We start from the raw sequence: 45,527 nt of genomic DNA, 5'->3' as shown, positions 1-45,527 counted from the left end.
CCCGGGCAGCTCATTCAGCCCGGTCCAAAGCCAGCCGGTTAGGTCACGGCGGAATCGTCACGGCATGTCGGATCGCCGGCTCGCATCCCGTGGCGGGGAAGCCGCCGATCCGGTCCGCGTCGGTTCGGGGCTTGGGCCTCCGGCGATGCGTTGAGAGCCGCCCCCGCTCGGCCCGTTATCCTCTGGAAACCGCCGCGCCATTCGCGGATTCTCTTGCAGAGCAGCGCCGGCCATACGGATCCGGTGACGGGGGTTGGCGATGGCGCAGACGATCGATCGCGGGACGTTGGACCGGCTGATCGCGCTCGGTCGGGCGCGCGGGGAACTCACGGCGGGCGATCTCCAGGCCGCGCTTCCGGTCGACTACATGGATGTCGACACCCTGGTGCTGGTGATGCTGGAACTCGAAGCCGCGGGGGTTAGCGTCGAGCCGGAGGCCTTTGGGCCCCCCATCGACCGGCCGCTGCCCGGCGCGCTCACGCTTCCGGAGGCTGGCCCCGGGGTGCTGCCGCCGATCCTGCCCACGGGCGGGACGGGAGCCCCGGCGGCCGCGGCGGAGCGCGGGCCGGGCCCCGCCGCCCCGCCCGAGGGGGATCCGGACGGAAACCGGGCGGTCACCCGCGCCGTCGTCCTGGCGGGCCTGGCGACGGTGCTCATCCTCGGCGCCGTGCTGTTGATGCTGTGAGAACCGGCCGGAACGCTTCCGCGGCCGGCCCCGTTGGCCCCCGGCCTGAGGGATCACGAGGATAGACCCCGAACCATGCGTCAACGAGCCGACGGTACACTGGGCCTGCTGGTCACGGCCCTGCGCGAGAGCGCGGTGCATTTCGGGGCCCTGCTGACGCTGGCGCGAACCGAGATCGACGGCAACGTCCGGGCCATCGTGTCGCTGATTGCGATCGTCGGCACGATTCCCGTGCTGCTGATCGTCACCTTCTTCCTCGGGCTCGACGCGGTGGTGAAGCTGCTCGCCGTGCCGTTCGGCTCCGAGGCTCCGGCGGCGCTGATCGTCGCGGCGCCGTTCCTGGTCGTGGCCCTCGTGCTCGGCTGGTTCGGCCTGCGCCGGATGGCGCTGTCGAACCTCGAGCCGTGGCGGACCTGGCGGCAGGTGAAGCAAGACGCTCGCGAGGTCGTGCGGCCCCGGGCCTGACGGCCGTGAAGCGCGGGGCCGTCTACTGCGTCGGCGTGAGGATCGCGCTGAGGCCGGGCGCGAGCGGTACGTCGAGATAGCAGCGCAGGCCCTCGGCCTCGAAGACGAGGTCGACGATCCCGTCGAGTTCGCGCCGCACGCCGCCGGAGATGAGGCGTGTCCCAAAACCGGCCCGGGCCGGCGGGTGGACCGGCGGGCCGCCGCTCTCCTGCCAGGTGAGGCGCAGGCGCGGCATGCCCGCCTCCGTCGTGACGAGAGACCACGAGACCCGCACGCGTCCGCCCGGTGCCGAGAGCGCGCCGTATTTGGCGGCATTCGTGGTCAGCTCGTGGATCGTCATGCCCAAAGCCAGGACATGGCGTGGGGATAGCGCGACGTCCGGCCCGTCGAGGCCGATCTGGTCGCAGTCGGTGCGGTAGGGGCTCAGCTCGCTCTCCAACACCTCGCTCAGGGAGGCGCCGCTCCAATCCTCGCGGGTCAGAAGGTCGTGGGTCTTCGACAGGGCCAGGATCCGCGCCTCGAGGACGCCTTCGGCGCCGCGGGACTGGCGGGCCAGGGCCTGCACGGTGGCCAGCGTGTTCTTCACCCGGTGGTTCAGCTCGTGCAGCATCGTGACCTGCTGCGCCTGCAGGGCGCGGCCGCGGCGGATCTCGGCATGCAGCTCGTCGGTGTTGCGCTGGAGCGTGGACGCCATCGTGTCGAGCTTGCGCCCGAGGCGGCCGAACTCCGTCATGCCGCGCAGGCCCGTGCGGGCGGAGAGATCGCCGTCCTGCCAGGCCGCCGCGACCCGGAGCAGGCGATCGATCGGGCGGCGGATGAACATCCGTCCGGCCAGGAGCGCCGCGGCCAGCGCCAGGACCGCGCCGAGGGCGATCAGCACCAGGCCACGGCGGGTGGCGGCATCGATATCGGCGAAGGCCGCCGCGCTGTCGCGCCCGACCATGAGGCGCACCCCGGCAAGCGCCCCGTCCGGCATCGCCGTGGCGATGATCCGGGTTCGGCCGTCGATATCCTCGGCGATGCGCACCGCGCCGTCCCGGGCCGTCCGCAGCGCGGCGCGCTCCGGCGGGATCGGCTTGCCGATCCAGTCCGCTCCGTCCGGGCGACGCGCGATGATCAGGCCGTCGCGGTCCGTGACCGTGATAGCCGTCTCGGCCTGGTGCAGGGTCTGCTCCAGATGGTCGGACAGCCAGTCGAGATCCACGGCGGCCAGGAGGACCCCGGTGGCGGGGCCGTCGCTCTCGTCCCGGCGGGCCACCACCCGGGCGAAGTGGATCGAGGGCAGCTTCGACACGGTGCCCAGCGCGTAACCGCCGACCGCGAAGCCGCCCGCCTCCAGGGCGCGGCGGTGATAGGCGCGGGCGCCGGTCGAATAGGCTCCCGGCACCGAGCCGGCGCTGTCGCAGATTACGGTACCGTCGGGATCCGTAAGCGCGAGCAGGATGACGTGCGGAAGCCGGGCGGCGGACCGCTTCAGGTAGGCCGTGCAGGCAGCGGGGTCGCGCACCTGGACGGAGGTATCGCCGGAGATGAGATCGAGGGCCTGCCGCATCCGCTCGGAGAGCTGGGCGAAATCCTCCGCGGCGCCGCGGACGGTGGCGAGCGCATCGGCGCGCACCGCCGCATCGCGGCTCGCGCGCAGGGCGACCTCATTGTAGCCCTGGATCGCCAGCGCCGGGGTCAGCGCCAGCAGCACCAGCAGCAGGATGCGGGTGGTGAGCGACATCGGCGGTCAGTCGAGGCCCGCGATCATGGCGCGCACCCGGGCGACCAGGGCCTCGACCGGGAACGGCTTGGTCATCATGCGCATGCCGGGCTCGAGATGGCCGTTGCCGAAGGTCGCGTTCTCGGCATAGCCGGTGATGAACAGCACCTTCAGGTCCGGCCGGTCCGGGCGGGCGGCATCGACCATCTGCCGGCCGTTGAGGCCGCCGGGCAAGCCGACATCGCTGATCAGCAGGTCGATCCGCCCCGGCGCCCGCAGCAGGGCGAGGCCCGCTTCGGCATCCGCAGCCTGGAGCGCGGTGTATCCGAGGTCGCCCAGGACCTCGACGATCAGGTCGCGCACCACCGGATCGTCCTCCACCACGAGCACGGTCTCGCCACGCTCGGCCCGGTGCAGCTCGACGAAGCCGGGTTCTTCCGTCTCGGGCGGCGCGGCACCGTGGTAACGCGGCAGATAGAGCTTGACCGTGGTGCCGCAACCCGGCTCCGAATAGATCCGGACATGTCCGTCGGACTGCTTGGCGAAGCCGTAGATCATCGACAGGCCGAGGCCGGTGCCCTGGCCGAGGGGCTTGGTGGTGAAGAACGGATCGAAGGCCCTGGCGGCGATCTCGGGGCTCATGCCGGTCCCGGTATCGCTGACGCTGACGCAGACATACGCGCCCTCGTTCACCCCCGCGTTCTGGCGCGTATAGGCCCGGTCGAGCTGCGCGTTTCCGGTCTCGATCACAAGACGGCCACCCTCAGGCATCGCATCCCGGGCGTTGATGGCGAGGTTGAGCAGGGCGTTCTCGAGCTGGTGCGGGTCGCACAGGGTCAGCCACAGGCCGCCGGCCGTGACGATCTCGAGATGGATCCGTTCGCCCAGCGTGCGCCGCAGCAGGTCTTCCATGCCGGTGATCAGCGGGTTGGCGGCGGTCGGCTGCGGCTCCAGCGGCTGGCGCCGGGCGAAGGCGAGGAGGCGGTGGGTCAGGGCCGAGGCACGGTTGGCCGACGACAGGGCCGCCCGGGCGTAGCGCTCGATCGCGTCGGTGCGGCCCTGCTGGATGCGGGTCTGCATCAGGTCGAGGGAGCCGACGATGCCGGTCAGCAGGTTGTTGAAGTCGTGCGCGATACCGCCGGTGAGCTGGCCGATCGCCTCCATCTTCTGGGCCTGCAGCAATTGCTCCTCGACCCGGCGCTGCTCGGTGAGATCCCGCCCGACGATGTAGAACAGCCCGGTTCCGGGATCGGGCACCGCCGTCCACATCACGACGCGGCGCTCGCCCGCACGGGTCAGGACGCGGTCGACGAAGCCCATCACCGTCTCGCCGGCCGACAGGCGGCCCACCACATCGGCCATCTCGACGTGGTCCGCCGGATCGACGATGTCCAGGAACGGCCGGTCGAGCAGCTCCGCCTCGCTCCAGCCGAGCATGTGCGTCCAGGCCGGATTGACGGTCTTGAGGAAGCCGTCGAGGCCCGCCGTCCCCATCAGGTCGTTGGTCGTCTCCCACAGCCGGTCGCGCTCGCGGGTCCGCTGGGTGACCTCGGAGAGGAGCGCGGCCTCGACCCGCTTGCGGTCGGTGATGTCCTGCACGAAGACGTGGAAGCCGTCGACCGCCCCATCGGGACTCCGCCGGGGCAGGTAGCGGATCTCGGCGTCGCGGTGGCGCCCATCCTGGTGGGGCCAGGGGATCTCGAACCGGACGGCCTCGCCAGCGCGGGCGCGCTCGACATAGGGGCGCCGCAGCTCGAAGGCGGCGGGCCCGAGCAGCACGCGCACGTCTCGCCCCACGATCTCCGCGGCCGGACGGAAGAACCAGTCCTGATACGCCGCATTGGCGAAGCGGTAGATGTAGTCCCAATCGATGAAGGCGATGAGCACCGGCAGCGCGTCGGTGATGAGGCGCAGCTCGCGCTGGTTGGCCTCGGCCCGCTGCTCGGCGGATTTGTGGTCGGTGATGTCGCGCACCGCCCCGACGAAGCGGACCGGTTGCCCCGCGCCGTCGCGCTCGATCGCGCCCCGGCGGGCGATCCAGCGTTCCGCGCCGTCATCCGCCCGCCGGATCCGATAGGCGACGTCGGCATCGGTCAGGCCGGCGCCGCGGTCCGCCCACTGGGAGACGAAGCCGGCATCCTCCGGGATGACGAGGCGGGCGACCGCGTCGATCGGCAGCGTCTCCTGCTCGGCCAGCCCGTACAGGCGGAAGAAATGCGGCGTGGCGTGGATGACGTTCCGGTCCAGATCGATGGAGAACACGCCGACGCCGCCGGCCTCCTGCGCCCGGCGCAGGCGCGTCTCGGAGGTGCGCAGCGCCGCCTCGGCCCGGACCTGGGCACCGATCTCGGTGTTGACGCCGAACCAGCGCACCACCTGGCCGGAGGCGTCGCGCAGCGGCACGATCCGCGTCAGGAACGGCCGGAACACGCCGTCGGCCCCGCGCAGGGGGAAGACCATCTCGAACGGCTCGCCGGTGGCAATCGAGGCGGCCCAGACCGCCGTCACTCGCGGCAGCGCCTCCGGGTCGTGGACGCTCTGCCAGCCCCATCCGGCCATGGCCGCCTGCGTGGTCCCGCAGTAATCGAGCCAGCGCCTGTTGTACCAGTAAAGATAGCCGTCGCTGCGGGCGAGCCAGCACAGGATCGGGAGGTGGTCGGCGAGCCGGCGGAACTCGGAATCGTCGATCCGCGCCGGATCGGGCTCGGGCAGGATCGCGTCGATCCGAGCGGGCGCTTGCCAGAACGCGCGCGCGAAGGCGGTCTCGTCCCGCGGCGGCGCCTCGGTCGCGGCCTCCGCCCGAGCCGTAGCGAGCGCGGAGCGCAGGCGGGCGACTTCGTCCTCAAGGGCGCCGTTGCGGCGCCGGAGAGCCTCAGCCTCATCAGCGCTCAGGGTGCCGCTCACGGCCTGCGAGCCGTGCGGAATCGCCCGGGCACGGCCCGCGACACCGAGAGAATGCAATCGAAGGCTGTACGCCGGCTCATCTCGGCCTTGTTGCAGAACCGGCCGACGCTCGCCAGCCCGAACGCGGGCTCGGACTCGCTTCGCGGGCGGCCTTAATGTTCGCGGCTGCGCGTGGCCCCGGCCACGGGGCGCAAATGCAGGAAGCTGCGCTCGCCGGTGGCGGCCTCGGCCACGTGCTGGATCGTGTCGAGCAACTCGGTGACGGCCTGGGGCGCGGCCGGGCGGAACTGCGCCTTCGGCTCGACCCAGCGCTTCTGCGTGCGCCTCGCGGCGATCTGCGCCTCGCTCAGCGCATCGAAATCCCGGCGTCGAGTCATGGCTCAGCCCTCCGCCCGGGACTGTGTCGGCCCATGGTTGACGAAAGGTTAACAGGACCTCGCCGCCGTCGCCCGAAGGCGCACGGGCGAGGGGAGGGCCGGGGCGCACGCGCCCTAGAGCGGGCCGGCCCGAGCCGCCAAGGCCCGCGCCAGCTTGAGCAGCACCGCACGGATATGCGCACGAAGCGGAGTGTCGTCGTCCATGCGTCGATCAACGGCGCAACTGGCGAAAACGTTTCACGATCAGGCCGTTGGTGCGCGTCGCTGCGCCAAAGCTCGACCGTAAGGAGAGCCCGCACGGCCGCCGGCCGATCCGGCCGTGACGCTGCGATCAAAGAACCCGCCGCGGCAGGGCCGGGCGGGTCAAAGGTGATCTCGTCTCGGAGAAGGCCCGACGCTAGACGCCGCGCCCTGTGAGCGCATCCCCCATCCGAGGGACACAAGCCACACAATTTAGCGATCGCGATCCGCATCAGCCGAGAAGCCCGCCCCTCAGCCCCCGAACGCCCGGGGCGGGAGGCCCGCCACGCCGACATCGAGTTCGAACAGCGCCCCCGCGGACGGCTCGTGCTCGACACCCCGCGACGCCGACGTGACGAACAGCCGGTCGAGCCCGGGCCCCGCGAAGGCGCAGCTCGTGATGTTGGTGGCCGGCAACGAGATCGCCCGCACGAGACGCCCCTCCGGATCGACCCGGCTGATCCGGCCCGCCCCCCAATGGGCGATCCAGAGGCAGCCCTCGGCATCCGTGGTCATCCCGTCGGGCCAGCCCCAGGCCTCCGGAAAGCGCAGGAATTCGCGCTTGCCCGTCAGGCTGCCGTCGGCGGCGAGATCGAAGGCGAAGACAGTCCGGGCGGCGCTGTCGCTGTGATAGAGGATCCGGCCGTCGTGGCTGAAGGTCGGACCGTTGGCGACGCCGTAATCGCCGTCCATCCGCTGCCAGGTCAGGTCGGGATCGAGCCGGTGCAGGGCGCCCGAGATCGCGGTCTCGGCCTGGTGCATGCTCCCCGCCCAGATCCGGCCGGCATAGTCGACCTTGGCGTCGTTCAGGCGGTTGTCCGGATAGTCCGGCTCGGGATTTCCGATCGGCGTGACCTGGTCCGCCTCCAGATCGAACACCGCGAAGCCGCTCTTCAGGCCAATCACGAAGTCGCGCCGGCCGGCCCGGGGGATGATCCAGCCGATCGGCTCCGGGAACGGGCGCGTGCCGGTCTCGCCGCTCGCGAGGTCGAGCCAGCGCAGGGCGGGCGCCTCGATATCGACCCAGAACAGCCGCCCCCGGTCCGGCACCCAGACGGGTCCCTCGCCGAGCCGGTCGCGCTCGGCGCGGGCGACGACGCGAAACTGTGCCTCCATGGGATCGCCTTCTCTCGAGCGCCGGCCGCCTGACATCAACGACTTGGAGCGACTTCCGATGGCGGCGCGACCGGGAACCGCTCCGGCCCGCCGCCTCACGCCGCATCGCGGATGGCAGCCGATCACATGCGGTCGGAGGCGCCCCGACCCGGCCGGCTGCCCCACAAAGCGAAGAACAGGACGTAGAGCTCGCAGGCGGCGGTGATCAGGAAGGAATGCTGCAGGCCGAACCGGTCGGCGGCCCAACCCTGCACCACCACCAGGGAGCCCCCAGCGATCGCCATGATCAGCAAGCCCGCGCCTTCCTCGGTCAGCGGGCCGAGGCCGCGGATCCCTAAGGTGAAGATCGTCGGGAACATGACCGCGTGGAACAGCCCCACGGAGATCAGCGCCCACATCGCCAGCGGCCCCGTCGCGAAGGTCGCCACCAGCATCACCGTGAAGGCCGCGATGGCGGCGCCGGCCAGGACGGTCTCGGCGGACCGCCCCTGCATCAGGTAGCTGCCGACGAAGCGGCCGACCATCATCCCACCCCAGAGCAGGAACAGGTAGCGCGACGCCTCCGTATGCGTGAGGTTGCCGATCTCCGGCTGCGAGACGAAGTTGATGAACAGGTTCGACACGCCGATCTCGGCGATCAGGTAGATGAAGATCGCCGGCACGCCGAATACGAGGTTGCGGTGGCGCCAAAGCGACAGGCCCGCGCGCTCGGCCTTGGCGGCGCGCTTCGTGGCGCCTCCCGCACCGATGGCGGGCAGCGGGAAGCGGGCGATCACCACGGCAAGCACGACGAGGATCGCCGCCACGATCAGGTAGGGGAGTTGCACGGACTGCGCGTCGGCGAGCCGCTCGGCCGGGCTGAGGGTGGCGCCGGCCGCGACGTTGCCCGAGGCGGAGCGACCAAGGATCAGGTAGCCGCCGAACAAGGGCGCCAGGGTCGTGCCGAACGAGTTGAACGCCTGGACGAGGTTGAGGCGCGCCGGGGCGGTCTCCGGCGGTCCGACCACGGCCACGTAGGGGTTGGCGGCGACCTGAAGCAGGGTGATGCCGCTCGCGATCACGAACAGGGCGGTGAGCGTGATCGCGTACGAGACCTGATGGGAGGCCAGGACCATGCCGAGCGTGCCCAGCGCCATGATGCCAAGGCCCACCACCAGCGCGCGCTGATAGCCGATGCGCTCGATCAGCTTCGCCGCCGGGATCGAGGCCACGAAATACGCGATGAACCACACCGACTCGATCAGCGTGGTCTGCGTATAATCGAGATCGAACACGCTCCGGAGATGAGGGAGCAGCGTGTTGTTGATGACCGTGATAAAGCCCCACATGAAGAAGAGGCTTGCGAGCAGCGAGAGGGCGGGGCGGTAGCTGCCCTGATCGCGCGTCGCGGTCCTCGCCGCGGGCGCTCCGATGCTCGCGATCGGTCCTGCCATCAAACGTTTCCCCTCATCGAGGCCGCCTTGCCGGGCCCCTTGTTGTGGAATTCATTTGTATGAGTATATAGCGGAATTGCGGACGTCAACCGCGGCACCCGTGAGGGCCGGCGCATGGTCGGCCAGGCGGGAGCGAGCGTCTTGAGGGGGGGGGAGCGGATGCGTGAAGTCGGAGCTGTCGCGCTGGGCGCCTGCGCGGCGATCCCTGCGGTCGCCCAGGCATCCGAACCGGTCCGGACCGTGTTCGGCACCCTGCCGGACGGGCGCACGGTCGAAGAGGTGACGCTCGCCAACGGCAAGGGGGTCACCGCCCGGGTGATCTCCTGGGGCGCCCTGCTGCGGACCCTCGAAGTCCCGGACCGTGCCGGAAAACCCGCCGACATCGTCCTCGGCTACAAGGATCTCGCCAGCTACCTGGCCAAGCCCAACTATTTCGGGGCCAGCATCGGCCGCTACGCGAACCGGATCCGGGCCGGCCGCTTCACGCTCGACGGCCAGACCTACGCGCTCGCGACCAATGACGGTCCCAACACCTTGCACGGCGGCACCGCCGGCTTCGACAAGCGGCTCTGGACCATCACCGAGGTCAAGGGCGGCGCCACGCCGTCGGTCACCCTGCGTTACGTCAGCCCCGACGGCGAGGAGGGGTATCCCGGTACGCTCACGGTCACGGCGACCTACGCGCTGGACGCCGCCAATACGCTGACCGTCACCTATCAGGCGACCACCGACAAGCCGACCATCGTCAACCTGACCAATCACAGCTTCTTCAATCTCGCCGGCGAAGGTTCGGGGCGATCGATCCTGGACAACATCCTGACCATCCCGGCCGAGCGCTACACCCCGGTCGACGCCACGCTGATCCCCACGGGCGAGCATGTCTCGGTGGCGGGCACGCCGTTCGACTTCCGCACACCGACCGTGATCGGGTCGCGCATCCGCGACGGGCGGGACATCCAGATCGTGCGCGGGCGCGGCTACGATCACAACTGGGTCGTGACCGACAAGCCGACCGCCGAGCCGCACCTCGTGGCCCGGGTCGAGGACCCCGCATCGGGCCGGGTCCTCGAGGTCGCCAGCAACCAGCCCGGCGTCCAGTTCTACGCGGGCAACTTCCTCGACGCGACAGCGGTGGGCAAATCCGGTCTCGCTTACCGGCAATCGGATGCCCTGGCGCTCGAACCCGAGTTGTTCCCTGACACGCCGAACCAGCCGGCCTTCGGCTCGGCCCGGCTCGACCCGGGCGCGACCTATCGGAACGTCATCACTTACCGCTTCTCCACCAGCTCCGCCCACCGGACCCACGAGAAATGACCGATCACCCGAAGACCCGGCCCCTGCGTTCGCGCGCCTGGTTCGACAACCCCGACAATATCGACATGACGGCGCTCTATTTGGAGCGCTACCTGAACTTCGGACTGAGCCTGGAGGAGCTGCGTTCGGGCAGGCCGATCATCGGCATCGCCCAGACCGGGTCCGACCTGTCGCCGTGCAACCGGCACCACCTTGTCCTGGCGGAGCGCGTGCGCGAGGGCATCCGCGAGGCCGGCGGCATCGTGCTCGAATTCCCGGTCCATCCGATTCAGGAGACCGGCAAGCGGCCCACCGCCGGCCTCGACCGCAACCTCGCCTATCTCGGCCTGGTCGAGCTCCTGTACGGGTACCCCCTCGACGGCGTGGTCCTGACCACCGGTTGCGATAAGACCACCCCGGCCTGCCTGATGGCGGCCGCCACCGTGAACATCCCGGCCATCGCCCTGTCGGTCGGCCCGATGCTGAACGGCTGGTACAAGGGCCAGCGCACCGGTTCCGGGACCATCGTGTGGCGCGCGCGCCAGATGCTGGCCGCCGGGGAGATCGACCACGAGGGCTTCATCAAGCTCGTCACCTCGTCCGCCCCCTCCACCGGCTACTGCAACACGATGGGTACGGCGACGACCATGAACGCGCTCGCCGAGGCGCTCGGCATGATGCTGCCGGGCTCGGCGGCGATCCCGGCGCCCTACCGCGACCGGCAGGAAGTCGCCTACCGCACGGGCAAGCGCATCGTCGAGATGGTGGTTGAGGACCTCAAGCCGACCGACATCCTGACCCGCGAGGCGTTCCTCAACGCGATCGTCCTCAACTCGGCGATCGGCGGCTCCACCAACGCCCCGATCCACCTGGCCGCGCTCGCCCGCCACGCGGGGGTCGAGCTCGACATCGCCGACTGGCAGACCCACGGCCTCGACGTGCCGCTCCTGGTCAACCTGCAGCCGGCGGGCGAGTATCTCGGCGAGGATTATTACCGCGCGGGCGGCCTCCCGGCGGTGGCCGCGCAGCTGATGCGGCGCGGGCTGCTCCACGAGAACGCCCTGACGGTGAACGGCCGCACCATCGGGGACAATTGCCGCGGCGCGGTGATCGAGGACGAGGATGTGATCCGGCCGATCGACCGGCCGCTGAAGGAGGCCGCGGGCTTCCTGGTGCTGCGCGGCAACCTGTTCGACGCGGCGATCATGAAGACCAGCGTGATCGGCGAGGAGTTCCGCGAGCGCTACCTGTCGAATCCCGAGGATCCGGAGGCGTTCGAGGGCCGGGCCGTGGTGTTCGACGGTCCGGAGGATTACCACCACCGGATCGACGATCCGGCGCTGGCGGTCGACGAGAACAGCATCCTGATCATGCGCGGCGCCGGCCCGGTCGGCTATCCGGGTGCGGCGGAAGTGGTGAACATGCGCCCGCCCGCCTACCTGATCCGCTCAGGCGTGCACGCGCTGCCCTGCCTGGGCGACGGGCGGCAATCCGGCACCTCGGCCTCGCCCTCGATCCTCAACGCCTCGCCCGAGGCGGCGGTGGGCGGCGGCCTCGCGCTGCTGCGCACCGGCGACCGGGTGCGGATCGACCTGAAGCGCGGCACCGCCGACATGCTGCTCGACGCGGACGAGATCGAGCGCCGGCGCAAGGCCCTGGAGGAAGCCGGGGGATACGCCTATCCGGCATCCCAGACCCCGTGGCAGGCGATCCAGCGCGCAACCGTCGGGCAGATGCACACCGGCGCGATCCTAGAGGGCGCCGAGCGCTTCCAGCGGATTGCTCAGACCAACGGCGTCCCGCGGGACAACCACTGACGAGAAGCCCCGCCGCCATCCCGGCGGCGGGGCTCACGCCTTCAGCGAGAGCTCGGTGTCGGCGAGTGCCAGGCGGACGAGCTCGGTCATCGCCGCACGCGCCGCCGCGGGATCCCCGGCCACGATCGCCTCGTACAGGATCCGGTGGTCCGGCATCGGGTCACGGGGCAGGGCGCTGCGACGCTGCTTGAAGATCGTCGTCCAAGTCACGGCGGCCGCGATGGAACTCGACAGGGCCATCAGCGGCCCGTTGCGGGCCGCTTCCAGGATCGTGTTGTGGAACGACTGGTCGGCGGCCCGCCCGATCTCGGTGGCGAGGCCGTAGCGGCCCATCTCCTCCAGGGCGTGCCCCATCCGGGAGATGTCGAGCCCCGAGCGCCGCTCGGCCGCCAGGGCCGCCGCCGCCGGCTCGACGATCATCCGCAGTTCGAACAGGTCGCGGATGAACGTTTCGCTGGGCTCCGCCTCGAAGGCCCAGGCGAGGATGTCGGGATCGAGCAGGTTCCAGCGGCTGCGCTGGGTCACCCGGGTCCCCGTGCGGGGCCGGCTCTCGACCAGCCCCTTGGCGCTCAGGATGCGCACCGCCTCGCGATAGGCGGTGCGTGAGACCTTCAACTGCTCCGAGAATTCAATCTCGCCGGGCAGCACGTCTCCCGGCGCGTACCGGCCGGCCAGGATCGCGACGCCGAGATCACGGGCGACCGAGCCGTGAATGCGGCGCGAGCCCGAGGCCAGCGGCAGCTTGATATCCTCGTACCCAGGATCCCCCCTCACCCGACACCTCCAGTCCGAGCCGCCAGGACGGGGCAGGATCGCCGCGATCGTACCTGGAAGTTGTAGGAGCGCAAGCGCCGACACCCGCAGGCATCATAGTGCCGAGACGCTTGCAGCCACTGCACAACTGCTCTAAGTTATTTGTATGAGTAAAGAGCTGAGTGTGAGCGCGGAGATTCGCGGCGCGATCCTGATCGGCGCCGAGGCGGCGACCACGACCGATACGTTCCGGGCCGTCGATCCCGCAAGCGGGGCGGCGTTGGAGCCGGCCTTCTCGGCCGCCGGGCCGGAGCAGGTCGAGGCCGCCTGCGCGCTTGCGGATGCGGCGTTCCCGAGCTTTTCCGAATCGACTCCCGAGCTGCGCGCCGGCTTCCTGGAGACCGTCGCGCAGGCCGTGGGCGATCTCGGCGAATCGCTGATCGCGCGGGCCATGGCCGAGACCGGGCTGCCGCGGGCCCGGCTCGAGGGGGAGCGCGCCCGCACCATCGGCCAGCTGCGTCTGTTCGCGCATGTCATCCGCGCGGGCCACTGGGTCCAGGCCACGATCGATCCGGCGCAGCCCAAGCGCACGCCTCTGCCGCGTCCCGATCTGCGTCGGCGCCACGTCGCCCTCGGCCCGGTTGCCGTGTTCGGCGCCAGCAACTTCCCGCTCGCCTTCTCGGTAGCCGGGGGTGACACCGCCTCGGCGCTGGCCGCCGGCTGCCCGGTCGTGGTCAAGGGCCACCCGGCCCATCCCGGAACCGGCGAGCTGGTGGCCCGGGCGGTCCGGGCGGCCGTCGCGGCCAGCGACCTGCATCCGGGCGTGTTCTCCTATCTGCCGGGTCCGTCGAACGTCCTCGGAACGGCGCTTGTCGCCGATGCGCGGATCAAGGCGGTGGGCTTCACCGGCTCGCGCGGGGGCGGCCTCGCCCTGATGCGGGTGGCGGCGGGACGCCCCGAGCCGATCCCGGTCTATGCCGAGATGAGCGCGGTCAATCCCGTCCTGCTGCTGCCCGGCGCCTTGCGGGCGCGGAGTGCCGCGCTCGCGACCGGCTTCGTCCAGTCCCTGACGATGGGGTCGGGGCAGTTCTGCACCAATCCAGGCCTGCTGATCGGTATCGCGGGTTCCGACCTCGACGCCTTCGCGGAGGCTGCCGCGGCGGCGATCCGCGAGAGCGCGCCGCACGCGATGCTGACCGCCGACATCCGCACCCGCTTCGAGCGCGGCGTCGCCGAGATGGCGGCCCGCCCGGGCGTGACCGTGGCGGCGCGCGGGGCGACGGCCGGCCCGGGCGGTGCGCCCGCGGCCCTGCTGCGCACCGACGGTGCGCGGTTCCTGGCGGATGCCAGCCTCACGGAGGAGATGTTCGGCCCCGCCGCGATCCTGGTGGCGGCCGCGGATCTCGACGAGGTCAAGCGCATCATCGCGGCGCTCCCGGGCCAGCTCACCGCGACGCTGCATCTCGACCGCGCCGACGAGCACATCGCCGCCGGCCTGGTCCCGGCGCTGGCCCGCAAGGCCGGCCGGATCCTGGCCAATGGCTGGCCCACCGGCGTGGAGGTGGCGCCCGCGATGGTCCATGGCGGGCCGTTCCCGGCGACGTCCGACGGGCGCAGCACCTCGGTCGGCACCCTGGCGATCGAGCGCTTCCTGCGACCGGTCTGCTACCAGGACCTGCCCGACGCGCTGCTGCCGCAGCCCCTGCGCCCGGACAATCCCTGGCATCTCACCCGCAGGGTCGACGGCACCATCAGCCCGGCCTTCGACCGCTGACGCGCCGGCGCGCGGCACACCTGAATCTGAGCCGGCCCGATGAAGGCCGGCCCTGGGAGAACCGAGATGGGGCAATCACTTCTACAATTCCGCGCGCCCGACGGGCGGCGGGGTGTAGCGATCCTGCAGCGCGGCGTGGCGCGGGTCGTGGTCGGCGCGGACAGCGTCCTCGACCTGGCCCGGCGGGCCCTGGCGGCGGGCGACAGCCTAGCCGAGACGGCAACCCGGCTCGGCCTCGGTGACACCGTGGATCTCGACGCCGTGCGGCTGCTGCCGCCGGTCGATCATCCGGATCCCGCGCATCTGCTGCTCAGCGGCACCGGCCTGACGCATCTCGGCTCCGCCGAGGGTCGCGACAAGATGCACCGCGCCGCGGCGGCGGACCAGGCCCCGACCGATTCCATGCGGATGTTCCAGATGGGCGTGGAGGGCGGCAAGCCCGCCCCGGGCGAGTCCGGGGTCCAGCCCGAATGGTTCTACAAGGGCGACGGCGACGCGATCGTCGGCACCGGCGAGCCGCTCCTGTCGCCCGCCTTCGCCCTCGACGGCAGCGAGGAGCCCGAGATCGCCGGCATCTACCTGATCGACGCGGACGGTACGCCGGTGCGCCTCGGCTTCGCCCTGGCGAACGAATTCTCGGACCATGTGACCGAGCGCGGCAATTACCTGTGGCTCGCCCATTCGAAGCTTCGTCCGGCAGCGCTCGGCCCGGAACTGTGGCTGGGGGCTCTGCCCGCCGATGTGCGCGGCTCCAGCCGCATCCGGCGCGACGGCGCCGTGCTGTGGGAGAAGCCGTTCCTCTCGGGTGAGGCGAACATGTCCCACACGATCGAGAACCTCGAGCGGCACCACTTCAAATACCCCCAGTTCCGCCGCCCCGGCGACCTGCACGTCCACTTCTTCGGCACCGCGACCCTGTCGTTCACCGACGGCATCACGGCGCGGCCTGGGGACGTGTTCGAGATCGAGGCGGCCCCCTTCACCCTGCCGCTGCGCAATCCCCTGGCGGTGGCGCCCGCCCGCGACCTGTCCGTGAAGGTTCTCTGAGATGTCGGCTTCGAACGGGACGATCCGCATCGGGCTGGTCGGCGTCGGCAAGATCGCCCGCGACCAGCACCTGCCGGTCATCGGTGCTTCGCCGGACTACACCCTGACCGCCGTGGCGAGCCGCGAAGGCCGTTACGAGGGGGTGCCGAACTACCGCACGCTGACCGAGATGCTGGCGAGGCAGCCCGACCTCGACGCGGTCGCCCTGTGCCAGCCGCCGCAGGTGCGCTTCTCCGCCGCCCTCGAGGCGATCGAGGCCGGGCGGCACGTCTTCCTGGAGAAGCCCCCCGGGGCGACCCTGGCGGAGGTCGGGATCCTGGTCCAGGCCGCGCGGGCGCGGGGCGTCAGCCTGTTCGCCAGCTGGCACTCCCGCTACGCCCCCGGCGTCGAGCCGGCGCGGCAGTGGCTGTCGGGCCGCCGGATCCGGTCGGTGGCGATCGCCTGGATGGAGGATGTCCGGCACTGGCATCCGAATCAGGCCTGGATCTGGCAGGCCGGGGGCATGGGCGTGTTCGATCCGGGGATCAACGCCCTGTCGATCGCCACGCACATCCTGCCGCCCTTCTTCCTCACCGGCGCGACCCTCTCGGTCCCGGAGAACCGGCAGGCGCCGATCGCCGCCGACCTGAGCTTCGCCGACGCCGCCGGCACCTCGATCCAGGCGGTGTTCGACTGGCGCCAGACCGGCCCGCAGACCTGGGACATCCGCGTCGACACCGAGGACGGCCTGCTGATGCTCTCGGAAGGCGGCGGCGTCCTCACCATCGACGGCAAGCCGCAGCCGCTGCCGCCGGAGGCCGAATATCGCGGCCTCTACGACCGTTTCGCCGCCCTCGTCCGATCCGGCACGAGCGACGTCGACCTGAACCCGCTGATCCACGTCGCCGACGCCTTCCTGCGCGGCGAGCGCCGCACCGTGGAGGCCTTCACGGACTGACCGGAGGGATCCCGGCGGAACACCAACGCGACAGAGCCAATCAGGGCCGCGCGTTACTAAGGGGGAGTCACTGTTATGGGAAAGTACACGCGATGGGCGGCGCTTGCATTGTGCGCCGCGACGCTCTCGGGGGGCATCCGCTCGGCCGACGCTCAGGATGCCGACGCGCCTGACGGCGGGCCGAGCTTGGTGAACCCGGGCCCGAAGGCGAGCCCGGCCGCGAAGGCCAAGTATCGGGCGAATCGCGCGCGGCGGCGGACCATCCGCGAGTCGCGGAGCGCGGCCGGCGCCAGCAGCGCGGCGGCCTCGATCGACGTGCAGGGCAACAGCGCGACACCGCCCGGCCTGCCGCCAGGGACGTTCTATCTCGGCAACGGGATCAGCATGATCCTGAACTACACCGGCGAATTCGCCGCGAACCCGTCCGGCGGCATCCGGCAGGGATCGGCCTATGCCGGCCAGGTCGTGTTCGGTCTCGACGCCGACCTTGGCCGGCTCGCCGGGATCGACGGTGGCTCGTTCCACACCATCGTGACCCAGCGTCACGGCCGCAGCCTTGCGCAAGACCGCATCGGCTTCGACGGAAGCGTGCAGGAGATCTACGGCGGTGGCCAGACGGCGCACCTCACCTCGGTCTCTTACGAGCAGAAGCTGTTCGACAACCGCCTCGACATCGAGGTCGGCCGCCTATTGGCCAATCCGAACTTCCTTGGCTCGCCGCTCTATTGTAATTTCCAGAACAACGCAACCTGCGGCGCACCGAAATCGATCTTCAAGCTGACAAACTTCACCTATTGGCCGATCTCAACCTGGGGCGCCCATGCCAAGGCCTGGCTCACCGACAAGGTGTTTGTCCATGCCGGCGTCTACGAGGTGAATCCCCGCGACCAGCAGCCCAACCAGAACGGCATCGACTGGTCGACCCGGGGCGCCACCGGCGTCTTGATCCCGGTGGAGGCGGGCTACTCGACCAATTTCGGCAACGACCCGCTCCCGCGCAACTACAGTGTCGGCGTGGTCTTCGATCAGTCCGATTATAAGGATCCGGTCTACGACGTGCGCGGCGGCCTGCGCGTGTTCAGCGATCTCGACCCGCTGACGCGGTTCGGTCGGTCGGCGGTCTATGCCCGGTTCGACCAGATGGTGTGGCGTCCGGATCCGACCAGCGCGCAAGGCCTGTCGGTGTTCGGCGTCGCGTTGGGCGGCACCGGTGGGCGGCAGATCCAGGATTACTTCCTAGAGGGCGGCGCCGTCCTGACCGGCACCTTCCCGGGCCGGCCCTACGACACCCTCGGGTTCGTGTTCGCCATGGAGAAGCTCTCGCCCCTCGGCTCGGCCGGGATCCGGGCGGCCCGGGCTTCCTACGGGCTGAGCAGCCGCAACGTCGACACGCTGCAGACCATCTTGGAGCTGAGCTACGGCATCCAGCTCACCCCGGCGGTGCGGCTGATGCCGAACCTGCAATACGTGATCGGCCCGGATCAGACCCGCTTCCCGCTCCGGCCAAAGCCGATCCCGGACGCCTTCGTCATCGGCGCGAAGCTCTCGGTCGACCTGTTCACGCTGGGCGGCCTGGCCAAGGGCCCCGGAAGCCTCTGACCCCAGGCGCATCACGACACCGCCCGCGACTCCGCCCTCGGCGCGCGCGCGGGCGGATGTGTCAGCCGATCGGCGCGCGCGGAAGGCTCCGCGCGCGCCGATCGCGTTTCAGCGGGGCGCGCTCTGCGCGGGCAAGGAGGGGGGGGCCCGAATATCCCACGCCCCGGCCCGCGCGTGGAACCACGCCCCCGGTCGCAAGTTGTCCAGCAGATTGTAGCTGTTCTAATTCGCAAGAGAGAACGGCACGCCGCCGAACCGACATGGAGCATCCGACATGGCCAGCGCGAACTGCGAGAGCTGCAAGTTCTTCGACGAGCACAAGGGCAACGGCGCGAGCGCCCAAGGCGATGCCGGCCTGTGCCGCTTCAACCCGCCGGTCAGCCAGCCGGCTCCGGAATCCAAGGGCCTGTGGCCGGTCGTCACGACCAACGATTGGTGCGGCCACTTCACGGCCGAGATGACCGCAGCCGAGTAAGCCCAGCGGCCCGCACCGTCGCGGCGCAGAGGCTGCGGCGATGGTGAGGCTGGAGGCGACCCCTTCGACACCGTCGGACGATCAGGGCCAGCCGCCGAGGCTGGCCCTTTTTCGTGCGCCCAATCCCGGGCGCGCGCTCAGGATGAGGCGCGGGACCGCCCGAGCGCGATCAGCGGAGTCGGGCTCGGCAGCAGGGCCGGCCCGACAGCACGATCGATCTCCGAACAGACCCATCGGAGGCATCCGGTTCTCTCTCGAAGCCGAGCGATGGATCGAACCCGCGTCGGAAGCGGGCCGCACGTCCTATTGGGCGGCCATTCGCCAGCGGAGCGCTCGGAACGCGAGATGAAAACACGCTTCCAATCGGCGTTTGCGAGGAGAACATTTTTCTATTCGCGACGAATTCGAAAAGCGGTTTCATTGACGTTGTGCAGTGCAGCCAGCAATTCTAGCGGCCTATTCGGATAACCGGTCGCGTCACTGCCGCTCGTCATCGAGCAGGACGGCCCGGCATTGTCGCAAGGCTTCTGCAATGACACGACCGAGACTCGTCGGGCTGAGCGCGAATGTTCAGCGCCCGTCCAAGACCCGCACGCTGGTCGACGCGGTGCTGCACGAGGCCTGCGCCCAGGCGACGTTCGACGGGCGCATCTTCGACTTCGTCGATGCCGGCTCCGGGCTCGGGGCCGCCTGGACCCGCGATCAGCTGCCGCTGCCGGCCCGCCGCGTGCTCGACGCGATCGAGGAGGCGGACGGGCTCGTGGTCGGCTCGCCGGTCTACAAGGGGGCCTATACCGGCCTGTTCAAGCACCTGTTCGATCTGGTCGATCCCACCGCGCTGGCCGGCAAGCCCGTGGCCATCGTCGCCACCGGCGGCGGCGCGCGCCATGCCCTGGTGGTCGAGCACGCCTTCCGGCCGCTCTTCGGCTTCTTCGGCGCGCTGCAGATCCCGACCGCGGTCTACGCGTCCGACGCGGATTTCAGCGACGGCGTGCTGGTCGAGGCCGGCGTGCGCGCCCGCGCCGCGGAGGCCGGCGCCCAGCTCGCCGCCCTGCTGCTGCACCGGGCGGCCGCGACGACCGGCCCGGCCGAACTCGCCGCCGCCGAGTGAGCCCGGCGATGCTCGCCCGCCGCACCTTCCTGGCCGCGTCCCTTGCGGCCGTTCCGGCTCTGCGGGGCGCTCGCGCGGCCGAGCCCGGCCTGCTGCGCATCGGCTACCAGAAGAACGGCATCCTGGTGGTGGCCAAGCAGCAGGGGATCATCGAGCGGCGCCTGGACTCCCTGGGCCACCGGGTACGCTGGGTCGAGTTCTCGTTCGGTCCGCCCCTGGCCGAGGCTCTGTCCGTCGATGGGCTGGACTTCGGCCTGCTCGGCGACGCGCCGCCGATCTTCGCCCAGGCCGGGCGCTCCAACCTCGTCTACGTGGCGGCCCAGGAAGGAGGCGGTTCCGGCGCCGGGATCCTCCTGCCCAAGGGCTCGACCCTGCGCAGCCTCGCCGACCTGAAGGGCAAGCGTGTCGCCTTCGCCAAGGCGACGAGCGCGCACAACCTCACGGTGGCGGCCCTGGAGAAGGCGGGGCTGAGCTACACCGATATCGAGCCGGTCCTGCTGGCGCCGGCCGATGCCGCGGCGGCCTTCGCCCGCGGCAGCATCGACGCCTGGACGACCTGGGACCCCTATCTCGCCATCGCCGAGGAGCAGGACGGCGTGCGCGTGCTGGCCCTGGCCAGCGCGATCACCCCGCAGAACAATTTCCTCGTCGCGAACCGGGCCTTCGCGGAGACGCACGGCCCGGTGCTCACCGCGGCGATCGACGCGCTGGGCGAGGTGGCGGCTTGGTGCCGGCAGAACCGCGGCGACGTCGCCGCGATCCTGTCGCAGGGCACCGGCGTGCCGCTGCCGGCCACCCGCCGGGCGGTGGACCGCAACGATTTCGTGATCGGACCGATGACCGCGCGCGTCACCGCCGAGCAGCAGGCCATCGCCGACCGGTTCTACGCCCTGAAGCTGATCCCGAAGCCGATCCACGTCGCCGACGCGGTCTGGACGGCACCCGCCCGCAATGGCTGAGCGCATGTCCGATCGACCGTCCTCCCCAAGCCCGTTCGGGCTCGCGCCGACCCGTCGCCGCCTCCTGTCCGCGGGGCTGGGCCTCGCGGCGGCCAGTACCCTGCGCCCGGCCCTGGCCGCGGGCGGCACCGTCCGGGTCGGCTACCAGAAATATGGCTCCCTCGTCCTGCTGAAGGGTCGCGGCACCCTCGAGACGGCGCTCCAGCCCCTCGGCTACACGGTGGCGTGGTCGGAATTCCCGTCCGGGCCGCCGCTGATGGAGGCCCTGAATGCCGGGGCGGTGGATTTCGGCTCGGCCGGCGAGGCGCCCCCGATCTTCGCGCAGGCCGCGAGCGCGGAGCTGCGCTACGTCGCCACCGAGCCGCCGGCTCCCCGGGGCGAGGCGATCCTGGTGCCCAAGGACAGCCCGGTCCGCAGCGTCGCCGACCTGCGCGGCCGGACGCTCGCCCTGAACAAGGGCTCGAACGTCCACTTCCTGGTGGTGCGGGCGCTGGAGCAGGCCGGGCTGCCCTACGACGCGGTGAAGTTCGCCTTCCTGGCCCCGGCCGACGCCAACGCCGCCTTCGTGCGCGGCTCCGTCGACGCCTGGGCGATCTGGGATCCCTATCTCGCCGCCGCCGAGCGCGCCACCGGTGCCCGGGTGCTGGCGGATGCGCAGGGCCTCGCGCCCAACCGCCAATTCTACCTGTCCCGCCGCGGCTTCACCGATGCCAATTCGGAGGTCGTCGCGATCGTCCTCAAGGCAATCGGGGAGGTCGATACCTGGGCGGCCGGCCATGCCGAGACCGTGGCGGCGGAACTTGCGCCCTCCGTGGGCATTCCAGCCCCCGTGCTCCGCGTCGCCCTCGACCGCTTGTCCTACGGGGTCACACCCCTGGATGCCGCGGCGGTGGCCGACCAGCAGCGCGTGGCCGACGCCTTCCATAGCCTCGGCCTGCTGCCGAAGCCGATCCGCGTAGCCGACGCGGTCTGGACGCAGCCCGAGCGCCGGGCGGAGAACCGATGATGCGACCGACTGCCCTCGACCGCCTGCGCGACACCGCCGTGCCCTGGCTCCTGCCGGTCGCGATCCTGCTGGGCTGGCAGGCCGCGGTCTCCGCCGGCCTCGTCTCCAACCGGTTCATGCCGGCGCCCCTGGACGTGGTTCGGGCCGGTTGGGAGGCCGGGCGCACCGGTGAGCTCTGGACCAACCTCTGGGTCAGCACCCTGCGGGCCCTGTCGGGCTTCGCGGTGGGCGGCGGCATCGGCTTCGCGCTAGGCCTCGCCAACGGTCTGTCCCGCCTGTCGGAACAGCTGACCGACACCTCGGTGCAGATGGTGCGCAACGTCCCCCATCTGTCGCTGATCCCGCTCGTGATCCTGTGGTTCGGGATCGGCGAGGAGGCCAAGCTGTTCCTGGTGGCGCTCGGCGTGTTCTTCCCGATCTACGCCAACACCTTGCACGGCATCCGCTCGGTGGACCCGGCGCTGGTGGAGATGGGCCGCGTCTACGGCATGTCGCGGACCGAGCTGTTCACCAAGGTGGTGCTGCCCGGCGCCCTGCCGTCGATCTTCGTTGGTTTGCGCTACGCGCTCGGCATCATGTGGCTGACGCTCATCGTCGCCGAGACGATCTCCGCCTCGTCGGGGCTCGGTTACATGGCCATGCAGGCCCGCGAGTTCATGCTGGTCGATGTCGTGGTGCTGGCGATCCTGATCTACGCCGCCCTGGGCAAGCTCGCGGACGCGCTGACGCGCCAGCTCGAGCGCGCCTGCCTCGCCTGGAACCCCGCCTACAGGAGCGCCTGATGCTGCTCGACGCCCTTCGCCGCGAGGCCCCGACCGATCTCGTCCCGGAAACCCCGGTCGTTGACGCGCCCCCCGCGCCGGCGCCTCGACCGACGGACGCTGCCGGCCGCGGCATCGCCGTGACGGCCCGCGACCTGCGCAAGAGCTTCGACGGCCACGCCGTCATCGAGGGGCTCGACCTCTACCTGCCGGCCGGCGGCTTCACCGCCGTGGTCGGGCGCTCCGGCTGCGGCAAGAGCACCCTGCTGCGGCTGATCCTCGGGCTGGAGACGCCCACCGGCGGCCGGATCGTGCTCGAAGGGCCGCAGACCGGCCCGCGTCGGAGCGAGCCGCCGAAGCGGATCATGTTCCAGGAGCCGCGCCTGCTGCCCTGGGCCCGGGTCGTCGACAACGTCGCGGTCGGCCTTTCCGGCCACGGCTCCCGGGCCGAGCGCCGGGAGCGGGCGCTGGCCGCCCTGGCCGAGGTCGGCCTGGCCGACAAGGCGGGACAATGGCCCGCGACTCTCTCGGGCGGCCAGCGTCAGCGCGTGGCGCTCGCCCGGGCGCTGGTGAGCCGGCCGGGCCTGCTGGCCCTCGACGAGCCCCTCGGCGCCCTCGACGCGCTGACCCGCATCGGCATGCAGGACCTGATCGAGCGGATCTGGCTGGCACAGGGCTTCACCGCGCTGCTCGTCACACACGACGTCGCCGAGGCGGTGGCGCTCGCCGACCGCATCCTGGTGGTCGAGGCCGGCCGCATCGCCCTCGACCTGCGGGTCGACGTGCCGCGCCCGCGCCGGCGCGGCGATCCGGATCTGGCGCGCCTCGAAGGGCGTATCCTCGATCATCTGCTCGGCGCGCAGCCGACCCTCTGACCGCGGGCCGCCGTTTCCCGGAAGCGGCGGCCTGCCCTAGCTCTTGGTGATCGCCGGATGCGAGAAGTCGGATCCGGCTTTTCCGCATCCGGCTCACGGCCGCAATGGAGACCCCGATGACCGCGACGAATGACGGGCGCGCCGACGTCCTCTGGTTCCTGCCGACCCACGGCGATGGCCGCTATCTCGGCGCCCAGGAAGGGGCCCGCGAAGTCTCGATCGACTACCTCCGGCAGATCGCCCAGGGCGCCGACGAGCTCGGCTATTACGGCGTGCTGCTGCCGACCGGGCGCTCCTGCGAGGATTCCTGGATCGTCGCCTCGGCGCTGGCGCCGCTCACCAAGCGGCTGCGCTTCCTGGTGGCGGTGCGGCCCGGCCTGATGGAGCCGTCCGCGGCGGCCCGCATGACCGCGACGCTCGACCGGGTCTCGGACGGGCGCCTCCTGATCAACGTCGTCACCGGCGGCGATCCGGTGGAGCTGGCCGGCGACGGCGTGTTCCTGTCCCACGACGAGCGCTACGCCGTCACCGACGAGTTCCTGACGATCTGGCGCGGCCTGCTCTCGGGCGAGACCGTGACCTTCCAGGGCAAGCACCTGCGCACCGAGAACGGCCGGGTGATCTTCCCGCCGGTGCAGAAGCCCTATCCGCCGCTGTATTTCGGCGGCTCGTCGCCGGCCGGGATGGAGGTCGCGGCCGAGCATTGCGACGTCTACCTCACCTGGGGCGAGCCCCCGGCCCAGGTCGCGGAGAAGATCGCCGCCGCCCGTCAGGCCGCGGAGGCCAAGGGCAAGACCTTCTCCTACGGCATCCGCCTGCACGTGATCGCCCGGGAGACCGAGGCCGAGGCCTGGGATGCCGCGGAGAAGCTGATCTCGAAGCTCGACGACGCCACCATCGCCAAGGCGCAGGAGACCCTGAAGCGGCAGGATTCGGTCGGCCAGAGCCGCATGATGGCGCTCCACGGCGGCAACCGCGACAAGCTCGTGGTCTCCCCCAACCTCTGGGCCGGGGTCGGGCTGGTGCGCGGCGGCGCCGGCACGGCGCTCGTCGGCTCGGCCGATCAGGTCGCCGACCGGATGAAGGAATATATCGACCTCGGGATCGACCGGTTCATCCTCTCGGGCTACCCGCATCTCGAGGAGGCCTACCGCTTCGCTGAACTGGTCTTCCCGAAGCTGCCGCTGCGCGCCACCACGGGCCGGCCCACGGGCAACGCCCGCAACGACGGCCCGTTCGGCGAGATCATCGCCAACGATCTCGTGCCCGCCCGTCGCGTCGGGGCGCACTGAGACAGCGCCCCGACCTGCTGCGCCTGCCCGGGAATGGCCGCGTCATCGATCGGGTGGCGGGCGGGAAACCGGGTTTCCGGAGGGCCCGATGCCCTTCGGCGGCGCCCGGGGCGTGCAGCCCCGAGCGCCGGGCGACGCCCTGACGCAGGGTTCTACCCGGCTACCGCAGGAGAGCCATGACCATCTGAAATCAAGGCTTTCCCGGCCAAAGTCGCCCGTGGACAGCAGGAAGACCGGGGATGGCGCAGGTTCGGCACATCCGCGCCAAAGTCACGCCATCCTTGGCGCCCAGGTGCCGCGCCTATCACCGCGCGGCCTGCACGCGCGATCATCGGATAGCGACAAGGACATCCATGACCTCGACCAAGGCGGTCCTCCTGACCATCGGTCTGTGCCTCGGCCCGGTTGCCGCACGCGCCGAGCAATCCCCGGCCCGCGAGGCGCTCAAGCAGTACTGCACCGGCGACTACATGGATTATTGCAGCGCCTACGCGCCCGGCGGCCCCGAGGTCGAGGCCTGCTTCAAGGCGAACATGAAGAACCTGTCGCCCGGCTGCTCCGCGGCGATCACCGCCTACAAGCAGGAGAAGCGGGCGACGAAGCGCGTCAGCGAAGTCCGCTGAGGCCGCCGCTGCCGCACCTGTCGGGTCGGCATCCCGTCCTTGCGAGCCCTAGCGGAGCAACCCAGCGTGGCGCAGCGCTCGGCCGTGTCGTGCTGCCCTGGGTCACTTCGCTCCGCTCGCGATGACGGTGAACGTGAAATTCTTTGAGGACGTCGCGACGGCCCCACGAGCAGCGAATAGTGGGATATTTTCATCCGATCATTTGAATGCAATCGCAACAATGCATGACATGCATTGATTATTAATAACTGTATTTACGTCAGAGATATATCTGTTAGATTTTACTTCGTAAGTATTGTAAAAAATCCCGAACCATCAGGACCGTGACATTCCTGCACTTTCCGAGCCCGGGCGCGGCATGAGCCTCTGCGGTGCCGGAGTCGGAGATTGCCTCGTGTCCACTGTACGTTGTTTCGCGAAGAATCCTCTCACGCGCGCGCTCGTCCTGGCCGTTCTGGCGGCGAGCGTGGCCGCTTGCGCGACCACGCCGCCGGCTCAGCCGGTGCCGCTGGTCAAGAAGGGCTGAGCACCGCGTCCCGACGGGCGCAGGTTCTCCCTCGAGACGACAACCACGCACGGCCCCGGATCCGGGGCGGCGCCCTCGGCTGGCATCATCGCACGGCGATCCCCAGCGGGGCGCCGCGGCAATTGAGATGGGCCGGATTGGTGGAGACCACCCCGGCATTGCAGCCGCCCTGCAGGCCAACATAGAGCGGCGTCCCGCCCGCACCGGCGCTCGCCAGGTAGCCGATCGGCCGCGTGCCGGCGTCGAGATGGCGCGGGTTGTTGGTGACGAGGCCGGCATCGAGCCCGGCCGCGGTGCCGGCATAGACCGGCGTGTCGGCGGGCGAGGAGGGCTGCGCCAGGGTGGCGCCGATCGGGGCCGTGGCGCAACCCTTGTAGCCCGGGTCGATCGTCACCTCGCCGGCATTGCAGCCCTGCTGCGTCCCGACATAGAGCGCCACGCCCGGAGCCCGCGCGGCCGGTGGGGCCGCCGCCGCCCGGGGTGCCGGGGCCGGGTCGGCGGGGAGGGGAGGCGCCCGCCCGCCGGTCAGGGCCGCCCGCAGAGCGACGAGGCCGGCCCGGACATCCTGCAGGGTGCCGACCACCACGTAGCAGGTGTAGCTGTGCGCGCCCGCCGGGACGTTGTTCTCCCGGAAGACACAGTTCCACTTCACGGTGGCGTTGCCCGGCCCCGGCAGGGTCGCGAAGTTGAACCGGCCGTACCCGGCATTCGGCACGGTCGCCTGGGGGAGGGCGGGGCTGTAGACACCCATCGCCCGGGAGCCGTCGGGGGTGGCGAGGATCACCGGCACGCCCTGCTCGCCCGGCCCGGCCGAGAGCGGCGCGGACTGGCCCGTCGCCGGGTCGAGGTTCCAGAACGCCGTGAAGTCCGGCGGCATATAGGCGGTCGCCGCCTCGAAGGTCGCCGATTCGTGGGGTTGCGCCGTGATGTAGGTGGCGCGGTATGCGATGGCGTTGGCCACGCCCGCCGCGCCCAGGGTGACGGTCTTGGCCAGGACGTCGTCCGAGCGGGGGCCGGCATGGGGCCCGGGGCCCTTCGGGCAGCTGCCGGTGACGCGGCCCGGCTCGATCCAGTAGGCCATCTGCGACCGCGTCTGGAGCGTGTCCGGACCCCGTTTCAGCTCCGTCAGCAGGGTCGTGCTGCGCGGGCCCGTGCCGTCGGAATCGCTGCCCGCCTCGGTCGGGTTCAGGCACTCGCCGTAACCGTCGTAGGACGAGGCCGATTGCAGCTCCCGGCCGTGGTCGTGGGCGTTGATGAATTCGGTGCCGCCCCAGGTCAGGCTGTCGATCGCGCCGCCGGTCCGGGACGAGACGCCGACCGTGATCGGGGATCCGTTGAACACCCGGCTGATCGTCGCCCGGCCGCCGGGCTCGGGCCAGGCGATCGACGGCGCATCCTCGGCCTGCGCGGCCCCCGCGAGGCCGACGAGCAGGAGCGCGGCGCGCAGGGGATGGGGCAGGGGGGTCGAGGCGGACATCGGCGGCTCCTGTGAGGCGCCGGCTTAGAGCATGAGGCGGGGGAGGGGAATCCTACCTCATGATCGTGAGGCCCAGCAAAGAGATAGCCCAGTGGCCCGGCTGGGATCGCGTTCCCGCATTGTTCAGAGCGTACAAGAACTAATTGAAACCTGAGCAGTACCGCCCTATCCCCTGATCGTCAGCACGATAATTTAAGCTTCGGACTGCCATCAGATTAGAAGGCTGTGGGCAAGCCTGAGTCCCGAAATTCCGCGACGCATATGCGTACGGCATCCGGGGATCTGCTGCACCGGCCTGGGATACATCTTCGGAATGCGGATGCCGTGCCGATGACAACCACCGATTTGGCTTCCGCCAGCGGAAGACGGACCACCGAGGGGCGTGAGGCGCTGATGCGCACGGCACGCACGATCGCGGCCGCCGCCGTCGCCGCCATGGTGCTGCTGCTCGATCTCATCAGCTTCTCGCAGCTGATCTTTTCCGGCCCGCTGGCGGAGAGCCGCGTCGCCGGGATGTCGGCGATGCTGGCGGCCTACCTGCTGGGCAGCCTCGTCTTCGTCGCGCTGCGGCGGACCGTGGTGGTGTCGCTGTCCTTCATCGGGGCGGCCGCGATCGTGCAGGCGGCGATCGCTGCCGCGGTGGCCGGAGCGCTGCGGGACGCGGGCATCACCGATCCCGCCACGGTGGGCCGGATCGTGCTCGTCGCTTGCGGCGTCTCGACCTTCGCGACCGGCCTCGTCTTCGCGCTGCTCGGCACGCTGCGCGCCTCGCTGCTGGCGCAGCTCCTGCCCTACCCGGTCCTGACCGGCTTCCTCGGCGGCGTCGGGCTGCTGTTCCTGCGCAGCGGCGTGCAGATCGGCGCGCATCTCGACGATCCCGCCGCCGCGATTCTCGGACTGCTCGACCCGGCAGCGCTCGACCCGAGCCGGATCGATCCCGGAGCGCTCGGGCGCATCGCCCTGACCTTCGTCATCGGGTTCTGCGCCTTCTACCTGCCCCGGCGGATCAAGCACTGGAGCACCTACCCGACGGTCATCCTGGCGAGTCTGGTGGTCGTCCATCTCGGCCTGGCCTGGCAGGGCATCGACACGGCAGCCGCCCAGGCGGCCGGATGGCTGATCGAGGCGCTGCCCTCGGGATCCCTGCTGCAGGCCCCGGCGGTTCTCGCGCTTCGGGACCTCGACCCCGCGCTGCTCCTGCCGATCCTGCCCCGGATCGCCACCGAGATCGTCGTCGCGGTCATCATCCAGATCCTCTACGTCATCAGCGTCGAGCTGGAGATGCGGCGCGAGCTCAACATCGACCGGATGTTCGTGGCCTCGGGCGCGGCCAACCTGGTCGGGAGCCTGTTCGGCAGCCCCGCCATGGGCTTCGGGCGGACCTCGACCCTGCTGCTGCACAATATCGGCGGCAGCCATTGGCTCGGCTGGTGGCTGACGCTGGCCGTGATGGCGGCGCTGCTGGTGTTCGGCGCGAGCCCGCTGGCGCTGCTGCCGCGCCCGCTCGCCGGAGGCGCCCTGATCGCCATCGGCCTCGGGCTGCTGGTCAACCTCGCGCTGGCCTGCCGCACCTTTCCGGTCTGGGAGACCGGCATCGCCCTGGCGGTGTGCGGGGCGACCGCCCTGTTCGGTGCCACCGTGGGCTTCCTGGTTGGCGTCGTGCTGGCGATCCTGATCTTCGCGGTCCAGTACGGCCAGATCCCGGCGGTGCGCCGGGACCTGGCCGGCTCGGAGCGGCGCAGCAGCATCATCCGCGCGCCCGACACCGCCGAGCTGCTGCGCGACTCCGGCCACCGGACGCGGATCTACGCCCTGCAGGGCTACCTGTTCTTCCTCAACGCGCAGACGATCTACCGCCGGAGCGCGGCGGAGCCCGGGACCCTGCGCACCCTGATCCTGGATTTCCGCGATTGCGTCGGGCTCGACAGCTCGGCCCTGATCGCGTTCCGCAAGATCAGCCAGCTCGCCGAGCAGCGCGGCTTCGACGTGCTGCTGGTCCATCTGAGCCCGGCGGCCGGCCAGCAGGTCGCGCGCGGCGGTCTCGCCGGAGCGCGGCTGCGGATGCGTGACACCCTGGACGAGGCCCTGCGCGAGGCAGAGGCGACGCTGCTGGCCGAGGCCGGCGTCGGCGGGGAAGGCGCCGTCGCGCTGTTTGCCGAGCACATGGCCGACCGGCTCGGCTGCCCCCTCGCGCCGGCCGATTTCGCGCCCTATCTCGGCGTCCGCACCCTCGTGGCCGGAGAGGCCCTGCTCCGCCAGGGCGAGGCGGCCGACACCCTGTATTTCCTCGAACAAGGCGTCGTCTCGATCGAGATGGAGGTGCCCGGCCGCCCCAACCTGCGCCTGCGCACCACCACGGCCGGCACGGTGATCGGCGAGATCGGGCTTGTGCAGGGCGGACGGCGCACCGCCACCGCCATCGCCGAGAGCCCCTGCCGGGTGGTCGGCGTCGACCGGGCCGCGCTGGCCCGGATGGAACGGGAGCGCCCGGACCTCGCCCTGTCCCTGCAGCGCTTCCTGATCCTGGAACTCGCCGGCAAGGTCGCCAACACCAATCTGCTGCTGGAGGCCGAGCTGACCTGAGGCGCCTGGAGGATCAGGTCGCCGCCAGCACGGCGGCGAGCCCGATATGGGTCACCTGGTGCAGGAACTGATCGATCCCGATCAGCCACCAGAACCGGGCATCGGTGGTCGGGAAGCGGGCCCGCTGGCAGACCACGGCCTTGCCGCGGTCGATCGCCGTGTGGATCACGAAATCCACGGGCGCCAGCCACCACAGGGCCGGCTTGACCGCCAGGGCGATCAGCAGGGTCCCGAATCCGTGCAGGCCGGTATGGGCGCAGAGCGGCCCGGCCCAGGCGGACGCCCGCTCCTTGCCCTGCGCCATCCAGTTGGTCTGAAGGAGGAAATCGGCCGCGAGGTGCTTCACCGCGAAGGCGACGAGCAGGAGCGCGAAGGCCCCCACCGGAACGGGCGTATCGACGGACGGCATTCCGGCCCTGTCTCTCCTGGCGGGACCGCGCGGGGGTGATCCGATCCCGCGCCTCGAATCGTAGCGCCCTCCCATACACCCGCGCTGTGTCCCGCCCTTGTGATGGGTCGCACAGGCCATCACCAGCGGCAGGGAGAATCGGGGTTTTCAAAAGGCCCCAGCCCCCCGCCCTAAACCGTGAGGACGACGCGCCCCGTCGTGCGTCCGCCTTCAAGGTCGGCATGGGCCCGGGCCACGTCCCGGAGGTCGTATTCGGCTCCGATCGGGCTGGTCAGGCCGTCTTGCAGGGCCGCGATCAGGTCGGCGCTGCCGCGGCGGTACAGGTCGGGATCGTTGGCATAGGCGAGCACGCTCGGCCGTATCAGCGCGACCGGGCGGCCGGCTCCCAGGGTCTCGACCCGGAGCGGCGGAATCGGTCCGGCCGGCTGGCCGAGGCTCGCCACGATCCCGAACGGCCGGACCGCCGCGAAGGTCCGGGCCAGCATGCCGCCGCCGATGCCGTCGATCGCCAGATGCACCCCCTGCCCATCCGCCAAGGTCCGCGTCCGCTCGGCCCGGTCGCCCTCGCCGTGCAGGAAGACCGCATCGGCTCCGGCCTCCAGGGCCGGCACGCGCTTTCCCGCGGAACCGACCGTGCCGACCACATGCGCGCCGAGGCGCTTCGCCCAGCGGGTGACGATCTGGCCGAGCCCGCCCGCGGCGGCGTGGACGAGGATCCAGTCGCCAGGTCCGACCGCCCGGACCGAGTGCAGCAGCATGTGGGCGGTCAAGCCGCGCAGCATCGTGCCGCCGACGACGCGATCGGGGAGGGCGTCGGACAGCCGCACCAGACGTTCCGCCGGCAGGATCCGGGCCTCGGCATAGGCGCCCATCGGTGCGCCGTGATAGGCGACCCGGTCGCCAGGCTTCAGCGACGTGACCTCCGGCCCGACGGCCTCGACCGTCCCGGCCCCCTCGAATCCCAGCACCGGCGGGGCGGCGGAGATCGCCGTGCGGCTGACGCGCCCCGACGATCCGGATCTCCTGATCCGCCGGATCGGCGCGATGCGGTTCGGGCTCTACGCGACTCCGAACGAGGCGACGAAGCCTCCGGCGGACTGGACCTTCATCGGCTACGATTCCGCCCTGGAGCACGTCCCTCAGCAGGCCTGGCTGCGGAGCCTGCTGGCCGGCCGGCCGATCGTGTTTCAGGCGAGCGACCTGTTCGGTCAGCAGGAGGCGGCCCGGGCCGGCCTCGGCGCCGTGGTCCTGCCCCGCTTCCTCGGGGACGGGGATTCGGCCCTGGTCCGCCTCCCGGTCGAGGAGATGCCGCCATCCCGGGATATCTGGCTCGTCACCTATCCCGACCTCAAGCGCTCGCCCGTGATTCGCGCAGCGCTGGCGTTTCTGGCGCGGGTGATCGGCCAGGGATGTCCAATGACTGCGCGAGCGGATGAGATCGGGGCGCCATGAGCTGTCCGCCGAGGCGCGGCCCGGGCCGGCCTGGTCAAGCCGTCGGACCCGCCTTCCGGACTTCATGATCCCGCGCTACGCCGGGGCTTCGACGAGCGGGGGGGAGCCAGGATGATCAAGGATCGCGTCTACATCGTCACCGGCGCGGGCTCGGGGCTCGGGGCCGCGGTGGCGCGCAGCCTCGTTGCGGCGGGCGCCAGCGTGGTGGTCGCCGATATCGCCCGGGAGGCCGGGGCCGGCGTGGCGGCGGAGCTGGGCGCGCAGGCGCGGTTCGCGGCCACCGACGTCACCAGCGAGGCGGACGGGCAGGCGGCGGTCCAGGCGGCGCTCGACGCATTCGGGCACCTGCACGGGCTCGTCAACTGCGCCGGGATCGCACCGGGCGAGAAGGTGGTCGGCCGCGATGGCCCGCACCGGCTCGACAGCTTCGCCCGGGCGGTGTCGGTCAACCTGATCGGCACGTTCAACATGATCCGGCTCGCCGCCGCGGCGATCGCCAAGGAGGCGCCGGATGCGGAGGGCGCCCGGGGCGTGATCGTCAACACCGCCTCGGTGGCGGCCTTCGACGGCCAGATCGGGCAGGCGGCCTACGCGGCCTCGAAGGGCGGCGTGGTCTCGATGACCCTGCCGATCGCCCGGGAGTTGGCCCGCCACGGCATCCGGGTCGTCACCATCGCGCCGGGGATCTTCGAGACCCCCATGATGGCCGGGATGCCCCAGGAGGTGCAGGACGCGCTGGGCCAGAGCGTGCCCTTCCCGCCGCGGCTCGGCCGCCCGTCGGAATATGCCGACCTCGTCCGGCACATCTGCGAGAACCCGATGCTGAACGGCGAGACGATCCGCCTCGACGGGGCGCTGCGGATGCCGCCCCGCTGAGCGCATAAGCGCAGCGTCCCGAAAGCCGGCGGACGCCTTCCGGGACGACGCTCTAGCCGATCGAGACGCTGGTCAGGAGCTCGGCGGCCCGGCGCACCTCCGTGACGATCAGCTCCTCGCTCGGGCCCTCGATCGGCATGTCGGACAGGATCGCGGCGACGTCGCGCTTCACGTCCTCGCGGATCTCCGGATTCTCCTCGGACAGGCGCCCGATCAGGACACCGAGGACGATCTCCAGGGCGGAGAGCTTCGCGTGCACGCGGGTGAAGTCGTCCAGCGGTTCCGGCTCGTTGTCGGTCATGGGTTGCTCCGTTGGGGACGCCTGCTCGAGTGTCGTACGACCGCAGGCTTCAATTCGGCCGCCCGCCGGCGGGCGGGGTCAGCATTGCTTCCATCTGGTTGATGGCGCTGCGCAGGGCGTCGAAGGCGGGCAGCGGCCCGCGCAGATGCGCGACAACCCGCCGGCGTGTCCGGGACGGGGCGCCGGGCTCGGTCGGCTCGTAGACCTCCATCTCCAGGGTCATCCGCCCGATCCCCGCCCCGACCCCGAAGGCCGAGACGGTCTCGAAGTAGACGATGGGCGCCTCGATGACGCCCTCGACCTGGGGCGGTGCAGCGGCCTCTCGCGTATCGGGCATGCGGGATCTCCCGGACCAGGGCGCCGCACCGTCCGGAGGACGGGCGACGCATCGCGTCAGGCATACGCTCCCGCGGCCGGCTCGGTCGATCCCGGGGCGAGCCGCGATCAGGCGGCCGCGCTCTCGGTCCAGGCGGCCAGGGCCGCCGCGACGCCGGCGCCCGGCGGGACGGAAAACCCTTCCGCCCGCAGGACCGCCTCCAGGGCGCCCAGGGTGATCAGCACCTTGTGCTTGCGGGCATTGTAGCCCATCGCGCCGATCCGCCAGACCTTGCCGGCCAGCGGCCCGAAGGCGGTGCCGATCTCGATCTCGAAATCCTCCCGCATCCGCCGCCGCACTGCCTCGCCATCGATCCCGTCCGGGATGTAGAGCGCCGTGACGTTGGTCATCCGGTAGCGGTCGTCGCCGAACACGGTGAGCCCCATGGCGCGGATGCCCGCCGCGACGGCGCGCCCGGCGGCGGCGTGCCGGCGGTAGCAGGCTGCCAGCCCCTCGCCCAGCAGCACCCGGGCGCATTCCCGCGCCCCGTACAGCATCGTGGTCGCCTCGGTATGGTGGTTCAGGCGCTTCTCCGACCAGTAATCCATGATCATGGCGAGGTCGAAATAGTTCGAGCCGATCCGCACGCCCAAGCCGTCGTCGATGTCGTCCCGGCGGATGCCGTGCTCGACATGGCGGCGGGAGAAGATCCGCTCGGCCGCCGCCGCCGAGACGGTGATCGGCGACGAGCCCGAAGGGCCGCCGAGGCATTTCTGCAGGCCGCCGGTCACCACGTCGACGCCCCAGCGGTCGGCGGCGATCTCCATGCCCCCGATGGTCGCGGTGGCGTCGACGTAGGAGAGGGCGCCGGCCCGGCGGCAGAGGTCGCCGAGCCCGTCGAGGGGCTGGGCCATGGTGGTGGAGGTGTCGCCGTGGACGGTCGCCACGACCTTCGGGCCGAAGCGCTCCACCGCGGCGGCGATCGCCTCCAGGGGCACCACCTCGCCCCAGGGCGCGTCCACGGTCTCGACCACGGCGCCGACCCGCTCCAGGATCTCGGTGAGCAGCAGGCCGAACCGGCCGAAATTGACCACCAGCACCCGCTCGCCGGGGGCGACCAGGCTCACCAGGGCCGCCTCGATCCCGGCCCGCGCCGTGCCGTCGACCAGGAAGGTCCAGCGGTTCTCGGTGCCGAAGATCGGGCGGTAGAGCGCCATCACCTCATTCATGTAGGCGGTCATCTCGGGGTCGAACTGCCCAAGCAAGTCGGCCGACATGGCGCGCAGCACGCGCGGATGGGCATTGACGGGTCCCGGCCCCATCAGGAGCCGCTGGGGCGGGTCGATCTCGCCGATCTGCTCGAGCACGGGCTGACTTCCTTCGCTGTCGCGCATTTCCGGGCGGGGCGACGCAATCCTCCGGCCAAATCCCTCCGGCCATGTCGCGCTCGCGCATGCTGCTAGGGATCCGCGGCGTTTCGATCAAGCAGAGCGTTTTTTCCCAAGGACGGAAACCCTGCACGACCCTCGGCGTTTCAAGGTCCCAACACCGACCCAACCAAGACTGAACCCGCAAAGGGGGATACCCGCCATGATGAAACGCTTCGCCACCGCGGCCGGACTGCTCGCCCTCTCGACGAGCCTCGCCCTGGCCCAGACCGCCACTCAGACCGACAGCAACCAGAAGGAATGGCAGGTCGCCACGGTCGCCAAGGTCGGCCTCGCCCAGGCGCTGACCACCGCCGAGTCGCAGGGCGACGAGAAGGGCGGCCGCGCCATCGACGCCGATTTCGAGAAGGCCGACAGCAAGAACCCGGCGCATTACGCCGTGAAGGTCGTCTACCCGAGCGGCAAGCTGGTGGAATACGGCATCAACGCCGATACCGGCGCGCTGTACAAGACCGAGAACCAGCCGATCGAGCGCTACTTCACCCGGTTGAAGCCCGCCGACTTCCAGAACGCCAAGACCTCGCTCAAGGACGCGCTCGCCATCGCCGAGCAGAAGGCCGGCGGCGGCAAGGCCTACGAGGCCGAGGTCGAGAAGGACGGCTCCACGGTCCAGTACGAGATCAAGGTGGCCGGCGCCGACAAGGACCAGACGGTCAAGGTCGGCCCGGACGGCAAGGTGGTCGACTGATCCCGTAGGATCACCACCCGAAGCGGCGGGGCCGTACCAAAACCTCCCCGCCGCTGCATGGTGTCGCCCCGCCGCCCGGACGCGGAGCCGGGCGGCCGCCCCGGCGATTGCTCCCGGACGATATGGCGGACCGGGAGCGCGAACATGGAATCAGGCACGCGGGACGCCCAACCGATCCTCGGGACGGCCCATACCCGGGTCGAGGGCCCCGACAAGGTCACGGGCCGGGCGCTCTACGCCTCCGACGGCCCCGGGCCGGAGACGATGGTCCGCGCCGCCCTGGTGACCAGCACCATCGCCCGGGGCCGGATCACCGGCTTCGACCTCGGCGCCGCCGAGCGGGTTCCGGGGGTGCTGGGGATCTTTACCCACCGGGAGTTCGCCGGCGCGGTGGCACCGGTGAAGCACCTGATGGCCGGCGGCTACGCCAACAGCTCGCACCGGCCGCTCGACTCCGACGCGGTCGCCTATGCCGGCCAGATCGTGGCCCTGGTGGTGGCGACGAACCAGGAGGCCGCCGAGGAAGCGGCCGGCGCGGTCCGGGTCGCCTATGCGGAGGAGCCCGCCGCCGGCGGCTTCGACGCGCCGGGGGCCGAGACCGTCCGGCTGGCAGACCTCAAGGCCCAGCACGAGGACATCGTCCGGGGCGACGCCGAGGCCGGGTTGCGAGAGGCTGCAATCCGGATCGAGGCGCGCTACGAGACCCCGATCCAGCACCACAACCCGATCGAGCTGTTCACCACCCGGGCCGCCTGGGACGGCGACAAGCTCACCGTGCATGAGCCGACGCGCTATGTCGGCGCCGTGCAGCACGGGCTCGCGGCGCAGCTTGGCCTCGACCCCGCGCAGGTGCGGGTCGTGTCCGGGTTGATCGGCGGCCATTTCGGCTCGAAATTCGCGCTGTCGCAGCACACGGCGCTGGTCGCCCTGGCATCCAAGCGTCTCGGCCGGCCGGTCTCGCTGGTGCCGACCCGGCGGCAATGCTTCACCATCGCCAATTACCGGCCGGAATCGCGTCACGCCATCCGGCTCGGGGCCGAAAGCGACGGCCGGTTCACCGCCCTGGTGCACGAGGCCGAGACGGTCACGTCGCGGTTCGATCCGTTCGTCATGGAGGGTGCCGAGGTCACGGCAAGCCTCTATGCCTGCCCGGCGATCCGGACCGAGGAGCGGGCGGTGCGGGTCGACCGCAACACCCCGGGGCCGATGCGGGCGCCCCCGGAGGTGCCCTACCTGTTCGCCCTGGAAAGCGCCGTCGACGAGATGGCCGTGGCCCTCGGGATGGACCCGATCGCCCTGCGGCGGCGCAACGACACCGCGGTTGATCCGGTCTCCGGCAAGCCGTTCTCGACACGTCCGCTCATGGCCTGCTTCGACGCGGGCGCGCGGGCCTTCGGCTGGGCGCGGCGGGCACCGCGTCCGGGGACGATGCGGGACGGGCCCTGGCGCGTGGGCCTCGGTTGCGCGGCCTCGGTGCGGCCGGTGAAGATCGCGGCCGCGACCCTGCGGGTGCGGCTGAACCCGGACGGGACCGCGGAGGTCGCCTGCGCCCATCACGAGATCGGCAACGGCATCACCACGCTGCTCGCCATGGGCGCGGCCGAGGGCCTCGGTGTGCCGGTGGAGCGGGTGACGGTCCGGCTCGGCGACACCGCCCTGCCGGCCGCCGGCATCTCGGGCGGGTCGAGCACGACCACGAGCCTGATGAACGCCCTGGCCCTCGGCTGCGGCCAGATCCGCGAGAAACTGGCCCAAGCGGCGACCGCCTCCGGGGGCCGGCTTGCCGGACGGGATCCGGGCACCCTGTCGCTGGCGGGCGGGCGGCTTTCAACCCCGGATGGCACCGGCATCGCGCTGGCCGACGCGATCGGCCCCGCGGGGGTCGAGACGCTCGCCGAGTTCGTGCCCGCGGGCGGCGACCGGGAGAAGGCGCTGGCGAGCCTACGGCAGGGCCATATCGGGCTCGCCTTCGGCGGGGGCGGGCGCGCGGTCTCCTGGGGTTTCGGGGCGCAGTTCGCGGAGGTCCACGTCCATGGCGAGACGGGAGAGATCCGGGTGGCCCGGCTCACCGGCGCCTTCGCGGCGGGGCGGATCCTCAACCCGCTGACCGCCCGGAGCCAGCTCACCGGCGGGATGATCTGGGGCCTTGGCTCGGCGCTGCTGGAAGAGACCGTGCTGGACGGGGCCGCCTACCGCAATCCGGATCTCGCCGAGTATCTGGTCCCGACCGCGGCCGACGCCCCGGAGGTCGAGGCGCTGCTGGTGCCGGACCCGGACGATCAGGTCGACGCCCTCGGCCTCAAGGGGCTGGGCGAGCTCGGCATCATCGGCGTCAACGCGGCCATCGCCAACGCTGTCCACCACGCCACCGACCGCCGGATCCGCGAGCTGCCGATCCGGCTGGAGGATGTGGCGTGAAGCGGTCACTCAACGGAAGATCGTTCTGAGAAAGCCTGGGACAACGCAGGTCCTGCTGCGATCGACGATGCAGCAAGGGCAGGACAGATCACCGTGTCACCCCGGGGTGCTGGAGACGAACCCGGGATGACGCGGTGGATGATCGAGACACCCGAAACATTTTCGAAGTCTCGAATGCCCTCCCCGGGGAGGGCTCACTTCGCCTTGAAAACCTACTCCATCGTCGGCGCGAGCTTCTTCACGCCCTGCACGTCCTCGCCGAGCCAGGCCGCGTTCTTGGCGGTGCCGTCGAAGGTCGCGCTCGTCTTGAACAGCTCGTACTTGCCCTCCAGCGCGTAGGGTTTCGAACGCGACAGCAATTCGGCCACCGTCGCCTTGTCCATCGGCTTGAAGGTCTTCACCGCCTCGAAGGCCTGGTCGAGGTCGCGCTGGTTCTGGATGCCGGTGATCACCACCGAGACCGGCAGGTTCAGCGAGAAGTGCAGGTATTCCAGCGGCTTGATCGGCGCGTCGGCCTTCAGGATCACCCCGTCGCCGAAGGTCTTCATGGCGAACGGCGCGATGCCCTCGGCCACGAGGTGCGGCAGCACGAGATGGCCGAACGAGCGGAAATGCGCGTCCATCACGTTGAGCGGCATCTGGCAGGAATCGAAGTGGAAGCCGCGCTCCTGCGCCACCGCCAGCATCTGCAGGTGGATGCGCGGGTCCTTGTGGCCGGTGAAGCCGATATAGCGCAGCTTGCCCTGCTTCTTGGCCTCGAGGAATCCCTCCATGGCCCCGCCCTCCGCGAAGACGCGGTCCGGGTCGTCGTAGCGCAGGATCTCGTGGTGCTGGACGAGGTCGATCCGGTCGGTGCGCAGGCGCAGGAGCGATTGGTCGATCTGCTTGAGTGCCTCCTCCTTGGTCCGCCCGTCCATCTTGGACATCAGGAAGACCTTGTCGCGATAGCCGCCCTGGGCCAGCGCCGCGCCCATGCGCAACTCGGAGCGGCCGTCGTTGTAGTCCCAGCAATTGTCCATGAAGGTGATGCCGCGATCGACGCCTTCGTGGATCAGCCGGGTCGCCTCGTCGTCGGTCACCGCGCTCTTGCCGAGGTGGAACCCGCCCATCCCGATCGCCGAGATCTTCTCCGACGTCTTACCGAACGACCGGTAAAGCATCTCGCCCCGGCGCTCGCCCGGATCGGTGATCAGCGGCAGGTCGGCCGGGTCCTGGGGCCGGGTGTTCGGAAGCGGTGGGACGCTCATGGCCGCACCCGCGCTGCCGGCGCCTGCCAGAGTTGTCCCTGTAAGCCCCGCGCCGAGCACGGCGCCCTGGAGGAAGCTGCGGCGTTCCATCGGATATCTCCGTTCGGGAGGGGATTCGGTTCGGAGGGTAACGGGTGGCGGGACATCATCGTTCGACCTCCTGGGCGAGGCGGCTCGCCGCGTTGAGCAGGCGCAGGGCGGCGCAGGCCGCCCCGTAGCCATTGTCGATATTGACCACCGTGATCCCGGGGGCGCAGCTCGCCAGCACCGCATCGAGGGCCGTGCGCCCGCCCGCGGCGACGCCGTAGCCCACGGAGGTCGGGACCGCGATCACCGCGCCGGCCACGAGGCCGCCGACCACGCTCGGCAGCGCCGCATCCATGCCGGCGGCGACGATCACCACCGGATGCGCGCGGATCTCCTCGATCCGCGTGGTCAGCCGCCACAGGCCGGCGACGCCGACATCGGCGAAGAGCGTCGCGGCGCGGCCGGCATAGCCGAGCGTCCGCAGGGCCTCCCGGGCCACCGGGACATCCGAGGTCCCGGCCGCCACCAATGCGATCCGGGCCGGGCCGGCGACGGCCGGGGGCTGCCCGAACACCGCCGTGCGCGAGACCGGGCAATAGTCGAGCCGCGCCGCGTGCCCGAGCCGGGAGCACTTCTCCGGATCGAGCCGGGTCAGGAGCAGCGAGGCGCCCCGGTCTCCGGCGGCCGCCAGGATCGCGTCGATCTGCTCAGGACTCTTGCCGGCGCAGAAGATCGCCTCCTCCAGGCCGATCCGCTCGGGCCGGGCGAAGTCGAGGGTGAATTCGTCCGCGACGCTCATAAGGGCGAGGCTCCGGTCAGGAAGGCGCTGCCGACCCGGTAAGGGGCGAACCGGACCGGGCCGGACAGCCGCGGCGGCGCGATCTCCCGGATGCCGGCCCCGAGTTCTTCGCGACGCTCCGGGCCGAGGGCCGCGAGGCTGCCGGGGTCGAGCTCCACCACCACGCCCTCGGCCCGCACCCGGCAGCGGACGGCACGCCGGGCGCCCGTGCCGGCATCGAGGGCGCCCCCGACCAGCCGCTCGACCGCGTGGATGAAGCCCAGGGTCTCGGGCTCGATCGGGATGCCGGTCTCGACCCGGCTCGACAGGCAGGGCGCGGACGGCAATTCGGCCACGGTCCCAAGGCCGAGATCGCGGGCGAGCGTCCGGACGGCCGCTTTGTCGAGGCCCGCCTCGACATAGGGATGGCGCACACCGTGCTCCCGGGCGGCGTCGAGGCCGGGGCGGTACTCGCCCAGGTCGTCGCGATTGGCGCCGGACAGGATCTGTCGCTCGGTGACGCTGCGGATCGCCCCGTACAGGTTGGTCTTGCAGAAGAAGCAGCGATTGACCGGGTTGGCCCGGTAGGCCGGGTCGGCGAACTCGCCGGCCTCGATCACCCGCAGGTCCCAGCCCTCCCGGGCGGCCTCGGCCCGGACCCGCGCGGTCGCCTCACCGGGCACGGCGGGGGAAACCGCGTGGACCACGAGGACCGCGTGCGGCGCCAGGCGGTGGGCGAGGGTGGCCAGCGTCAGGCTGTCGACCCCGCCGCTCACCGCCACCGCGACGGGCCCGAGTTCCGCCAGCACGGCTTCGAGCTGCGCGCGCATCACCGGTCCACCTTCGCGATCTCGTGCTTCGTCATCTCTTGCAAGGCGAGGCCCTCGGCCTCGGCCCGCAGGCGCGCCCGCTCCGCCTGGCCCGCCTGGTCCAGGGCGTCGTCGGCTTCGGCCTTGGCGGTGCGCCCGCCCGGCCGGTCGACGACCTTGACCCGGACCCGCCGCCCCTCCGGCGCGACCGTCACGGCCTCCCGGTCGAGCACCGCCCGCGCGACCCGGTGGTGGCGCAGCCCGATCGTGGTGGTCTCGCGGAAGCAGGCCGCGATCGCCGCCTCCAGGCTCTCGGGCTGAACCAGGGCCTGGATATGGGCCATCATCCGGCCCTTCTTGCCCAGGACCGGCATCTGCACGACGTCGCGCACGCCGGGCTCCGCGCGCAGGCGGTCGAGGCCCATGGCCAGGTCCTCGCCCGACTGGTCGTCGATCTCGAAGGCGATGACGGCAAGCTCGGCCCGGTCCGGCGGGTATGCGACCGCCGCGTCGAGCACGAGGGCGCGCAGGCAATTGCTGAGGCCCGGCAGGCTCTTCGTGCCGAAACCGATGCCGCTCCGCCCGATCGTGCCGGGGGGCCGGCCGCGCTCGGGCTCATGGCCGCAGAGATGGCGCAGGATCGCGGCGCCAGTGGGCGTGATGCGCTCGCCCGGGATCCCATCATCGAGGGTCGAGAAGCCTTCGAGCAAGAGCGTGGTGGCGGGGGCCGGCACCGGCAGGGGGCCGTGCTGGGTCCGCACCCGGCCGGAGCCCAGCGGCAGGGCCGAGACGCTCCAGCTCTGCACCTCGAGAGCGGCGATCAGGTGGGCGGCGGCGACGATGTCGGCGATGGAATCGAAGGCGCCGACCTCGTGGAACGCCACGGCGTCGACCGCGATGCCATGGACCCGCGCCTCGGCGTCGGCGAGGTGCCCGAAGATCGCCAGCGCATGCGCCCGGACGGCCGGCGCGAGCTCCGCCCGCTCCAGCTCCGCGCGGATCCCGGACCAGGGCCGGTGGCCGTGCGACGCCGGATCGTGCGCATGGCTGTGCGGGTGATCGTGATCATCGTGATGGTGGTGGTCCGCATGGCCGCCGTGGCGATGCGGCGTGGGGACCGTCTCCACCCCCGGGGCCGAGACCGCAAAGCGCAGCCCCCGCAGGATGCCGTCATTGTGCTCGGACGCGGCGCAGGCGATGCGCGGATCGACGGCCCGCACGCTCGCGCGCACGCCTTCCAGATGCTCGGGAAAGGCGTCGAGCAGCGCGGCGGCGAACATGTCGCCGGCCACGCCGCCGAGCGCGTCGAGGTGGATATGCATGTGTGTCGGTCGGCCCGAACCGGTTCCTGATGTCGCTCAGATCGTCCGTGGCGGGCACAAGGCAAGGGACGCAATGCTGATCCGGCGACGCGGCGTATCGCCGTCACGCCCGACCGGGCCCCCGGCGCACAGGCGCGGGGACCGGTATCGGGGGCGCGATCCGCCAGAGTCTGCACCCAATTCGCTTTTGCGTAAGGCGTCCGCTTTCGACCCTACTCAGCCTCCCAGACTGCCAACGGTACCACTCAAAAGCGGCCGTTGGTCAGCCCTTCGCCAACCTCGGTCCGGGGTGGAAAGCAGTCAGTCCAAGGCAGCCAGCACCGACCGAGTCGGTATCATGACCTTTTCGAATTGGAATGCATCGTTATCGCCGGGCAAATCATCCTGCGCGCCCGGATGGTTTGGGTCGGAATGATGCTTGTTGAAGAACTCAATGATCTTGAAGCCACACTTGTTGACATAAAAGTGAATGTTGCGTTTTTCGAAATAGGGGGTGTGCGTCTGCCAGCTAATCGTCTCGGGATATCGTTGCTCGATTGCCTGCCAAGCCTTAATCCCTAGCCCATTACCTTCCTTGCCAACCTGGAGGAAAAACAAGTCCAGTGAATTGCGGTGCGTCTCAGCGTTGATTGTCAGGACGGCACCTCCCACTTTCCGACCATCGCAGAGAATATGTAGGACTTCGGCATGGCGCGCATTTAGTGCGCCATCGAGGACTTCGTTGGATGGGATCGGGCCATCTGGCAGGTTCCCGAACTCATCAACAACTGCGACAGCGAACGCAGCCTGAAGCTCTTCCTTGAACGAAGCGTGGTCGCCGGGCTCAGCTTCGGCGAGGGTAATCTGAATGGTCTTCATGCGGCGCTTCTACACCTTTTGGCCGTGAGGCAAGCTCACCAGACGTCCGATATGGGTCAGAAGCGGGAGCGGCGGCGCCGTCCGCTTCAATGCGCGGCTGTCCCGAAGCAGACCGACGACAAACCACCCTTCCCAGATATCACCCTGGCCACGCTGATTGAGGTCAAGCTCTAAGAGATCAGCCGTCTTATCATCTTCGCGGGAACGCCGCCGACCAATATTCCCGGCTCCACATCCCGGGTCACGACCGATCCGGCCGCAACTATAGATTGCTCGCCGATCGTGACGCCGCATAAGATGAGTGCACCGGCCCCGATCCAGACGCCGTCGTGCACGCAAATATCCTTATGAAACGTCAGCCTCGTTTCCTCTGTTCGCTCGTGAAACCCCTCGACGACGAGAGTGTGGGTCGATGTTTCGAAGCTTACCCGCGGACCGATCATGCACCGATTGCCGATCTCGATCCGTGAGTCCCGACAGGCAAAACGGACCTCGGAATTGACGAACGTCTGATATCCTATCGTAAGCCCTCGGACGGTCTCGTTGCTGAAACTCTGCTCGAACACCAGGGGACTTGAAATATGCGATCTGGCCCCGACCCGAACGCCGATATGACGCAACAACGCCCGCCGCACGCCGTTAAAGGCGTAGAAGTTCGGACATCTATTGTATATGATTAGAACAAAATAGCTATATAATCGCCATAAACGGAGCGCGCTCAACGAATCAGCCTATCGCCGGCCACTCATTATGCCGGGCCCAATTCAGTATTATCCCGATCCTGGCATTCCGGGCAAGCGCGCCGCGTCGGGAGCGAGCGTCGTCGCCATCGGGGCAGGGCCAGAGGCCGGGACGCCGACCAAAAGCCGCCGCGGGCGAGGGATCAGGCCAGGTGCAGGTAGGCCGGGTCGAACAGGCCGCGCTTCATCAGCCCGTCGAGGTCGTGGATCGTCAGGCGCCGGCCGCGCAGGGCGATCAGGCCGGCGCCGCGCAGCGCCTTCAGGGTGCGATTGATGTGAACGCTGGTCTGGCCCAAGGCGTCGGCGAGGTCGGGCTGGGTCACCGGCATCGGGATCGTGTTCCCGTCCGCGAGGCCGACGCGCGCCAGCCGCAGGTACAGCTCGCAGAACAGGTGCGCGAGCCGCTCGATCGCGGTGCGGCGACCGACGCTGGCGATCCATTCCCGCTGGAGCGCGGTGGTGTCGCGCATCTCCAGCCACAGACATTCCTCGACCGCCGGCCGAGCCCGGACCGCCGCGCCGATCTGGTCCAGCGCGATGCGGGCGACGGTCACCGATGTGAGCGCCCCGATGGCGTGGTCCATGCGCGCCCGGCGGGTGACGCAGGGGTCGCACAGGTCGCCGGGCAGGAGCAGCGAGACGATCGCGCGCCGCCCGTCGGGAAACTGCCGGTACCGGCAGGCCCAGCCATCGAGGATGAGGTGGGTGTGGTGCGGGTCGTCGTGCTGGCCGACGATGTCCTGGCGCGGCGCGACCGGACGCACGTGCTGGCGGGCGAGCCCGTCGAGGGCCGCGCGGTCCTCGGGCGCGAGACGGACATGCCGCTCCATCTTCCGCAGGAAGGGGTTGGTCATGTCCGCCTCCGGTCAGAGGAGGCTGCGGCGATGCGGTTTCCGGCCCGGCACAGGCAGGCCACCCGGCCGAGGGCCCGCGCCGGCCGCATCACGCACGATCAGGCCGCTAATCGAGGCGGGCGGCACGAAGACTAATCTCGGCACGGGATATATCGGCTTCCGAACGTCGAAGTCTGGAGAATTTCGACGGCTTATGCCGCGACCGCGCAGCCGCGCGCTAACCTGCGTTAAGCGACCGCCCTGCCGGCCGGCGCGCGGCAGCCCAGCACCTCACTCGGCGGCGGCGCCCACCGAATCGGCCATCCGGGCTTGCCGGGTGCCGAGGGGCTGGGGCTCGCCCACCGTCGTGTCCTCGGCGGTCTGATGCTCCATCTCGGCATTCAGCTGGGCACCGGCGAGCACGATCATGGTCGAGATCCAAATCCAGGTCATGAAGCCGATGGCGGCGCCGAGGGAGCCGTAAGTCTTGTTGTAGCTGCCAAAATGGGCGACGTACCAGGAGAACAGCAGCGAGGCGACGAGCCACAGCAGCGCCGCGGAGGCTCCACCCGGGGTAACCCAGCGCCAGCGCGGCGCATCCCGGCTCGGGCCATAGCGGTAGAGCAGGGCGAGCCCGAGCAGGACCGCCACGAGCAGCGCCGGCCAGCGCAGCAGGGTCAGCCACCAGGCATCGGCGCCGAGCCCGACATACGACAGCACCACCGGCAGCACCACGACGGCGCCCAGCGCCAGGATCAGGAAGGCCAGCGCGCCCGCCGTGAAGGCCAGGGAGACGAGGTTGAGCACGAAGAAGTTGCGCTTCTCGCGCTCGTTATAGACGATGTTGAGCGCGTCGAAGACGTGCTTCACGCCGCCATTGGCGCTCCAGACCGACAGGGCGATGCTGACCAGCAGGCTGAGGCCCAGCGCGGTGTTACCCTGGTCGTTCAGCCGCTTGACCTGGTCGCCGACGATGTCGAGCGCGCCCTGGGGCAGGATGCCCTGGAGGCTGGTGAGCTGGTCGTTGATGGTCGAGGCGTCGGCCACGAGGCCGTAGCAGGAGACCAAAGCCGCCACCGCCGGGAAGATCGCCAGCAGGGTAAAGAAGGTCACCCCCGCCGCGATCAGCGAGAGGCGGTTCTCGCCGATGTCGCGATAGGTGCGCAGCGCGA

Annotated in this window: 40 protein-coding genes; 21 read left to right on the top strand and 19 right to left on the bottom strand. The window is 70.6% G+C overall.

Annotation, left to right across the window (positions count from 1 at the left end; all coding sequences use genetic code 11):
• The first annotated feature begins 259 nt into the window (after nucleotides 1-259).
• Entirely contained in the window at nucleotides 260-685 is a 426-nt protein-coding gene (locus AKJ13_RS26495; RefSeq protein ID WP_050736008.1) for an RNA polymerase sigma factor region1.1 domain-containing protein, read from the top strand.
• 75 nt (nucleotides 686-760) lie between these two features.
• Nucleotides 761-1,150, top strand: coding sequence for a phage holin family protein (locus AKJ13_RS26490; RefSeq protein ID WP_050736007.1), 390 nt, complete (start codon nucleotides 761-763; stop codon nucleotides 1,148-1,150).
• 22 nt (nucleotides 1,151-1,172) lie between these two features.
• Here AKJ13_RS26490 and AKJ13_RS26485 read toward each other — a convergent pair whose 3' ends face one another.
• The 5 genes from AKJ13_RS26485 to AKJ13_RS26465 form a co-directional block, all read right to left on the bottom strand.
• Nucleotides 1,173-2,876, bottom strand: coding sequence for an HWE histidine kinase domain-containing protein (locus AKJ13_RS26485; RefSeq protein ID WP_050736006.1), 1,704 nt, complete (start codon nucleotides 2,874-2,876; stop codon nucleotides 1,173-1,175).
• A gap of 6 nt (nucleotides 2,877-2,882) precedes the next feature.
• A complete protein-coding gene (locus AKJ13_RS26480; RefSeq protein ID WP_244471742.1) occupies nucleotides 2,883-5,759 on the bottom strand; it encodes a PAS domain S-box protein in 2,877 nt (958 codons plus the stop codon).
• 152 nt (nucleotides 5,760-5,911) lie between these two features.
• The gene (locus AKJ13_RS26475) at nucleotides 5,912-6,136 is read right to left on the bottom strand and encodes a hypothetical protein (protein ID WP_007558018.1); all 225 of its coding nucleotides are present in this window, start codon (nucleotides 6,134-6,136) and stop codon (nucleotides 5,912-5,914) included.
• A 492-nt stretch (nucleotides 6,137-6,628) separates the two neighbouring features.
• On the bottom strand, nucleotides 6,629-7,492 hold the full coding sequence (locus tag AKJ13_RS26470) for an SMP-30/gluconolactonase/LRE family protein (RefSeq protein ID WP_050736004.1): 864 nt from the start codon (nucleotides 7,490-7,492) through the stop codon (nucleotides 6,629-6,631).
• Between the two features lie 122 nt (nucleotides 7,493-7,614).
• A complete protein-coding gene (locus AKJ13_RS26465) occupies nucleotides 7,615-8,925 on the bottom strand; it encodes a sugar MFS transporter (protein ID WP_050736003.1) in 1,311 nt (436 codons plus the stop codon).
• A gap of 159 nt (nucleotides 8,926-9,084) precedes the next feature.
• Here AKJ13_RS26465 and AKJ13_RS26460 point away from each other — a divergent pair, with 159 nt between their 5' ends.
• Together AKJ13_RS26460 and AKJ13_RS26455 are read left to right on the top strand one after the other, a co-directional pair.
• The gene (locus AKJ13_RS26460) at nucleotides 9,085-10,239 is read left to right on the top strand and encodes an aldose epimerase family protein (protein WP_050736002.1); all 1,155 of its coding nucleotides are present in this window, start codon (nucleotides 9,085-9,087) and stop codon (nucleotides 10,237-10,239) included.
• Nucleotides 10,236-12,035 carry an IlvD/Edd family dehydratase gene (locus tag AKJ13_RS26455; protein ID WP_050736001.1) on the top strand — a complete coding sequence of 600 codons (1,800 nt, stop codon included), beginning with the start codon at nucleotides 10,236-10,238 and terminating at the stop codon, nucleotides 12,033-12,035. Before AKJ13_RS26460 ends, AKJ13_RS26455 begins: the two co-directional genes overlap by 4 nt.
• Before the next feature lie 33 nt (nucleotides 12,036-12,068).
• On the opposite strand, the gene AKJ13_RS26450 is transcribed toward AKJ13_RS26455, so the two are convergent.
• Nucleotides 12,069-12,809 carry a FadR/GntR family transcriptional regulator gene (locus tag AKJ13_RS26450; protein WP_050736000.1) on the bottom strand — a complete coding sequence of 247 codons (741 nt, stop codon included), beginning with the start codon at nucleotides 12,807-12,809 and terminating at the stop codon, nucleotides 12,069-12,071.
• 145 nt (nucleotides 12,810-12,954) lie between these two features.
• Between AKJ13_RS26450 and AKJ13_RS26445 the strand changes: the two genes are divergently transcribed.
• The 12 genes from AKJ13_RS26445 (at nucleotide 12,955) to AKJ13_RS26390 (ending at nucleotide 25,247) form a co-directional block, all read left to right on the top strand.
• The gene (locus tag AKJ13_RS26445; RefSeq protein WP_050735999.1) at nucleotides 12,955-14,562 is read left to right on the top strand and encodes an aldehyde dehydrogenase (NADP(+)); all 1,608 of its coding nucleotides are present in this window, start codon (nucleotides 12,955-12,957) and stop codon (nucleotides 14,560-14,562) included.
• Nucleotides 14,563-14,628: 66 nt separating this feature from the next.
• On the top strand, nucleotides 14,629-15,609 hold the full coding sequence (araD1, locus tag AKJ13_RS26440; RefSeq protein WP_050735998.1) for an AraD1 family protein: 981 nt from the start codon (nucleotides 14,629-14,631) through the stop codon (nucleotides 15,607-15,609).
• A 1-nt stretch (nucleotide 15,610) separates the two neighbouring features.
• Nucleotides 15,611-16,546 (top strand): Gfo/Idh/MocA family oxidoreductase, encoded by a 936-nt coding sequence (locus tag AKJ13_RS26435; RefSeq protein WP_050735997.1) that lies wholly within the window; start codon nucleotides 15,611-15,613, stop codon nucleotides 16,544-16,546.
• Nucleotides 16,547-16,621: 75 nt separating this feature from the next.
• A complete protein-coding gene (locus AKJ13_RS26430) occupies nucleotides 16,622-18,145 on the top strand; it encodes a carbohydrate porin (protein ID WP_050735996.1) in 1,524 nt (507 codons plus the stop codon).
• Nucleotides 18,146-18,419: 274 nt separating this feature from the next.
• A complete protein-coding gene (locus AKJ13_RS26425; protein WP_050735995.1) occupies nucleotides 18,420-18,620 on the top strand; it encodes a hypothetical protein in 201 nt (66 codons plus the stop codon).
• 532 nt (nucleotides 18,621-19,152) lie between these two features.
• Nucleotides 19,153-19,731, top strand: a complete 579-nt coding sequence (msuE, locus tag AKJ13_RS26420; protein ID WP_050735994.1) for an FMN reductase — start codon at nucleotides 19,153-19,155, stop codon at nucleotides 19,729-19,731.
• 8 nt (nucleotides 19,732-19,739) lie between these two features.
• Nucleotides 19,740-20,690 carry an aliphatic sulfonate ABC transporter substrate-binding protein gene (locus AKJ13_RS26415; RefSeq protein WP_050735993.1) on the top strand — a complete coding sequence of 317 codons (951 nt, stop codon included), beginning with the start codon at nucleotides 19,740-19,742 and terminating at the stop codon, nucleotides 20,688-20,690.
• Between the two features lie 4 nt (nucleotides 20,691-20,694).
• A complete protein-coding gene (locus tag AKJ13_RS26410) occupies nucleotides 20,695-21,696 on the top strand; it encodes a sulfonate ABC transporter substrate-binding protein (protein WP_244471741.1) in 1,002 nt (333 codons plus the stop codon).
• A complete protein-coding gene (gene ssuC, locus AKJ13_RS26405; protein ID WP_007557992.1) occupies nucleotides 21,696-22,478 on the top strand; it encodes an aliphatic sulfonate ABC transporter permease SsuC in 783 nt (260 codons plus the stop codon). Before AKJ13_RS26410 ends, ssuC begins: the two co-directional genes overlap by 1 nt.
• Nucleotides 22,478-23,332, top strand: a complete 855-nt coding sequence (locus AKJ13_RS26400; RefSeq protein ID WP_050735991.1) for an ATP-binding cassette domain-containing protein — start codon at nucleotides 22,478-22,480, stop codon at nucleotides 23,330-23,332. The genes ssuC and AKJ13_RS26400 overlap by 1 nt, the downstream gene beginning before the upstream one ends.
• A gap of 116 nt (nucleotides 23,333-23,448) precedes the next feature.
• Complete coding sequence (ssuD, locus tag AKJ13_RS26395) at nucleotides 23,449-24,624, top strand: FMNH2-dependent alkanesulfonate monooxygenase (RefSeq protein ID WP_007557989.1); 1,176 nt, start codon at nucleotides 23,449-23,451, stop codon at nucleotides 24,622-24,624.
• A gap of 353 nt (nucleotides 24,625-24,977) precedes the next feature.
• Nucleotides 24,978-25,247, top strand: a complete 270-nt coding sequence (locus AKJ13_RS26390; RefSeq protein ID WP_050735990.1) for a hypothetical protein — start codon at nucleotides 24,978-24,980, stop codon at nucleotides 25,245-25,247.
• A gap of 611 nt (nucleotides 25,248-25,858) precedes the next feature.
• Here AKJ13_RS26390 and AKJ13_RS26385 read toward each other — a convergent pair.
• Nucleotides 25,859-27,250, bottom strand: coding sequence for a hypothetical protein (locus tag AKJ13_RS26385; RefSeq protein WP_050735989.1), 1,392 nt, complete (start codon nucleotides 27,248-27,250; stop codon nucleotides 25,859-25,861).
• Between the two features lie 330 nt (nucleotides 27,251-27,580).
• On the opposite strand from AKJ13_RS26385, the gene AKJ13_RS26380 reads away from it, so the two are divergent.
• Nucleotides 27,581-29,833 carry a cyclic nucleotide-binding domain-containing protein gene (locus AKJ13_RS26380; protein ID WP_050735988.1) on the top strand — a complete coding sequence of 751 codons (2,253 nt, stop codon included), beginning with the start codon at nucleotides 27,581-27,583 and terminating at the stop codon, nucleotides 29,831-29,833.
• Nucleotides 29,834-29,846: 13 nt separating this feature from the next.
• Here the strand turns inward: AKJ13_RS26380 and AKJ13_RS26375 are convergent, their stop codons facing one another.
• A complete protein-coding gene (locus AKJ13_RS26375; RefSeq protein WP_050735987.1) occupies nucleotides 29,847-30,242 on the bottom strand; it encodes a DUF3307 domain-containing protein in 396 nt (131 codons plus the stop codon).
• A 170-nt stretch (nucleotides 30,243-30,412) separates the two neighbouring features.
• Nucleotides 30,413-31,210: a quinone oxidoreductase gene (locus AKJ13_RS26370; RefSeq protein WP_244471740.1), complete on the bottom strand. Its 798-nt coding sequence runs from the start codon at nucleotides 31,208-31,210 to the stop codon at nucleotides 30,413-30,415.
• Nucleotides 31,211-31,232: 22 nt separating this feature from the next.
• Between AKJ13_RS26370 and AKJ13_RS26365 the strand changes: the two genes are divergently transcribed.
• On the top strand, nucleotides 31,233-31,694 hold the full coding sequence (locus tag AKJ13_RS26365; protein WP_244471739.1) for a substrate-binding domain-containing protein: 462 nt from the start codon (nucleotides 31,233-31,235) through the stop codon (nucleotides 31,692-31,694).
• Between the two features lie 111 nt (nucleotides 31,695-31,805).
• On the top strand, nucleotides 31,806-32,570 hold the full coding sequence (locus AKJ13_RS26360) for a 3-hydroxyacyl-CoA dehydrogenase (protein WP_007557973.1): 765 nt from the start codon (nucleotides 31,806-31,808) through the stop codon (nucleotides 32,568-32,570).
• A 52-nt stretch (nucleotides 32,571-32,622) separates the two neighbouring features.
• On the opposite strand, the gene AKJ13_RS26355 is transcribed toward AKJ13_RS26360, so the two are convergent.
• The 3 genes from AKJ13_RS26355 to AKJ13_RS26345 all read right to left on the bottom strand — a co-directional run bounded on the left by AKJ13_RS26355 (nucleotide 32,623) and on the right by AKJ13_RS26345 (nucleotide 34,554).
• Complete coding sequence (locus AKJ13_RS26355) at nucleotides 32,623-32,871, bottom strand: hypothetical protein (RefSeq protein WP_050735986.1); 249 nt, start codon at nucleotides 32,869-32,871, stop codon at nucleotides 32,623-32,625.
• A 49-nt stretch (nucleotides 32,872-32,920) separates the two neighbouring features.
• The gene (locus AKJ13_RS26350; RefSeq protein ID WP_050735985.1) at nucleotides 32,921-33,208 is read right to left on the bottom strand and encodes a hypothetical protein; all 288 of its coding nucleotides are present in this window, start codon (nucleotides 33,206-33,208) and stop codon (nucleotides 32,921-32,923) included.
• Between the two features lie 107 nt (nucleotides 33,209-33,315).
• The gene (locus tag AKJ13_RS26345; RefSeq protein WP_200905709.1) at nucleotides 33,316-34,554 is read right to left on the bottom strand and encodes an alanine--glyoxylate aminotransferase family protein; all 1,239 of its coding nucleotides are present in this window, start codon (nucleotides 34,552-34,554) and stop codon (nucleotides 33,316-33,318) included.
• A 223-nt stretch (nucleotides 34,555-34,777) separates the two neighbouring features.
• On the opposite strand from AKJ13_RS26345, the gene AKJ13_RS26340 reads away from it, so the two are divergent.
• Both AKJ13_RS26340 and AKJ13_RS26335 read left to right on the top strand, forming a co-directional pair.
• A complete protein-coding gene (locus tag AKJ13_RS26340) occupies nucleotides 34,778-35,323 on the top strand; it encodes a PepSY domain-containing protein (protein ID WP_050735983.1) in 546 nt (181 codons plus the stop codon).
• A gap of 144 nt (nucleotides 35,324-35,467) precedes the next feature.
• The gene (locus AKJ13_RS26335) at nucleotides 35,468-37,741 is read left to right on the top strand and encodes a xanthine dehydrogenase family protein molybdopterin-binding subunit (RefSeq protein WP_050735982.1); all 2,274 of its coding nucleotides are present in this window, start codon (nucleotides 35,468-35,470) and stop codon (nucleotides 37,739-37,741) included.
• Nucleotides 37,742-37,953: 212 nt separating this feature from the next.
• Here the strand turns inward: AKJ13_RS26335 and AKJ13_RS26330 are convergent, their stop codons facing one another.
• The 7 genes from AKJ13_RS26330 to AKJ13_RS26295 all read right to left on the bottom strand — a co-directional run.
• Nucleotides 37,954-39,078 carry an aldo/keto reductase gene (locus tag AKJ13_RS26330; RefSeq protein ID WP_050735981.1) on the bottom strand — a complete coding sequence of 375 codons (1,125 nt, stop codon included), beginning with the start codon at nucleotides 39,076-39,078 and terminating at the stop codon, nucleotides 37,954-37,956.
• 55 nt (nucleotides 39,079-39,133) lie between these two features.
• Nucleotides 39,134-39,814 carry a nickel pincer cofactor biosynthesis protein LarB gene (gene larB / locus AKJ13_RS26325; RefSeq protein WP_050735980.1) on the bottom strand — a complete coding sequence of 227 codons (681 nt, stop codon included), beginning with the start codon at nucleotides 39,812-39,814 and terminating at the stop codon, nucleotides 39,134-39,136.
• The gene (locus AKJ13_RS26320; protein ID WP_050735979.1) at nucleotides 39,811-40,623 is read right to left on the bottom strand and encodes a potassium ABC transporter ATPase; all 813 of its coding nucleotides are present in this window, start codon (nucleotides 40,621-40,623) and stop codon (nucleotides 39,811-39,813) included. The genes larB and AKJ13_RS26320 overlap by 4 nt, the downstream gene beginning before the upstream one ends.
• Nucleotides 40,623-41,924, bottom strand: a complete 1,302-nt coding sequence (locus tag AKJ13_RS26315) for a LarC family nickel insertion protein (RefSeq protein ID WP_050735978.1) — start codon at nucleotides 41,922-41,924, stop codon at nucleotides 40,623-40,625. The genes AKJ13_RS26320 and AKJ13_RS26315 overlap by 1 nt, the downstream gene beginning before the upstream one ends.
• A gap of 300 nt (nucleotides 41,925-42,224) precedes the next feature.
• Nucleotides 42,225-42,782: a hypothetical protein gene (locus AKJ13_RS26310; protein ID WP_050735977.1), complete on the bottom strand. Its 558-nt coding sequence runs from the start codon at nucleotides 42,780-42,782 to the stop codon at nucleotides 42,225-42,227.
• Between the two features lie 883 nt (nucleotides 42,783-43,665).
• Complete coding sequence (locus AKJ13_RS26300) at nucleotides 43,666-44,376, bottom strand: Crp/Fnr family transcriptional regulator (RefSeq protein ID WP_050735975.1); 711 nt, start codon at nucleotides 44,374-44,376, stop codon at nucleotides 43,666-43,668.
• 270 nt (nucleotides 44,377-44,646) lie between these two features.
• On the bottom strand, nucleotides 44,647-45,527 hold an 881-nt coding region (locus AKJ13_RS26295), incomplete at its 5' end, for a YihY/virulence factor BrkB family protein (protein WP_050735974.1).

It is taken from the genome of Methylobacterium sp. ARG-1 (assembly GCF_001262595.1).
In the GTDB taxonomy this organism is placed as follows: domain Bacteria; phylum Pseudomonadota; class Alphaproteobacteria; order Rhizobiales; family Beijerinckiaceae; genus Methylobacterium; species Methylobacterium brachiatum.
This window is presented reverse-complemented; position numbering and strand designations above follow the sequence as displayed.

Bases quoted from the DNA above. Each gene is read 5' to 3' on its own strand.
- AKJ13_RS26470 (WP_050736004.1), bottom strand. From the start codon at position 7,492: ATGGAGGCACAGTTTCGCGTCGTCGCCCGCGCCGAGCGCGACCGGCTC.
- AKJ13_RS26320 (WP_050735979.1), bottom strand. From the start codon at position 40,623: ATGCGCGCGCAGCTCGAAGCCGTGCTGGCGGAACTCGGGCCCGTCGCG.
- larB (WP_050735980.1), bottom strand. From the start codon at position 39,814: ATGAGCGTCGCGGACGAATTCACCCTCGACTTCGCCCGGCCCGAGCGG.
- AKJ13_RS26435 (WP_050735997.1), top strand. From the start codon at position 15,611: ATGTCGGCTTCGAACGGGACGATCCGCATCGGGCTGGTCGGCGTCGGC.
- AKJ13_RS26300 (WP_050735975.1), bottom strand. From the start codon at position 44,376: ATGACCAACCCCTTCCTGCGGAAGATGGAGCGGCATGTCCGTCTCGCG.
- AKJ13_RS26340 (WP_050735983.1), top strand. From the start codon at position 34,778: ATGATGAAACGCTTCGCCACCGCGGCCGGACTGCTCGCCCTCTCGACG.
- ssuC (WP_007557992.1), top strand. From the start codon at position 21,696: ATGCGACCGACTGCCCTCGACCGCCTGCGCGACACCGCCGTGCCCTGG.
- AKJ13_RS26330 (WP_050735981.1), bottom strand. From the start codon at position 39,078: ATGGAACGCCGCAGCTTCCTCCAGGGCGCCGTGCTCGGCGCGGGGCTT.
- AKJ13_RS26360 (WP_007557973.1), top strand. From the start codon at position 31,806: ATGATCAAGGATCGCGTCTACATCGTCACCGGCGCGGGCTCGGGGCTC.
- AKJ13_RS26465 (WP_050736003.1), bottom strand. From the start codon at position 8,925: ATGGCAGGACCGATCGCGAGCATCGGAGCGCCCGCGGCGAGGACCGCG.
- AKJ13_RS26445 (WP_050735999.1), top strand. From the start codon at position 12,955: ATGAGTAAAGAGCTGAGTGTGAGCGCGGAGATTCGCGGCGCGATCCTG.
- AKJ13_RS26460 (WP_050736002.1), top strand. From the start codon at position 9,085: ATGCGTGAAGTCGGAGCTGTCGCGCTGGGCGCCTGCGCGGCGATCCCT.
- AKJ13_RS26495 (WP_050736008.1), top strand. From the start codon at position 260: ATGGCGCAGACGATCGATCGCGGGACGTTGGACCGGCTGATCGCGCTC.
- AKJ13_RS26350 (WP_050735985.1), bottom strand. From the start codon at position 33,208: ATGCCCGATACGCGAGAGGCCGCTGCACCGCCCCAGGTCGAGGGCGTC.
- AKJ13_RS26385 (WP_050735989.1), bottom strand. From the start codon at position 27,250: ATGTCCGCCTCGACCCCCCTGCCCCATCCCCTGCGCGCCGCGCTCCTG.
- AKJ13_RS26455 (WP_050736001.1), top strand. From the start codon at position 10,236: ATGACCGATCACCCGAAGACCCGGCCCCTGCGTTCGCGCGCCTGGTTC.
- AKJ13_RS26335 (WP_050735982.1), top strand. From the start codon at position 35,468: ATGGAATCAGGCACGCGGGACGCCCAACCGATCCTCGGGACGGCCCAT.
- AKJ13_RS26380 (WP_050735988.1), top strand. From the start codon at position 27,581: ATGACAACCACCGATTTGGCTTCCGCCAGCGGAAGACGGACCACCGAG.
- AKJ13_RS26355 (WP_050735986.1), bottom strand. From the start codon at position 32,871: ATGACCGACAACGAGCCGGAACCGCTGGACGACTTCACCCGCGTGCAC.
- AKJ13_RS26490 (WP_050736007.1), top strand. From the start codon at position 761: ATGCGTCAACGAGCCGACGGTACACTGGGCCTGCTGGTCACGGCCCTG.
- AKJ13_RS26415 (WP_050735993.1), top strand. From the start codon at position 19,740: ATGCTCGCCCGCCGCACCTTCCTGGCCGCGTCCCTTGCGGCCGTTCCG.
- AKJ13_RS26390 (WP_050735990.1), top strand. From the start codon at position 24,978: ATGACCTCGACCAAGGCGGTCCTCCTGACCATCGGTCTGTGCCTCGGC.
- msuE (WP_050735994.1), top strand. From the start codon at position 19,153: ATGACACGACCGAGACTCGTCGGGCTGAGCGCGAATGTTCAGCGCCCG.
- AKJ13_RS26375 (WP_050735987.1), bottom strand. From the start codon at position 30,242: ATGCCGTCCGTCGATACGCCCGTTCCGGTGGGGGCCTTCGCGCTCCTG.
- AKJ13_RS26425 (WP_050735995.1), top strand. From the start codon at position 18,420: ATGGCCAGCGCGAACTGCGAGAGCTGCAAGTTCTTCGACGAGCACAAG.
- AKJ13_RS26485 (WP_050736006.1), bottom strand. From the start codon at position 2,876: ATGTCGCTCACCACCCGCATCCTGCTGCTGGTGCTGCTGGCGCTGACC.
- AKJ13_RS26310 (WP_050735977.1), bottom strand. From the start codon at position 42,782: ATGAAGACCATTCAGATTACCCTCGCCGAAGCTGAGCCCGGCGACCAC.
- AKJ13_RS26315 (WP_050735978.1), bottom strand. From the start codon at position 41,924: ATGCATATCCACCTCGACGCGCTCGGCGGCGTGGCCGGCGACATGTTC.
- ssuD (WP_007557989.1), top strand. From the start codon at position 23,449: ATGACCGCGACGAATGACGGGCGCGCCGACGTCCTCTGGTTCCTGCCG.
- AKJ13_RS26400 (WP_050735991.1), top strand. From the start codon at position 22,478: ATGCTGCTCGACGCCCTTCGCCGCGAGGCCCCGACCGATCTCGTCCCG.
- AKJ13_RS26430 (WP_050735996.1), top strand. From the start codon at position 16,622: ATGGGAAAGTACACGCGATGGGCGGCGCTTGCATTGTGCGCCGCGACG.
- AKJ13_RS26475 (WP_007558018.1), bottom strand. From the start codon at position 6,136: ATGACTCGACGCCGGGATTTCGATGCGCTGAGCGAGGCGCAGATCGCC.
- araD1 (WP_050735998.1), top strand. From the start codon at position 14,629: ATGGGGCAATCACTTCTACAATTCCGCGCGCCCGACGGGCGGCGGGGT.
- AKJ13_RS26410 (WP_244471741.1), top strand. From the start codon at position 20,695: ATGTCCGATCGACCGTCCTCCCCAAGCCCGTTCGGGCTCGCGCCGACC.